This window comes from Vibrio sp. JZG120 (assembly GCF_053890955.1).
The window spans coordinates 1-57671 of sequence record NZ_JBSRRK010000002.1; the positions used below are offsets into that span (position 1 = coordinate 1).

At 45.6% G+C, this 57671-nt stretch carries 44 protein-coding genes and 1 pseudogene (1 of these 45 running past the window's edge); 19 read left to right on the forward strand and 26 right to left on the reverse strand.

Annotated elements, in window-relative coordinates:
* A pseudogene (locus ACWPOD_RS05875) lies at positions 1-312 on the forward strand (hypothetical protein); the annotation flags it as partial.
* A gap of 4 nt (positions 313-316) precedes the next feature.
* Positions 317-1963 (forward strand): BatD family protein, encoded by a 1647-nt coding sequence (locus ACWPOD_RS05880; protein ID WP_301660364.1) that lies wholly within the window; start codon positions 317-319, stop codon positions 1961-1963.
* 116 nt (positions 1964-2079) lie between these two features.
* On the opposite strand, the gene ACWPOD_RS05885 is transcribed toward ACWPOD_RS05880, so the two are convergent.
* From ACWPOD_RS05885 to ACWPOD_RS05905, 5 genes are all read right to left on the reverse strand, one after another.
* Entirely contained in the window at positions 2080-4203 is a 2124-nt protein-coding gene (locus tag ACWPOD_RS05885) for a sensor domain-containing diguanylate cyclase (RefSeq protein WP_301660365.1), read from the reverse strand.
* A gap of 328 nt (positions 4204-4531) precedes the next feature.
* On the reverse strand, positions 4532-5281 hold the full coding sequence (pstB, locus tag ACWPOD_RS05890; RefSeq protein ID WP_456231669.1) for a phosphate ABC transporter ATP-binding protein PstB: 750 nt from the start codon (positions 5279-5281) through the stop codon (positions 4532-4534).
* Positions 5282-5341: 60 nt separating this feature from the next.
* On the reverse strand, positions 5342-6205 hold the full coding sequence (gene pstA, locus ACWPOD_RS05895; protein ID WP_005397882.1) for a phosphate ABC transporter permease PstA: 864 nt from the start codon (positions 6203-6205) through the stop codon (positions 5342-5344).
* A 22-nt stretch (positions 6206-6227) separates the two neighbouring features.
* Positions 6228-7160: a phosphate ABC transporter permease subunit PstC gene (gene pstC, locus ACWPOD_RS05900; RefSeq protein WP_006741921.1), complete on the reverse strand. Its 933-nt coding sequence runs from the start codon at positions 7158-7160 to the stop codon at positions 6228-6230.
* A 102-nt stretch (positions 7161-7262) separates the two neighbouring features.
* Entirely contained in the window at positions 7263-8084 is an 822-nt protein-coding gene (locus ACWPOD_RS05905; protein ID WP_005397879.1) for a phosphate ABC transporter substrate-binding protein, read from the reverse strand.
* A gap of 328 nt (positions 8085-8412) precedes the next feature.
* On the opposite strand from ACWPOD_RS05905, the gene ACWPOD_RS05910 reads away from it, so the two are divergent.
* A complete protein-coding gene (locus tag ACWPOD_RS05910) occupies positions 8413-10056 on the forward strand; it encodes a methyl-accepting chemotaxis protein (protein ID WP_258638591.1) in 1644 nt (547 codons plus the stop codon).
* Positions 10057-10165: 109 nt separating this feature from the next.
* Here ACWPOD_RS05910 and ACWPOD_RS05915 read toward each other — a convergent pair whose 3' ends face one another.
* The 6 genes from ACWPOD_RS05915 to ACWPOD_RS05940 all read right to left on the reverse strand — a co-directional run bounded on the left by ACWPOD_RS05915 (position 10166) and on the right by ACWPOD_RS05940 (position 20288).
* Positions 10166-10741 (reverse strand): Lcl C-terminal domain-containing protein, encoded by a 576-nt coding sequence (locus ACWPOD_RS05915; RefSeq protein ID WP_053808314.1) that lies wholly within the window; start codon positions 10739-10741, stop codon positions 10166-10168.
* 1 nt (position 10742) lies between these two features.
* The gene (locus ACWPOD_RS05920; protein WP_053808313.1) at positions 10743-12194 is read right to left on the reverse strand and encodes an Lcl domain-containing protein; all 1452 of its coding nucleotides are present in this window, start codon (positions 12192-12194) and stop codon (positions 10743-10745) included.
* A gap of 25 nt (positions 12195-12219) precedes the next feature.
* Positions 12220-14469, reverse strand: coding sequence for a proprotein convertase P-domain-containing protein (locus ACWPOD_RS05925; RefSeq protein WP_456231670.1), 2250 nt, complete (start codon positions 14467-14469; stop codon positions 12220-12222).
* Between the two features lie 12 nt (positions 14470-14481).
* Positions 14482-16620, reverse strand: coding sequence for a TonB-dependent hemoglobin/transferrin/lactoferrin family receptor (locus ACWPOD_RS05930; RefSeq protein WP_456231671.1), 2139 nt, complete (start codon positions 16618-16620; stop codon positions 14482-14484).
* Positions 16621-18618, reverse strand: a complete 1998-nt coding sequence (locus ACWPOD_RS05935; protein ID WP_164665881.1) for a prolyl oligopeptidase family serine peptidase — start codon at positions 18616-18618, stop codon at positions 16621-16623. It abuts the gene before it with no gap.
* Between the two features lie 326 nt (positions 18619-18944).
* Positions 18945-20288, reverse strand: a complete 1344-nt coding sequence (locus ACWPOD_RS05940; protein WP_047009779.1) for a DEAD/DEAH box helicase — start codon at positions 20286-20288, stop codon at positions 18945-18947.
* Positions 20289-20840: 552 nt separating this feature from the next.
* Between ACWPOD_RS05940 and ACWPOD_RS05945 the strand changes: the two genes are divergently transcribed.
* Positions 20841-21095: an Lpp/OprI family alanine-zipper lipoprotein gene (locus ACWPOD_RS05945; RefSeq protein WP_005375145.1), complete on the forward strand. Its 255-nt coding sequence runs from the start codon at positions 20841-20843 to the stop codon at positions 21093-21095.
* A gap of 26 nt (positions 21096-21121) precedes the next feature.
* Here the strand turns inward: ACWPOD_RS05945 and ACWPOD_RS05950 are convergent, their stop codons facing one another.
* From ACWPOD_RS05950 to ACWPOD_RS05965, 4 genes are read right to left on the reverse strand one after another with little or no spacing between them, the layout of a single operon-like run.
* Entirely contained in the window at positions 21122-22048 is a 927-nt protein-coding gene (locus ACWPOD_RS05950) for a L,D-transpeptidase family protein (RefSeq protein WP_005394922.1), read from the reverse strand.
* 6 nt (positions 22049-22054) lie between these two features.
* Positions 22055-23470 carry a deoxyribodipyrimidine photo-lyase gene (gene phrB, locus ACWPOD_RS05955; protein WP_456231672.1) on the reverse strand — a complete coding sequence of 472 codons (1416 nt, stop codon included), beginning with the start codon at positions 23468-23470 and terminating at the stop codon, positions 22055-22057.
* A 19-nt stretch (positions 23471-23489) separates the two neighbouring features.
* Positions 23490-24293 carry a MerR family transcriptional regulator gene (locus tag ACWPOD_RS05960; protein WP_005394919.1) on the reverse strand — a complete coding sequence of 268 codons (804 nt, stop codon included), beginning with the start codon at positions 24291-24293 and terminating at the stop codon, positions 23490-23492.
* Entirely contained in the window at positions 24283-25233 is a 951-nt protein-coding gene (locus ACWPOD_RS05965; RefSeq protein WP_301612471.1) for a YbgA family protein, read from the reverse strand. Before ACWPOD_RS05965 ends, ACWPOD_RS05960 begins: the two co-directional genes overlap by 11 nt.
* A gap of 397 nt (positions 25234-25630) precedes the next feature.
* On the opposite strand from ACWPOD_RS05965, the gene deoD reads away from it, so the two are divergent.
* The 9 genes from deoD (at position 25631) to ACWPOD_RS06010 (ending at position 36313) form a co-directional block, all read left to right on the forward strand.
* Positions 25631-26341, forward strand: coding sequence for a purine-nucleoside phosphorylase (gene deoD / locus ACWPOD_RS05970; RefSeq protein ID WP_005394915.1), 711 nt, complete (start codon positions 25631-25633; stop codon positions 26339-26341).
* Positions 26342-26412: 71 nt separating this feature from the next.
* Positions 26413-27882, forward strand: a complete 1470-nt coding sequence (locus tag ACWPOD_RS05975; RefSeq protein WP_005394913.1) for a hypothetical protein — start codon at positions 26413-26415, stop codon at positions 27880-27882.
* Positions 27883-28042: 160 nt separating this feature from the next.
* Complete coding sequence (locus tag ACWPOD_RS05980; protein ID WP_047009573.1) at positions 28043-29527, forward strand: tetratricopeptide repeat protein; 1485 nt, start codon at positions 28043-28045, stop codon at positions 29525-29527.
* Complete coding sequence (locus ACWPOD_RS05985; protein ID WP_456231673.1) at positions 29511-31094, forward strand: diguanylate cyclase; 1584 nt, start codon at positions 29511-29513, stop codon at positions 31092-31094. Before ACWPOD_RS05980 ends, ACWPOD_RS05985 begins: the two co-directional genes overlap by 17 nt.
* Positions 31095-31337: 243 nt before the next feature.
* Positions 31338-31718, forward strand: a complete 381-nt coding sequence (locus ACWPOD_RS05990; RefSeq protein ID WP_006741936.1) for a DUF3302 domain-containing protein — start codon at positions 31338-31340, stop codon at positions 31716-31718.
* Positions 31718-32848 carry an HlyD family secretion protein gene (locus ACWPOD_RS05995; RefSeq protein ID WP_006741937.1) on the forward strand — a complete coding sequence of 377 codons (1131 nt, stop codon included), beginning with the start codon at positions 31718-31720 and terminating at the stop codon, positions 32846-32848. Before ACWPOD_RS05990 ends, ACWPOD_RS05995 begins: the two co-directional genes overlap by 1 nt.
* Positions 32849-33185: 337 nt before the next feature.
* Positions 33186-33734: an ECF-type riboflavin transporter substrate-binding protein gene (locus ACWPOD_RS06000; protein WP_005375133.1), complete on the forward strand. Its 549-nt coding sequence runs from the start codon at positions 33186-33188 to the stop codon at positions 33732-33734.
* Between the two features lie 6 nt (positions 33735-33740).
* The gene (locus tag ACWPOD_RS06005; protein WP_456231674.1) at positions 33741-35477 is read left to right on the forward strand and encodes an ABC transporter ATP-binding protein; all 1737 of its coding nucleotides are present in this window, start codon (positions 33741-33743) and stop codon (positions 35475-35477) included.
* Complete coding sequence (locus ACWPOD_RS06010; RefSeq protein WP_193447765.1) at positions 35474-36313, forward strand: energy-coupling factor transporter transmembrane component T family protein; 840 nt, start codon at positions 35474-35476, stop codon at positions 36311-36313. The genes ACWPOD_RS06005 and ACWPOD_RS06010 overlap by 4 nt, the downstream gene beginning before the upstream one ends.
* Before the next feature lie 124 nt (positions 36314-36437).
* Here the strand turns inward: ACWPOD_RS06010 and ACWPOD_RS06015 are convergent, their stop codons facing one another.
* The 4 genes from ACWPOD_RS06015 to napG all read right to left on the reverse strand — a co-directional run bounded on the left by ACWPOD_RS06015 (position 36438) and on the right by napG (position 39929).
* Complete coding sequence (locus ACWPOD_RS06015; protein ID WP_043884592.1) at positions 36438-36749, reverse strand: YrhK family protein; 312 nt, start codon at positions 36747-36749, stop codon at positions 36438-36440.
* A 171-nt stretch (positions 36750-36920) separates the two neighbouring features.
* On the reverse strand, positions 36921-38102 hold the full coding sequence (locus ACWPOD_RS06020) for an MFS transporter (RefSeq protein WP_048625376.1): 1182 nt from the start codon (positions 38100-38102) through the stop codon (positions 36921-36923).
* Between the two features lie 202 nt (positions 38103-38304).
* Positions 38305-39159: a quinol dehydrogenase ferredoxin subunit NapH gene (gene napH, locus ACWPOD_RS06025; RefSeq protein ID WP_456231675.1), complete on the reverse strand. Its 855-nt coding sequence runs from the start codon at positions 39157-39159 to the stop codon at positions 38305-38307.
* The gene (napG, locus tag ACWPOD_RS06030; RefSeq protein ID WP_015313573.1) at positions 39159-39929 is read right to left on the reverse strand and encodes a ferredoxin-type protein NapG; all 771 of its coding nucleotides are present in this window, start codon (positions 39927-39929) and stop codon (positions 39159-39161) included. The genes napH and napG overlap by 1 nt, the downstream gene beginning before the upstream one ends.
* 394 nt (positions 39930-40323) lie before the next feature.
* Between napG and ACWPOD_RS06035 the strand changes: the two genes are divergently transcribed.
* Complete coding sequence (locus tag ACWPOD_RS06035) at positions 40324-40824, forward strand: GNAT family N-acetyltransferase (RefSeq protein WP_456231676.1); 501 nt, start codon at positions 40324-40326, stop codon at positions 40822-40824.
* 43 nt (positions 40825-40867) lie between these two features.
* On the opposite strand, the gene ACWPOD_RS06040 is transcribed toward ACWPOD_RS06035, so the two are convergent.
* Together ACWPOD_RS06040 and ACWPOD_RS06045 are read right to left on the reverse strand one after the other, a co-directional pair.
* Entirely contained in the window at positions 40868-41842 is a 975-nt protein-coding gene (locus tag ACWPOD_RS06040; protein ID WP_456231750.1) for a phosphotransferase, read from the reverse strand.
* Positions 41843-41844: 2 nt separating this feature from the next.
* Positions 41845-42120: a GNAT family N-acetyltransferase gene (locus ACWPOD_RS06045; RefSeq protein WP_164665887.1), complete on the reverse strand. Its 276-nt coding sequence runs from the start codon at positions 42118-42120 to the stop codon at positions 41845-41847.
* A gap of 127 nt (positions 42121-42247) precedes the next feature.
* On the opposite strand from ACWPOD_RS06045, the gene ACWPOD_RS06050 reads away from it, so the two are divergent.
* Complete coding sequence (locus ACWPOD_RS06050; protein WP_375222700.1) at positions 42248-42994, forward strand: flagellar brake protein; 747 nt, start codon at positions 42248-42250, stop codon at positions 42992-42994.
* 121 nt (positions 42995-43115) lie between these two features.
* Here ACWPOD_RS06050 and ACWPOD_RS06055 read toward each other — a convergent pair whose 3' ends face one another.
* From ACWPOD_RS06055 to ACWPOD_RS06065, 3 genes are all read right to left on the reverse strand, one after another.
* A complete protein-coding gene (locus tag ACWPOD_RS06055) occupies positions 43116-44075 on the reverse strand; it encodes a porin (RefSeq protein ID WP_420664600.1) in 960 nt (319 codons plus the stop codon).
* A gap of 398 nt (positions 44076-44473) precedes the next feature.
* Positions 44474-46102, reverse strand: a complete 1629-nt coding sequence (locus tag ACWPOD_RS06060) for a methyl-accepting chemotaxis protein (protein WP_005394881.1) — start codon at positions 46100-46102, stop codon at positions 44474-44476.
* Positions 46103-46396: 294 nt separating this feature from the next.
* Entirely contained in the window at positions 46397-48757 is a 2361-nt protein-coding gene (locus tag ACWPOD_RS06065) for a Lon protease family protein (protein ID WP_005394880.1), read from the reverse strand.
* A gap of 186 nt (positions 48758-48943) precedes the next feature.
* Between ACWPOD_RS06065 and ACWPOD_RS06070 the strand changes: the two genes are divergently transcribed.
* On the forward strand, positions 48944-49441 hold the full coding sequence (locus tag ACWPOD_RS06070) for a hypothetical protein (RefSeq protein ID WP_046875772.1): 498 nt from the start codon (positions 48944-48946) through the stop codon (positions 49439-49441).
* A gap of 85 nt (positions 49442-49526) precedes the next feature.
* Positions 49527-51158, forward strand: a complete 1632-nt coding sequence (locus ACWPOD_RS06075) for an ABC transporter ATP-binding protein (protein WP_170892730.1) — start codon at positions 49527-49529, stop codon at positions 51156-51158.
* 241 nt (positions 51159-51399) lie between these two features.
* On the opposite strand, the gene ACWPOD_RS06080 is transcribed toward ACWPOD_RS06075, so the two are convergent.
* The gene (locus ACWPOD_RS06080; RefSeq protein WP_456231677.1) at positions 51400-53433 is read right to left on the reverse strand and encodes a prolyl oligopeptidase family serine peptidase; all 2034 of its coding nucleotides are present in this window, start codon (positions 53431-53433) and stop codon (positions 51400-51402) included.
* Positions 53434-53554: 121 nt separating this feature from the next.
* Positions 53555-54454 (reverse strand): LysR family transcriptional regulator, encoded by a 900-nt coding sequence (locus ACWPOD_RS06085; RefSeq protein WP_005375112.1) that lies wholly within the window; start codon positions 54452-54454, stop codon positions 53555-53557.
* Between the two features lie 162 nt (positions 54455-54616).
* Between ACWPOD_RS06085 and ACWPOD_RS06090 the strand changes: the two genes are divergently transcribed.
* On the forward strand, positions 54617-56308 hold the full coding sequence (locus ACWPOD_RS06090) for an L-lactate permease (protein ID WP_006741952.1): 1692 nt from the start codon (positions 54617-54619) through the stop codon (positions 56306-56308).
* A gap of 315 nt (positions 56309-56623) precedes the next feature.
* Positions 56624-57671, forward strand: the 5' portion of a protein-coding gene (gene lldD, locus ACWPOD_RS06095) for an FMN-dependent L-lactate dehydrogenase LldD (RefSeq protein ID WP_005383962.1). Its footprint extends 92 nt past the window's final position; only the first 1048 of its 1140 coding nucleotides appear in the window; it begins with the start codon at positions 56624-56626; the stop codon falls past the right edge of the window.

Here is a 57671-nt window from a genome sequence, read left to right on the forward strand (position 1 = left end):
CAACAAAAGTCTCAAAACGGTGAAAGGGAAGAGCAAGGACAACAGTCACAAAATCAGCAAGAATCTGAAAATAAAACAGAAAAGCAAAAAACAGAGCAACATCGACCGAAACGAGGTGAAAAGCAGGCTCAGGAACAAGGTGAACCAATGCAGGCTCAAGTGCAGCCAAAAAACACGCATCGGGATGATCCTGAATTCCGTCGTCTAGAAGCAGTCGAAAGCGCTCGCGATCCAAGCTTTTTGATTCGTGCACAAATGCAGCTTCAAGCTCAACAAAAACAACCTCCACAACAATCTCAAAAGGAGTGGTAAGCCCGTGATGAACAAAGGCGTACAACTGATCTTTATTCTTGTGGCCAGCCTATTATCCAGCTTCTCGGTGATGGCACAGACGCTTCAAGCAAGCGTCAATAAAACACAAGTTGCTAAGAATGAAGTGATCAACCTCAGAATCATGGCAGATACTGAGCTCAGCTCAGATGCAATTGACTTTAATGTACTTGAGAACGACTTTTTCTTGGGTCAACCTCGTTATGGGCGCTCCAGCAATAACATTAACGGAAGAAAATCTGTACGTACTGAGTGGAGTATCTCGATTGCGCCGATGAAAGAAGGTGTTCTGACTATTCCGAGCTTTTCCGCAGATGGTATGAGAACGGAGCCAATAAAGCTTCGTGTCACCGCAAGCCAAGCTGAACCCAATCTCGATGACCTATTTAGCTTTAATATCAGTGTCGACAACAGCACGCTGTACCCTCAGCAATCTGCGACATTACGTATGCAGCTTTTGATCAAAGCGGATACCCGCCGTCTTGATAACCCACAAATTGTGCCTCCACAGATTGAAGGCATGAAGCTTGAAGCGATTGGTGGCTTACAGCAGGGACAAAAGATCTTAAATGGATTAGAAGTAGCGGTCATTGAACAGTCGTTTCGCTTAACGGCGAATCAGCCGGGTACTTACACCTTGATAGGTCCTAGACTGACAGGCTCTTACATTTATGGCGACAGCTTGACGGGCTCTACCAAGATCATGCCAATCAACACCAAAGCTGAGCAAATGCCTATCGAGGTAAAACCAATTCCAAGTGAATTTGAAGGGGAATGGCTTCCAGCTTCAGCGTTAGAAATGACGCAGAGCTGGCAAGACGATCAAGGTAATCCACTGTCGGTTAATGCGCTCAACACTGTCAAACAGGGCTCTTCACTCACTCGAACCATTCAAATTAAAGCTCGCGGAACACAAGCCGAATACCTTCCACGAGTAAGTATTGATTATCCAAGTTCGCTGCGGGTCTACCCAGAACAGCCTCAATTCGACAGCGCGAGAGATGGCACCGTTATCATGACAGTGAAGCAAGTCATTATCCCCACTGAAGCTGGGTCATATACCTTGCCGGGATACCATTTGAACTGGTGGGACAGCCAAAATGATGAAGCGAAAAAAGCGACGTTACCAGAGCTACAATTAGATATAGAGCAAAGTGACACCGGGCTTATCACGTTGCCGGAATCGCCTCTGCCAACACCACCTGAGTCAGCCATCAGTCCCGAACCAAACGGTGGAGTGAGCAGTCTCTGGCAAACCCTGACCTTTGTTTTCGCTGGGCTTTGGGTGGCGACGTTAGGAATCGCGATTTGGGCATGGAAGAAGCGTCCTATGACGGCGAGTAACACGGTTTCGAATACCGAGCAACCTCTTTGCGTTGATGCGTTGAAAAAAGTCATCAATGAAGGGGACGCTGCTAAAATTGAACGCTCAGTAAACGAGTATCTAAACACTAACCGAGACAGGTTAAGCCCTGGTGATGCGCAAGCCGTAAAACAAGAACTTGATGCCATGAACCAAGCACGTTTTAGTGCCAATCAACAACCTTGGCGTCCAGACTCGCTACTGGCAAAAATTCAAAACCTTAGCAAAGCAAACGTAAGGAAAACCGACCACCAGCTAGAAAAACTATAAAGCAAAATGGCAGCTCACGAGAGCTGCCATTTTTCTTGTGCGACCAAACTCACTTTAGCAGTTTTATCTAAAAATCAACCAAACTGTCTCAGTAACTTTGATGTTATGAGCATCACTTATTCAACAAAAGCTTGATGCTCGAACTCATATCGCCTTACGCAATTTCGACCATGACTCTTCGCTTGATAGAGAGCCTTATCCGACAACTGGTAAAGATGGTCGAAATTAAAGTCTTTGCCTTTCGTTTTGTAGCAAGAATAACCGACTGACACAGTGAGCAACTCCCCTTCTGGGTTGTGTTGGTGTTTGATGCCTTCATCTTCAATGCATTGACGAATACGTTCCGCTCTCTGCTTTACCGTCTCTTGATCAGAGCCGATCATTAGTAACACAAACTCTTCTCCACCAATGCGACAGAAAACCTCGTCTTCACCTTTGGTATGATGATCCAAGATATGACCCACGCGTATTAGTGCGATATCCCCTTCGAGATGGCCATAGTGATTGTTAAATAACCCAAAGTGATCAATATCAATCAGGATAAGACCAAAGGACATCGCTTCCTCACACTCTAGCGCGCAATATTTCTGCATCACATGTTCTAACATACGACGATTGCCAAGACGTGTCAGAGGGTCAAGTTTAGAAAGCACCTCAAGCTGTCGGTTGGCTTCCTCCAACTCTTTGGTTCGGTTCTGTACTTCTAGCTCCAGGTTTTCGTTTAATCCGCGAATCGCCTCTTGCGCTTGAGTGCGCTGCAAAACCTCCGCTAGACTGGAAGCGAACATACGAATCACTTCACGTAGCTGAGAAGTCAGCGGCGCGCGCGTCAATAAGTTATCAACGGCAATAAAAGCGATGGGCCCGCTGCTATTCGAAGTCAAAACCGTCATCGCAGCCCAGCCAAAGCCGACAATATTACAGTCATGATAAATAGGAACGGATTCCTCAAATGCAACTTCACTAGGTACGGCGCGAGCTAAATTGATCAACGAAAAGTCTTGTGTCTCACCAAAGAAATAAGACTCATCCACCACATTGCCTTGAATGTCAGTCCCCCAAGTACCTTGCATGTATGAGCAGTTTTCATCGGTCAAAAACACCGCCATCCGATCAATACCAAGATTTTTGATGGCAAAAGTGACGGCCGATTTACATACATCACTGACGGTTGTACAGCGTGATAGCTCAACCATGCTTGAATGCAACATACGCACGTTCTGCTCTTGGCGCTTTCGAATGTAAATTTGTGAGAAAAGGGAACCAAACGAGTCCAACATCTGTTTTTGATACGCTGTTATCGGCTTGCGATGAATAAAGTTATCAAGCGCGAACCAACCAAATGGCTCATTGCCATCACGTAGAATCAACATCGCGTTCCACCCCTGCCCAACCACTTTACCTGCCGTGTATATCGGCGCATCTTCCACGATCACTAAATTGCTCTCAAGGCTCGACAGCGCAGCGATGTATTCCTCACTCAGTTGATGAAGGTCGTACTGCGTGTGGAATTCATCGATCGTAATACCAGACTCATCCGTGCCGTATGTACCGCTGAAACTTCGCTTTTTCATGTCCAGCAGCATCAGTGTGGTGCGGTCAAACCCCAACCGTTGACGTAGCGCTTCGACGGCTTTGTAATACAAATCTTTTAAGGAATCAGGGTTGGAGATCTCGAGAGCAACTTGCTGAACTAACTTCATGTTCTCGATAAAGCGCTCGCGTTGGTTAATTTCATCGACATATTGCGCTTCACGAATGTCTCTGTGTCTCATCTCTTGCGACGCATTTTTCTCGGCGCGAATGCACTGCCAACGCGCCGCTGCAAGCTGCATTGCATCATAGCTTTCTTCATAGATATTGTGTGCCGTGCGAGCATGAACAGACTGAATCAGTAGGTAGGTGCGTTTGATAGGCGTGTTATCGAGCATCATTATGTAACTATCTCCACCTAAATCTTGGGTGTGATTCCAGTTACAAGTATTGATCGCCAGAGGAATGATGCTTTCAGAAGTGTCAAACTGACTCGCCCACTCCCAGAAGCTGTCAGGATAGCTTTGGATTGGGTAAAGCTCCCCGCGAGAGAAACTCACAGAATAACGGGGATTGATTGAAGGATCTTCAAAAATGGCTAAGGCTTGAGGGGAGAACAAACTCTCTAAATGATCAAATATCGCCTCCGCTAATAAGCGATGATCCCTCGTTGAAGATACTTTTCTTGTAAAACTTCTTAAACTCACCCTACCAACCTAATCTACTTTTTTATTCTCGATAAAAAACTACTTAGGCCATCATATGCAATCAATACAATCAAATTTGAGCTGTTAAGTCATTCGCAAAATTATCAGACTTAGTTTCACATTCGAGAGCTCTTCAGCACTTTTATAACCGTATTTCACATAAGTTACATGTTCTATAAAAAGGGGGGGTATTTGTGCTTCCTTGCAAGAATTATTGGCATAGGTTGGTGTTATAAATCTGCAGCTTGAAAAGAAAAAGGCCCCTCAAAAAGAGGGGCAAAGTTACCATCGCTTATAGTTATTTAGTTATGCTTGTAAATATGGCGAATTAACCGAAATCACCATTTACGTAGCCTTGAGTACGGTCATCTTGAGGGTTGCTGAAGATCACTTGAGTATCGTTATGCTCAACCAGTTCACCCATTAGGAAAAACGCAGTGCGGTCAGAGATACGACGCGCCTGTTGCATTGAGTGGGTCACGATAACGATGGTGTAGTTCTTCTTTAGCTCTTCCATCAATTCTTCGATTTTATGTGTCGCAATTGGGTCAAGTGCCGACGTTGGTTCATCCATCAGAATCACATCCGGCTCCATCGCGATCGTACGAGCGATACACAGACGCTGTTGCTGACCACCCGATAGACCAAATGCGTGTGACTTCAGACGATCTTTCACTTCGTCCCAAAGTGCTGCGCCGCGTAGTGAACGCTCTACCACTTCGTCAATGTGTTTCTTGTCTTTGATACCTTGAGCACGTAGGCCGTAAGCCACGTTTTCGTAGACGCTCATCGGGAATGGGTTTGGCTTCTGGAACACCATGCCAACCTTGATGCGAAGATCCGCGACATCAATGTTGCCGTAAATGTCTTCGCCGTCCATCGCCAATTTACCCGTGATTTTCACGCCTTCGATTAGATCGTTCATGCGGTTCAAACAACGTAGAAGCGTTGATTTACCACAACCTGACGGACCGATAAGCGCCGTTACTTGGCGAACTGGAATTGGTAGGTTGATCGATTTCAGTGCTTGGTTTTCACCGTAGAATAAGTCTAGGTTTTCAATATCAAATTTGTTCATTTTCTTAATCTCTTAAATCTTGAATTCGTGTCTTTTAACGTGCGTTCTTAATTAGTGTTGTTAGTAAGTTGCGGTGTTAAAACGTCTAGCAATCAGTTTCGTTACCATGTTGATCAGAAGAACAACCACGATAAGCACTGTTGCGGTACCGTAAGCCTGATTCCATTCTTCAACGGTAAACAGTTCGGTAGTCAGTTTGTATAGGTGAACGGTTAATGTACGACCTGAATCCAATAAAGAATCCGGAATACGTGCAACCATACCTGCTGTCAGGAATACTGGAGCAGACTCACCAATGACACGACCAATACTTAGAATGACCGAGGTTAAGATACCTGGCATTGCACTCGGAAGAATCAAACGCCAGATAGTGTAAATTTTTGAAGCGCCAAGGCCGTAAGAGCCTTCACGATACGTTTGAGGCACTGCCATTAGTGCTTCTTCCGTAGTACGGATGATCACTGGCAGAATAAGAATACTTAGAGTCAGTGCACCCGACAGAATCGAGAAGCCCAGACCAAGAATTGCCACGAAGAACGTCATACCGAATAGACCGAAGATGATCGACGGGATACCCGCCAACGACTCAGTACAGAATCGGATAATTTTTACCAATCGGCTACCGACTTTCGCGTATTCGGTTAAGTAGATTGCCGTCATGATACCCAGTGGCGCCGCTACCGCGATGGATGCGATAACCATGTAGATGGTCGAGACGATCATCGGGAAGATACCGTGCTCTTCACCAGTACGTGTGTAGTTATCAGTAATGAAGTTCCAATCTACGTGTTGTAGACCATTTGATAGGATGTACCAGATAATCCAGAACAAAAAACCTACCGTTAGTGCTGCCGAAATCCAAACCAAAGCGTTAAAGACGTTATCTTTGAACTGGCGAGCTTGTTTTAGTTTTGCGCGATCCATAATAGTCACCTTTAACGAGCGATTACTTCGCTTTTTCTCGGTTTAGGTAAAGAAGTACAGCGTTCAACGACATGATGAAGACCAGAAGTACAACACCAGTGGCGTAAAGAGCGTTGGCGTGAATACCACTTGCGTAAGACATTTCAATCGCGATGTTTGCGGTTAGCGTACGTGCCGAATCCAGGATGCCTTCTGGCATAGCAGGTGCATTACCCATCACCATGATGATCGCCATTGTCTCACCTAGAGCACGGCCAATACCCAAAATCACACCCGTCATGATGCCTGAACGAGCCGCTGGAACGAGCAATTTGAAGATTGTGTATATTTTCGAAGCGCCAAGTGCCAAAGAGCCTTCTTTGTATGCGCGAGGCACAGCTCGAATAGACGTTTCAGATACCGTGATTACGGTCGGTAGAATCATCACACCAAGCACGATGATACCTGCCAAAATCGTGTTACCCGCAGGGACATTAAAGATGTTTTGAATCAGCGGTACGATGATGACCAAACCAAAGAAACCATAAACCACAGACGGGATACCTGCCAAAAGCTCAACTGCAGGACGAATAATATCCGCAAGACGCTTTGGTGCGATTTCGGCAATAAAGATAGCCGTCAGCACACCAATTGGTACACCAACGATTACCGCACCTGCCGTCGATACAATAGATGCAACAATCATTGTCGCAACACCGTAAAGTGCAGGCGGCAGCCAGTTTTGTCCAAGAACGATGCCCGATACACCAGCTTCTTGGAATGCCGGGATACTTTCTCGAACAATAAAGTAAGCAATAACGGCTAATGAGACGATGCCGATAACGGCACTGGTTAGGAACAAGCCGTGGAAGATACGCTCTTTCCAGTCTACGCGACGTTTCTCGCGCAGGCCGGGCTTGCTGATAGCTTTAGCGTCAGTATTCATAAGCTTTTCACTATTTGTTGCGATGGTCATTTAAAAATCTCACGGTTCTGGGCGTTTTGCCGGTGAACACTATGGATAGAAAAGGCTCAGCCCTAAATGGTGGGCTGAGCAAACTTAAGAGTCCCGATAAAATTAGTGAACTGAGATGTAACCGTTTTGGTCAACTAGCTTTTGCGCATCTTCAGTTAGCATCCAGTCTAGGAATTTTTGCGTTTCAGCTGATGGCTTGCCTTCTTTGTAAAGAACAAGGAATGGACGAGCTACTTTGTAAGAACCGTTTTTCACGTTAGCCACTGTTGCATCAACACCGTCGATTGCTAGAGCGTTAACTGTGTTGTCTACCGTACCTAGTGAAATGTAGCCGATTGCGTATGGGTTAGATGCAACCATTGTTTTTAGTGCGCCGTTACCGTTTGCAACTTGAGCACGTTGAGAGATAGCTGATACCTTCTTACCAGAAATCTTCATTTTAAGAGACATGATGTCTTCAAATGCGCCACGAGTACCTGAAGCCGTGTCACGAGTAATTGCTACGATTGGCTTGTCTGCACCACCGACTTCTTTCCAGTTTGATACTTCGCCTTTGTAGATTGCAGTCACTTGCTCTGCTGTTAGGCCAGGCAGTTTGTTTTGTGGGTTAACAACCACTGCGATACCATCACGAGCAACCACTTCTTCGATTAGTGTTGATTCTTTTTCAGAGTCTTTTAGATTACGAGAAGACATACCAAGGTCTGCTGAACCATTTTTTGCTGCTTTAACACCAGCTGAAGAACCAGGGCCTTGAACTTCGATAAATACGTTAGGGTTCTTCTTCATGTACGTTTCAGAGAAAACTTCCATCAGTGGAGTTACGCTGCTAGAACCCACTGCAGAGATAGTTTCTTTAGCAGAAACAGGAGTCACTGCCATTGCGCCTAGAAGTGCGATTGCACCGATTACTGTCTTTTTCATCACAATTTCCTTAAGTGGCTTTATTGCCGTTGTGTTTCACTTGAACGGTGCTCACTTTAGAATTTGAATATGACAGTTGTGTTTCACTTAGTTGAACCCTCTATGACACGTTGTCATTTCTGTATATTAATTCCGCGACTGACCCCTCTACCGTTTTTAGCTTAGCGCTTTTATAAATTGCCGCGCGTTCAAAATGATAACTCCATCGATTTTGGTACATTTCATAACAATTGGATATGAGTAAGTCATTGATTTGACGAATGTGGCAATTAAAATCGAGATGCTTATTTATAAAAAAGATAATAATCAAACCGATAGAGGGTCAATCATGCGTCAATTTCTTAGTACGCTTTCTATTAAACTTCAGGTCTTTTTGCCTGTTCTATTCACCGTTGTATTACTCGTCATTGGATTGAGCGTCGGAATCGGCAAGCTCGACCAAGCATTCAATAAGGTTTCCACTTCCACCAACAAGCTGATCATTCATAAAGAGGAACTCAGCGCCATCGTAGACAACACCTACGCCATGCGCATCAAAGCCATTTACAGTCTATTTAGAGCCGAAGATGTCCAATCTCTCAACCAAGAACTGTCTGAACGACAAAACAAAAACCGCGATTTTCTGAATTCCATCGATAGCCTCCCAGGCGTTCAAACCGAAGTGAATACTATGCGCAAAGCCATGGATCACTATGTTGATTTCACGCGCGTCACCATGACACCTCTGCTCACCACCAAACACTCTTCTGGCTACACCACATCCGATTTCAATCAAAAGTACGAATCTGCGATGGCAGAATATCGATTGGCTGGCGAAGCAATGATCAACGCCATCGACAACCTGTCTAAACAATTGAATCAAATCGTCACCGATGAAGTGGAAGCGAATGGCGAACAGCATTCAACCACGCTCACTTACAGCGCGGTCTCGCTTGCGGTGATCTTGAGTGCTGCTTCGCTTATTAGTTGGATACTAGCCAGCTATATCGTTGCACCGATTCGTAACCTTCAAGGAACCATGCAAGAAGTCGCGAAAGGAAATCTATTGGTTAAAGCCGAAGCCATCGGAAAAAACGAAGTGTCGCAACTGGCTCAGGATGTAAACCAAACCATCGACAAACTGCGTGAAACCGTGAGTGCATTAGTTCGAATTAGTGAGGATGTGGCATCAGCATCGACCGAGTTAGCGACTGTTATGACTCAAAGCAGCGTTAACTCAGATCAAGAAAAGCAAGAAATTGAGCAAGTGGCTTCGGCAATCAACCAACTAGAATCGACCGCAGCTGAAGTGTCGACCAATGCACAAGAAGCCGATAGCGCATCAAATCAAGCAAGCATGCTTACCTCACAAAGTCTGAGCATGTTTGAGGAAAGCACTCGCGCAAGCGAAAAAATGGCAGAACAACTCAACGAAGCCGCAGCCGTCGTGACATCGCTTAAAGATCAATCAGAACACATTGGTCGCGTGATCGAAGTGATTGAAGGCATTTCTGAGCAAACCAACCTGCTTGCATTGAATGCAGCGATCGAGGCTGCACGAGCGGGCGAAAGTGGCCGAGGCTTTGCGGTAGTCGCCGATGAAGTACGTATGTTAGCGGCGCGAACTCAGGAATCGACGAAAGAGATCCAAACCATCATCGAAGAGCTTCAGCAGCAATCGGGTCACGCGAATGAAAGCATGCACTCTAGCTTAGCCATGTTGTCAGACAACCAAGCTCTGGCACAAGAAGTTAGCCAATCACTTGCTAATATCAGTAATGCTATCGCCGCTCTGAACTCAATCAACACGCAAGTGGCGACCGCATCAGAAGAGCAGAAACAGGTCACGGCCGATATCAACAACAACTTAACGAACATCTATGAACTAGTGAGCCAGAACGTGACTGGCATTACGCAGTCCGCCTCTGCCGCTCAAGAGCTTTCAGACTTAGCGGAAAACCAAAAGCACCAACTTAAGCAGTTCCAAGTTTAAACATTCTGCTCAACACGATAAGTGCCAAAGGTTAGAAAAGAAAAAAGCTCCGCACTGGCGGAGCTTTTTATAAAGGCAAAGCTATCAATCTTTATTAACGTAATAAGTATTATTCATCTGTCACTAACAAGAGAGAGCTTTTGAAACTTGAGTCTAATGGATCTCTATTGAAAACCTCACCATTAGTCGTATCAAGAGTAGCAACATGCTTACCGTCACCATTAGGTGTGTTACTCCAGATATTACGTCCTAAAATATCGTCCTTGTCTGTCAGTGTATAACCGCTCGCAAAGCCTGTACCATTCATCGCTGGGCTATAGCAAGCTTGCTCCGTTAACGATACCAACTCTTTAATGTTTGCTAGTCGCCAATTCTTTTTGCCAGCAAAGTTGTGTAGAGGGTGGTTACCGGACGGATTACGAATTTGTTGGGCCGTAGACAGCGCGAATTGCCATGACATCGTAGCTCGCGTTCCGGTGCATTCTTCGTTTGCTGCATTCCATGTCATACCGACTGGACAGCGCATCCATGTAAGACCTGTTTTTAAGTCAGTTACAGTTCCCTTATCTGAATAAGTGTAACGTGTATTAGGTGCTGTTTTAGCAAACTCAGTCGAACACTCTTGTGCTGCCATTGCTACTTGAGAAGCCAACACAAGAGATAGCGCGGTCATTAGTTTCTTCATCTTATTGTCCCTTAACTGCTACTAGACGGATTGGGAATTGGTAGGAATCATAGGCATCTTCACTTGTACTGCTTGAGCGAATCTCAACGAATGAAGTGGCCCCTCTATCTGCGCCCCGAGAGACAATTGCGGGGAAATAAATCTCACCATCCATGAGCTGTGATGATGTTTCCGTAAACCTAAAACCATCATGCCAAAACGCACCTTTTTCTAAATAAGGGCTGCCTAAAGTTTGCTGTGGGAAGTATTTGACATTAAAACCATACACATTGTTCGGTTCATATTCTGTGCTCGGCGCAAATAGTGTCTTTTCACCGAAATCTAGTAAGTCATAAGTTTCACGGTAAGTAGGCAGGCGCCAACCAGTGATTCCACATAACGATTGTTTGTTTATGTACTCAACGTATTGGCTCGTAGTACAAATTTCATCGCCCACCTCTTTACAGCCCGCAAGATCTACATCTTTGCTAAATGGCTTAAATGTTTCAGACTCAAACGCAAATAGGCGGTCTTTAAATTGAATAGAGCTCGCATCCGCACTCTTGTTTTCCCAAACAAGACCAGTACGCTCATCCAAAGTGCAAGCCCACTCAGTGGCATCTGCAGCTAAAGCAGCGCCTTGTGAATCTAGCTTAACGAACTTAAAGCCCGCGCCTGTCGACGTTTGCTTGTCCTGTTTGTCGAAGCCGTATTCCGCATCTTGACCAGGGTAAGAAGCTTGAACCTCTGCAACGTCTGCAGCGCCATCAGCAAAGTGAAGAATGGCACCCGTATCGTTACTACCAACCGTTTGTTCAGCAACCGCTGCAATTTCTTCAGCAAATGCACTCACTTCCGCTTCAGACAGAAGATCAGAGGCTAGCGATTTACCTTGGAAGCTAAGACTTTGAGCAAGCAGCGCTACGCCTTTGGTCATTTGTTGTGGTTGCATCGCAGCTAATAGCGCAACCGTGTTTTGCTCTAGCTTGTCTAGCTCGCTGGCTTCTGCGTTAGACATCACCGAACCATTCAGCGAAACGCCTACACTAGCCAGTTGCGCTTTAACAATCTCTTCAGCTTGAGCAACGGTTTTACCGTCAATCACAAGACCTGCGAGCAATGTTGTTACACCATTTACTGTGTTACCCGTGGCTAAGTTTTGGCCTGGAGCCGCAAGACGCAACGTTTGGTTTGAGCCTTGATCAACTTGAGCAAGAATCGTGCTAGTCAAAATGTTCTTGTCGCTTGACGTCAGGGAGAACTTACCAGCATTATCCGTTTTAGCACTCGGTTCAGTAGTATCACAAACGTAGTTCTGGTTTAAATCGATACATACTGGCGTATCAAGAAGTGTACCTGCAGAAACGATGGTGCCAGCTACATTATAGGTCGGTGTTGACGTGTCACCACCAGAACCACCGCCACAACCAGCTAGGGCTAGTGACATAGCAACGAAAGAATATTGAAACTTCATAAATTTTGTCTTCTTTAGATTTTAATTAACGAGAACGAATCACTCTCACCATTGAAAGCAGGAAAAGTCCTACCAAGGTCCAAGGCGAACCACTGCCACCTGAACCACCACTGCTTTCTTTAGTGGTATCAGCACTACACTGATACTGAGCAAAGTGACTAACACCCCACTCTTTCAACACCCCAGAGTTCCCTGACACGCGATCAGATACTTCGAGACGCCAAGTACCCCAACTCGGTTGACCGACAAGTGCTTGTAACTCCTCGTCATACTGAGCGGTGAAGTAACCTTTAAACCCATTGGTATTGCTTGATTGATGGCTAAGTAGCACAACCGATTTACCTTGTGGAGACACAAGCGTCACTTGCAGATCCTGCAGTGAGTCATGTTCGATGTTCAGGTAAACCGCAAACGAATCATCAATCGTGCGTGACTTGTCCGATAGCGTCTGAGAGAACAATCTGTCACCCTGCTCCGGCAAAGCGGAGTTCACTGGTTGAGGCTGGATATCGAGCTCTGGCGTACCATTAACCAGCATCAACTTTTCACTCCACTGGTGAGTCTTTAAGCCTTCAGCAAATTGGTAATCCAATGAAATAGAGGAATCGAATTGCGTGCCACATGTCAGACCGCTTGGTAACGCCACCTTCATTGAGGTCGAGTCAGAAAGCGTTTCATCAAAGTCAAAAACGGATGCGTTATTTAGCTGCCATTGCCCTTTGATGCTCGCTTCGCGGCCAGTTTGGCTCAGGCTCACTCCCACGTCTTGACCTTGTGCAATGTATCGAGCGTCATAGCGAACGCGAAAAGGCGCTTTAAGCAAGTTGTGTTTGTTGAAGCTGTCCGCCAGGAACTGGGCATAGTCTTTATTTGGGAACAAAGTGCTTGCGGCAAACACGGTGGACTCTGCCAAATCATGCATTTTTACACCACGACCAATACCGTACATGCCTTCAAGAACAATGGCGTCAAACTCGCGGAACACGCTATCGGTATCATCACCGTATCGTTCAACCGATGCTTTTAGCGCTTGGAACAGTGGCGTTGACCATAACTCGTCGCCTAGTTCACCGCCTACGCTAACGTGCGCTGGATACTCCGAGCTCTCGAAGTAACGCGCTCTTTGGTTCCATAAGCTACGAGTTGTTTTGCGTGTTCCGAACATACCGTCCCAGTTGAACACCGTATCTAACTCGAATTCTTGGCCACGGCGAGCTGCGTCTAAATACTGTGTTCGGTAGCTTGCGCTGCCCGCCCAGTAATCACCAACACCTTCTCCAATCGCGCCAGTATGGCCATACGCCCAATCAGGAACGATTTGATAGTGAATACCGTGTCCTAGCTCGTGCAAAATCACATCTGCATCTGCAGCATCTGGAGATACTCCGCCAACGCCTAACATCAGCGCACGCGAACCTATGTAGTAAGAAGAGTTGTCGAGTGCTAAACCACGCCCATCAAAACGAAGCGGTTCGTCAAATAAGTCATAGCTCAAGCTCGATAAGTACTGCAGTGAGCTGTCAAGATGGTAAAACGCCATCAACTGCAAAAAGGCATTGTCGCCAAGTTGAGCGCTTTGCATCGCTTTTACATCCGCAAAAGATTGAACCCCCTCAGGCGGCAAAATACTGCTTGTATCACGCACAGGCTCCGCACCTACCGCAGGTGAAGACAGTAATGCAAGTGCATCCACCTGTTTAACGCGCTCGTTGGCTAGGTAGAACTTGCCACCAGACTGCAAAACTTGAATCTGCTTCTCAACATATTGAAGTGGCTGCGGATAATCCTCTAACGAATTCCAAGCAGAATCAGGCGCAGCTTGTTGTTGCATTGTACGTAAATCAGGATCAAAGAGTGAGACGGGAACCGTTACTAACTCACCAGAGCTCAATGCTGGCGGCTCAGTCACTTCCAATCGAACAGGCAGCTCCAGTTCTCCGGCTGGCATCGCCTCACCATTACGAATCACCGTATCTTCAAGGCTTTTGAAAATACGCTCAACTTGACTGTCTTGGTTAGTCGACAGCACAATGGTGCGTTGCGGTTGATACTGCCCATCGACCCACACATCAAAGTTGTAATGATCTCCGAGCTGAGAACGAGTTTGATAGCGAAACTTAAGTTCGCCAGCGCTAGCGTAATTGGCTTGTAAGTAGCGCAGCGCTTCGGCTTGGTTCGTGACCGTAATAGCCGCGCTAGGGTAATCCCACTCGGCAGCGTTCGTCACTTGAACGCCTGCCAACGCAAGAGAAAGCGCTAAAAGTTTGAGTTTCATGCAGGGCTCCTACTAAAAGATGTACTTCGCGTTAACTGTAAAGTAACGACCTGGTTCCGTTGAGTAGCGTTTGCTCTCATCTGCTATGCCAGCAACGTCTTGGTAGCGAATGTATTCTTTGTCGAACAGGTTGATGATGGTCGCACTCAAACGAAAATCTTTGGTGATTTGGTAACTTGCCCCCAAATCGAGCGTGTTCCATGCCTCTGTTTGTGCGCATTCGGTTTTTTGTCCGAGAGACGTTTGGCAACTCGGCACACGATCCATCGAACCAGCCCAATTCCACGTCGCGAACGCATTAAAGTCTTGCTGCTGATAGTTCAGCCCAACATTGCCCTCGAAAGGTGTGATGCTACGAACGTACTCGCCTTCGGCGTCCTTTCCGTCAACATAACCAAGCTTGGTACTTAGCTTCCAAGACGAAGTGAGAGCATACGCAGCAGAAAGCTCTGCGCCGTAGGTTTCAACGCCGTGTAAATTTTGGTATTGCTTGATGTAGTTACCGAAGTTATCTTGCCCTGTGGTAACTACATCAATGAAGTTTTGGAACTTGTTGTAAAACGCAGAAACGTAAAGTTGCGCGCGGCCATTATCGAATTTGTTACCGATTTCAAAGGAGTCCGAAGTTTCAGCCTCTAGGTCCATGTTCGGTGCAATGACAAACGGCGTTAGCGGCACAAAGTCATGGTTTACGAAGCCATACGCTTTGTCGTATTCCGGAGCACGATAACCGTGGTTATAAGATACATAAGCGATGTTATTGGCAAACACTTCACGAGAAATCGATAGGCTTGGAGATACCTCTGAGCTATCCATGTCTTTTAATGGGAAACCGCCCACTTCACCCTCACCGTCCGGTGTTAGACGATGCGCATCAAAGCGCAGGCCGCCTGTAATGGTCCATTTATCCAGCTCCACCATGTCTCGAACGTACAGACCAATGTTATAAGCGCGAGCGGGAGCGAAAGGTTGTTTGGTCGAAAGCGTTACCCCGTTCCAATCAATCTTGGAATCGCTATCTGTGCGTTCATAATAGTCAGTAGAAAGCTCGATACCGTAAGCCAATTGGTGCTCAGCATTTGCAGCATAAATCGTATTAGTGAAATCACCACGGAAGCCAATTGTTTCGTCAATGAAGGTTTTGTGTTCTAGCTCGCGACGTCTAACAGTCAAACCATTGTGGTCAACTTGTCTCATTAAACGATTCGTGTCTTCCACCACTTCGGTGTGGCGCCAGTAGACCTTTGTATCTAACTCTTCGAACCAAGTTGGATTAACCGGTGTGACCTCTGCACCAATATAAGCGCTGTACTCTTTTGTCGATTCATCTTCTGCGAAGTCTTCGATATGCCATTTGCCATCCTTCTGTATAGATGGCGAACCTTCCAGGCGTTGTTGGTCTTGCCGATAAAGTTCGGCACGCGCTTTGACCATCACTTCATCATTGAAGAAATGATTGATGGCGTATGACGCGCTGTAACCATCCAAATCGCGGTTGTACAAATCTTGGCTGAAGTTACGCGTCTCTTCACCTTGCCAATACGCCGCGTTGACTAAGCTTTCCGTGTCGCCAGAACGAAATGCCAGATTGCTCGCACCTTTGTATTTATTGCTGATCCCCGTGTACGTGCCCGTGGCATCAACATAAAAGTCACGATCTTTTAAAAACTCGCCCGGCTGTTTGGATTTTAGAATCACAGCGCCACCGATAGCACCAGAACCTAAGACTGATGAGCTCGCACCTTTCACTACTTCTAATGATTCAAGATTAGAAAGATCAAACGTATCGCGGCCCACTTTGTCATTGCTGTCATTCGCACCAAAACCGTCTGCTGAGCGAATACCGTCACGAATGATCATAATGCGGTTACCCGTCATGCCTCGAATCGTGATGTTTTGTGGACGCCCAGCTCCGCCAGAAACACTTACCCCAGGTTCATGACGCAGCGCATCATAAAGCTCTGTTTCGCCCTTTTGTTCAATCTCTTCGCTAGTGACAACTGCGACGCTGCCTGCTAGTTCAGACATTGGTTGTTCAATCCGATTCGCCGTCACCACGACCTCTTCCATAGAGAAAACGTCAGATTTGGCGTGCACTTGGCTGGCAGCTAGTACCGAAAGTACTGCCGCTGACACTGGGGTAAGCTTCATTTACTGCTCCGCTTTAGATGTTTTAATTAGTGATAAAAGAAAGGCGTATTCTTTTGCTTGTTGTTCTTGCGCTTGTCGTGGGTCCATTTGGTGGCCCGAATTAAAATCGGTCTGCAACAAGTACGGCCCGTCGCGCTCACTTAGCGCGGAAACCTTGGCGAGATACTTGGCGCCTTCCCAATAAGGCACGCGCTGGTCGATCAAACCGACTTGAACCAGCATGGGTGGGTAAGCGTCTTTATGAATGTTGAGAATTGGATCGTACGCTTTCATTAGCGCCAGTTGCTCAGATTTGGTTGGGTTACCCCATTCGCGATACTGCTGTGTGGTCAGCGGAAGTGAGGTATCCGACATGCTTGCTACCACATCAACAAAAGGTACTTTAAGCACGACACCTGAAAATAATTTAGGGTCTTGATTAACCGCTCCTGCGACCAACGTGCCACCAGCACTTGAACCGATGGCAAAAATCTCTCTATTGCCGCGTTCAAACGTTTGCAGCGCATTAGCGGCCGCAACAAAGTCGCCAATAGAATTAGCTTTGCGCACACCACGGCCCTGCTCGTGCCACTCATCGCCAAAGTACCCACCACCGCGAACATGGGCGATAGCGTAAATCACGCCTTGGTCGAGCAAGCTTATGACTTGAGGCATAAAGTACGGTTTCATCGTAAAACCATATGCGCCATAACCGTAAATCATCACGGGTGATTTCGCGTGTAATTTGTCTTTGCGATACGCCAAAGAGACCGGGACAGAAACACCATCGTGCTTGATAAAAATACGTTGGGAGACATAACGTTGGCTATCAAAATCTTGGTAAGAATCTTGAGAATACAAGGTTTTAGTCAGCGTTTTTACATCGAACTCTTCCCACTGAGGAGGCGTAGTCATCGACATGCTTCGTATACGAATCTTGTTTGATTCAAAATCGCCCAACGTGCTCAACCAAGCGACATTGCCATCCTGTTCCAATGGCAGTATCACTTTTTCCTGACCTTGGTATGAATACACCGTCAATGTCGCTACGTTGTTCGGCTTACTGAGTGCCACAACTCCTGCATCATAAAGGAAGAACTGGTCAAGCGGTTCACGAGGGGTCGTAAAGCGTTGCCATGTTGCGCTAAGAGGTGCTAGATCGGTTTGATAAAGTGCAAATGTACCTTCAAGATTGCTGTTGACGTAAACGCGCCCTTTCGCCACATCCGCGTAATATTCCACGCCCGCTTCCGGCACTCTCAGTGAATCGCTTACGGTGCCCGTTTCTAGATCAACAAGCTTCTGCTCTGTGGTTGACTCGTTGTTGCTTTGCAGCACCACGTAACGGCTATCTGCCGCACGGTAGAAAGAAAGTAACCAATCTGATTTGTATTCGTGCCATACAACTGTTTTAGCCAAAGATTCAGTGGAGATGCGTAGGATCTGATGAGGTCGCTGTGTACGCATTTCCTTCGAAACGAGGTAAGCCATCTTACCATCAGGTGAAAGCAATACACCGCTATCGACGTGCGTTGACAGCTCCGTAGATTGGCCAGAGAGTAAATCAACAACCACGGCGCGATATTGCTCGCTGCCATCAATATCTTCAGTGAAAAGCAACGTGTCTCCGCTTACTTGCCACTGCCCTACTTGATAATACGGATATGCAGATTGACGTTCAGAGAAATCAAATACTGTGTTCTCTTGTGCATACTGGTTCGAACGTGATAGCAACACATAACCACCGTCACGACGCGTTAACGTCCATTCGCGTCCATTTACGATCGACCATGGTTTATCACCTTTATCTGCCACCATGGCTTCCCACTGCGCGAGCAGATCTTGCGTCAACGTCTGATATTTTTTTTGATGCTGTTCAGTCTTACGGTTCAGCTCTGTTAGGTAGGTAAGAACTCGCTCATCTTTACGAGCGTCATCTCGCAACCAATTAAAGTCATTAACGGCAAAGCAAGAACTAGAGGTAATTATGAGCCCTAAAAAAACATGAGTAAATTTCATATAGAGAGCGAATTCATTTATAGGATTAATGCAATGGCGCGTATTCTGCCCTTAAATAAAAATGAGATCAATTATCATTTTCATAATCATGTGAAATTTTTATCTAGTATGTGAGGAAAAACGTTTGCTTGGACCGAGTTGATAAAACTTAATACCTCTCTAAATTAGCGATCTATGCTGTTTATATAAAACCAGATAAATATAAAAGCCTAGCAAACACGTTAGTACAGAAAGACATCATTTCGCCTGGAGATAAGCATAAAAAAACCCGAGTGCGAACACTCGGGTTTTGAAAAACTAAAATCAGTTGAAAACTGGAGCGACTTTTACTCTTCAGAGTTTGGGGCCGCTGGCTTTTTCTTCGGAATGAACACATCATCACCCACTGATACGTTTTTGTAGAAACTCTTGTCACGTTTAACAGGTTTCTTAGCCGACTTCTTCGCTTGAGGGCGTGATTTCTTCGCTGTCGCTTTCTTGTTACGGAAATCTGGCTTAGGTGGCTTCAGGCCTTTAAACTTACCTTTCAGATCTTCGAATACTGAAAACTCAAGATCTTGTTGTAGGTAAGCTTCTACACGTTTAAAGCTATCCCAGTCTTTTGGACCAACAAGAGAAATCGCATCACCCTTGTTACCAGCACGGCCCGTACGGCCAACACGGTGTACATATTCTTCAGTATGCTTTGGCATATCGAAGTTAATGACGTGTGTCACTGTCGCAATATCCAAGCCACGAGAAGCAACATCTGTTGTCACTAGGATCTTGAATACCGCTCGCTCAAACTGGCTCATGATCGTATTGCGTTGAGTCTGGTTCAAGTTACCACTCAATGCAACGGCCTTCAGTTTCTTCTCGTTTAGCTTCGCTGTTAGGCGCTCAGTATCATCGCGCGTCGCCGTAAAGATGATAACTTGGCGATATTCTGCTTCTGAAAGTACGCGATCTAGAATCGCCTCTTTATGATCAAGATGATCACACAGGTAGAATTTTTGCGTGATGTCTTTGTGTTCTTCGTTAGAAACACCGATAGCAATACGTTTCGGAGCATTAAGCATTTCAGCCGCAATGTCATTTACGTCGGCGTGATCCAACGTTGCAGAGAACATTAATGTTTGACGGCGACGATGCTTAGCTGCTTTATGGATACGACGAAGCTCTGGTGCAAAGCCCAAATCCAGCATACGGTCTGCTTCATCAAGGATCAGCGTTTCCAAACCTTCAAGGTAAAGCGAGCGGTGCTCTAAGTGGTCAGCCAGACGTCCTGGTGTCGCCACGATGAATTTCGGGTAACGGCGCAGTGCTTTCACTTGATCATTAAAGTTCTCACCACCCAAAATCAATGCAGCTTCATAAGATAGGCCAGCAAGCATAGAGCGAAGCTCACCATACACTTGTTTCGCTAGCTCACGAGTGGGAGCAAGAATAACTGCGCGAGGGTCTTTGGCAGAAAACGATTTTGTCTTTAAAGACTTGTGAAGCATTGGTAATACAAACGCCAAAGTCTTGCCCGAACCCGTTTTCGAAGATGCCAATAAATCCTTGCCTGCAATCGCAACAGGAATAGCCTGCTTTTGAATGTCAGTTGGTTTTTTAAAATCGTAGTGTTTTAGGTTCTTCAACAATCGGTTGTCTAGGCCTAGATCTTTAAATTGCAAAGTATTCTCCAATAAATCAGTCAGCGTCTGAGCGCTCTGTAATGTCGTTTCCGCTCTAACGCAGCAAAAAAATAAAGCTCGGTATAATACCGCAAATCATAGGAGTATAGATAGAGATCACACAAACTAATTCCCACAGATGAAAACAAAACATCAGTTGCGGCTCAATTAAGAACATCCCCTCGCTTTATTGGTCAGCTGCTTGGCTTAAGATTTAGAGAAAAGCGAGCTCAAGGTGCGCCTCTCGTTCTCCAATAAAACTGCGTAAATAGCAGTTATTTGCGCCGAGAAACTTTCATTTGTGTCAATATCGTCTAAATTATTGATATCAGGAACGTGGCAAAAACACCTGCTATGAGAACTGTTGTGGTAATAAGGGAGAGGATAATTCACTCACCTTTGTTAAGCTCAGGTAAAAGTTGACGTCAGGTACTCCATGAAATTCTTGGGTTTTTTTGACTTTTGCTACATCATGTACTGATAAAATGTATCCACATTTAACCTCGCTACTGTATAAAATAATAGTTGGTAGCGAGACTTTCACTATAAGCAAGGAGTTCTTATATGAACAAAACGTTGATCGCAGCTGCAGCAACTTCAGTACTTCTACTAGCAGGTTGTGCTTCTTCTGATGACGCAGCAACAGCAAATGCAGCAAAACTAGACGAACTAAGCAACCAAGTTAGCCAACTAAGCCAAGACGTACAAGCTCTTCAATCTGACGTTCAAAAATCAGGTGCAGCAGCAATGGCTGCTCAAGAAGAAGCTGAGCGTGCTAACGAGCGTATCGATAACATCGCTCAGTCTTACACTAAGTAAGATTTGATACCGCGTCTTAACGCCTGTTAAGGCGCGGTTATTTCGACAGGAACCCCATTCTGTGCGGCAATCGCTGCTTTAGCCTTCACATTTTTCAGTCCGAACTCATCCAGCCACCACTTTAACTCTTTTGGTACCTGTAGGTGATCTTTTTCACCATTGCTGCGAGTCAATGGCTCATGTGCCTCTAAAAATACACTTCTGTCCGGCTCTAGTGATACTTTCACTGGTTGGTTAATGATATTCACTTCTTCACCGTTACGAACTTTTTCAAACAACCATTCAATGTCGCTCGGGTCCATACGAATACAACCCGCGCTGACTCGCATGCCGATGCCGAAATCTTTGTTGGTACCGTGAATAAGGTACTCGCCATTTCCGTAGGCTAAACGCAATGCAAACATCCCAAGTGGGTTGTCTGGACCGGCAGGTACAACGGTTGGCAAGTCAATGCCCTTCGCTTTGTACTCGGCACGAATCGAGGCTGGCGGCGTCCACGTAGGGTTTGGACGCTTTTGGCTAATACGCGTTGTCATCACCGGGGTGTCTCGCCCAATTCGCCCGATTCCCACGGGGAATACATGCACAATATCTTCTCCTTTCGGGAAGTAGTATAAGCGCAATTCCGCTAAATTAATGACAATGCCTTTGTGGGGTACATCAGGGAGGATCAGTTGTGTTGGAATAGTAAGAACGTGTCCCTCTTCTGGTAAGAAGGGATCCACGCCTTTATTTGCCGCCATTAAACCTAGCATCCCGACATCGTAGTGCTTGGCAATATTTGCCATGGTTTCGCCTTCTTGCACGACGTGGTTTTCAAGGCGACCAATTAAACGACTGCCATCCTCTGGTAGCTCGTACATTTTAGCGAATGACAAACCACTCGCTAAAGATAACGATACAGATAACAGCGTACGTTTTGCGAAACTCATTGATCGCTTTTTGCTAAGCATTTCACTTTATTCCTTGGCACTTTTAAAGAGCCGTAAGGTTATCTCTCTTTCTGTCTTGTGATCAACCATCGGCTTGTGATATTCCAGTAAAGAAAATCCCTCCCAAGTCCAAGGTTTATGGATGTATTTGTTTGGCACACTTTTGATTTCAGGCACCCAGTGGCGCACGAATTGGCCATCAGAATCAAACTTCTCACCTTGGCTTATCGGGTTGAAAATACGGAAGTACGGCTGCCCATCACAACCCGTCGATGCAGACCACTGCCAACCACCATTGTTTGCTGCGAAATCGCCGTCCACCAGCTTACTCATGAAGTACGCTTCGCCCCAACGCCAGTCAATGTGTAAATCCTTGGTGAGAAAGCTCGCGACAACCATACGAAGCCTGTTATGCATCCAGCCTGTTTGGTTGAGCTGACGCATTGCTGCATCGACGATCGGGTACCCTGTCGCTCCAGCCTTCCATCGCTCAAAAGCCTGCTCATCATAAGACCACTGAATTTTATCCTCCCAGTCGATAAAGCCTTTGCCTTTAACGAGCTTTGGTTCGAAAACCAACAGATGCTGATAAAACTCACGCCAAATGATCTCACTCAACCAAGTTGCTTTTCCTTCTGTTAGGTCATTTTGTTGGTTTTCAGCATACAAGCGAGCAATACATTGCCTTGGTGACAACGCACCAATCGCAAGATAGGGAGACAGTTGACTGGTGCCATCAATAGCCGGAAAATCTCGATCTTCCTTGTAAGCATCACTGTGCTCACGAGCAAATTCCCTAAGCTGCTTTAAAACATCATTGGTCGAAGCAAACCAATCCTCGCTGGACTCTCGAGGATAGCTAAACGTGAAGTCTGAACTAAATCGAATCGGCTCTAATTGTTCCAATAGTTTGCTGCTTAGCGGCGCTTGTTCTTGAGGCTTTGTTACCGCTGGCATTTGAAACTGCGTCAACCAAGCACGTTTGAATGGTGTAAATACCTTAAAATACTCACCTTGCTTATTGAGAACCGTCGTTGGTGGGTGCACACATTTGTCGTGGAACAGTTCAAAGTCGATATCATGGGAAGCTAGCGCCTCACTCACTTGTGCATCGAGCTCTCGTTCATTCACTTCATAGTGAATATTCGCCATAACAGACGTTGCTTCAAGTGTTTTCGCCCATTCACTAATCACTTCGGTACAATCAGAAAACGACGGCACCTCTTTATATAAAAAAGGAACATTCAGGCTTTCCAACTCGTCGTTGAGATACTCTAAACGACGAGCAATGAGATCCGCCTGCATCGGCGCCATGTGATGTTCTCGCCACTGCTCTGGCGTCGCGATAAAACAAGCGACAACAGGCTGACCTGAATCTAACGCCGCCTTAAATGCGGTGTGGTCTAACGTTCGTAAATCACGTCGAAACCATACTAAGATCATGGTGTCTCCTTCGTTTCGTCTACTCTGTTAGGTGCAGTTTCTCAATCACTTCAGAACATCCAATACGTTCTCCAAAACGTGTTTGAAGCATTTTGATGGACTCCACTTGCTTAGCTGCCAGCGCTTTATTGGAAAACAGGTAAATGAGCGAGTAGCTATCAACAACTTCGTGCTCCAGTAAACCAGAGACATCATCAACTTTGTCGATCAACGTCGTGTGATACCCTTGCTCACACAACTTCGCCGCTTGAATCCAGCTCTCTGCTTCCCTATGTTGTTCAAAGCTGATAAGCAAGCACTTCCCTTTGGAAGCGGCTTTGTTTTCAGAGTCGATAACAAGGGCAAGACGAGTGATCAAACAAGTTTGAAATAACCCCATCTGCAACGATCTCAGCGATCCTTTGACCATCTCCAGCGCGTCAAATACAGGGTCAATAAATTGTTCAATAACCAAGTTCAATGGATACTCTTTGATAACAGAGGCAAGTAAGCTCTCCGCTTTGCCTCGATTCAGTTTCGACAGTGCTGATAACATGGTTTCTACTTCTTCGAGAGTACGAACTTCATTGTTGACTTCTACGTCCGCACTTTTTCCCAAAAGTCCCTTTACTTTACCGATTGCAATCCCCTTCGCGAGCCAACTCTGGACTTCACGAATCGTATCGAGATCTTGCTGTCGATAAAGTCTGTGCCCTTTTTCTGTTCGCTGGGGCTGGATCAAATTGTATCTTCTCTGCCAAGCTCTCAGCGTAACTGGCTTCACACCCGTGATTTCCGCGACGTCTCGGATCGCGTATAGTTTTTCTTCTGAACTACAAACCATAGCGTAATCTCATCTCCTGCGGATACGGTTCTAAAAACTTCTGTTTTGCTAAATACTCATCTGGGTAAGTGTTTAAGTAGTGCTTAATCAATGTCAACGGTGCTAACAATGGCAATGTACCAGTGCGGTAGTCATGAATTACTGTTGCTAATTCTTCTTTTTCGTCTTTAGTTAAAGCGCGCTTAAAATACCCTTGTAAATGCATTAGTACGTTAGTGTTGTTTTTTCGGCTAGCACGATTCGCAAGTGCCTTCATAAGACCTAAGCGATACTCTTGATAGAATTCTTCGATTTCATAGCTAGCGACATCGGCAACTAAACGACCAAGAGAGCGGTATGACTCAGGGTGATGCGCCATCAAGGTCAACTTATAGCGCGAATGAAAATCGATAATTTTGCCTCGAGTTGGCTCTCCGTCCATCGAGTCATAAAAGTCGTTCAAGCAAAATACTCGGGTAATAAAGTTTTCTTTTAATACAGGATCGTTGAGTCGGCCATCCTCTTCGACGGGCAACCAAGGCATTTTTTTCATCAGCGTTTGTGTGTACAAGCCGACGCCTTCTTTCGCTGCGTTATTTTTGCTATAAACCTTGACGCGCTCCATACCGCAAGTTGGAGACTTGGCACAGACGATGTAACCACAAAGTTGCTCGCTTTCTAGCTCCTCCACTTTGTTAGCAGAGTAAGCAAGCATATTATCGGTATGGTCATTTTCTGGATTTTTAGTTTCTACTAGAGCTACACGCTCTTCTTCGGAAATCAAACGAATTGTTGGTCGCGGCACTGGCATTCCGACACCCACTTCGGGGCATACCGAAACAAAGTCAAAATATGGGCTGAGCTCTTTAGTCACAAAGTTACTTACTTTATGACCAGAGTCAAAACGAACCCGTTCACCCAAAACACAAGAACTGATACCTACTTTGATTGAAGATTCCATGATGACGCATCCCTATACAAAATGTTTTGTTGTATAACTTATAGCAAGGCTTTTCAGATTGTACAAGAAAATAAATTGTACAATTTAATCGTTTTACTCTTCTCAAGAGCATTTCGATCAGCGCTTTCTCAAAAGTTTTTGATGTTCTCAGAGTCCATTTTGTGCGCGCAATCGACAAATCGCTCAAAAGCGAATCGATTGCTCTTTTGCTTTCAACAGATTTAGTTATCAATGATGTTCATGGTTTCTAAAAGCGTGGTTTTTGTGACTAAGCTCTCAAGGGGCTACTGTACGTCCCGATATTATTGCTTCAACGAAAACGAACAAGTTCAACAGAATTGGTAATAGCGTTCTATACTAGAGGCGTTTTATCAAAACAAAACTTTGGAGAGCACTTATGGCAACCCCACACATCAATGCACAACCAGGTGATTTCGCTGAAACGGTTCTAATGCCAGGCGACCCTTTACGTGCTAAATACATCGCAGAAACGTTTCTTGAAGATGTGAAGCAAGTTTGTGACGTTCGTAACATGTTCGGCTTTACTGGCACTTACAAAGGCAAAAAAGTGTCTGTTATGGGTCACGGCATGGGTATCCCTTCTTGCTGTATCTACGTACACGAGCTAATCGCAGAATACGGTGTGAAAAACGTAATCCGTGTAGGTAGCTGTGGTGCGGTACGTGACGACGTTAACCTAATGGACGTTGTTATCGGTATGGGTGCTTCTACAGACTCTAAAGTAAACCGTATCCGTTTCAACAACCACGACTTCGCTGCAATCGCTGACTACGGCCTTCTAGAAGAAGCGGTAAACCAAGCGCGTGCTCAACAAGTACCAGTTAAAGTTGGTAACGTATTCTCTGCAGACCTGTTCTACACACCAGAAGCTGACATCTTCGAGAAGATGGAAAAACTAGGCATCCTAGGTGTAGACATGGAAGCGGCTGGTATCTACGGTGTTGCTGCAGACCTAGGTGCGAAGGCGTTAACTATCCTAACGGTTTCTGACCACATCATCCGTGGCGAAAAACTAAGCTCAGAAGAGCGTCAAAAGTCGTTCAACGACATGATGAAAGTTGCGCTAGAAACCGCAATCAACATCTAAGAACAAGTAGTAAGTAATAATTTGCAGCCAGAGTTATTGCTGGCTGCCCGAATTATCCCGAGGGGGCGATTGTGTCTAACGGCGAACTGCCAAAAGACGCAGATGGGTTACAACTCAACTTTTGTAAAACATTGGCGTGTGACAACTTTGGATTGAGTGATGCAAAGCGTTACGTTCTGCAACATGCTAACCCTAAACGTCCGGCGATGGTATGCCGTGAATGTGGAGCTTTCCCCCCCTTACTTAACAATCGCGATGTCGTGAACGAACTTCATCGCCTGCGACACGTCCACAGTGACGGGTTGCCTGCGTGCCGCAATGATGATTGCGAGAACTTTGGACTATCCGTCCACACACATAAACACCTCTACCACGCTTTCGGTTACAGTGGTGATCGTCAACGTTACCGTTGTAAAGCGTGTCAAAGTACCTTTGTTGATAAATGGTCAGGCGCGAACAAAAAGCTACAATTCCAAGAGAATTTAATGGGCTTATTGTTTACTGGTTACTCTGTACGCGAGATCTGCCGAAAACTCAGTATCAACCCGAAAACCTTTTACGACCATGTTGATCATATTGCGAGTCGCTGTCGCCGTAAATTAGCCACTATTGATGCTCGTTGGGTAAACCACGCAACGCACTATGAATTGGCCTCAAACTATGTTGCATTGCAGCCAAACAGCAATAATGGTGTCTACTGGATTGTTTCCGGTGAAGCGCACTCAGGCTATATTCTTTGTCAACATGTGAACTATTCTGCTGATGAAGAGCCAATCGCCACGCTAGACCATAACCCGTACGACGAGGTCTCTCGTTTTGTTTCCCAAGAGTACACAGCGGAAGCAAGTGAACCGCCAGCGGAACCTTCGAACCTCCTGCGTGAGCGTATTGACCAAAAATACCAAACCATTTTGGCTCGCGGTAACGTGGAAGATCCTCTTGGTAATCTTTCCGTATTCCATTACCCATCTAAAGGGGCATTAGTTCGTCCGCCTTACACATCATACGCTCATTACCTGCATGTACTTGATATGTGTTGCCCCAACAAACGTGTATCTCTATATATGCCTCAAGACCCCCTACTACGTTCGGCAGCACTGAGCGTTTGTTTGTCTCGAATTAAAGAGAAAAATGTCGACTTGATGTACGTAGAAGAAGACGCAAATTGGGACATGAGCACACCTTTTGGCAAGGTCGATATCGCCTATATGAGCTGGTGGCGAGATCGCTGGGCGATCTCCACTCAAGACGAAAGCCACAAAGGCATTTGCTACCTTGCAGGTGATAGAAATGAGCCCGAGAAATGGTTTAACGTTGCAACAACTCGCCATGTGCAGTTCTATCAAAATCGCTTCCAGATCCTTTTCGAAAGCTTCATTAACGAGCCACGTCGCAAATTACGACCTGCTGGAATTTTACCTCTTTTAGATATATTCAGAGCTTGGCATAATTTGTGCTATCAGGATAAGCAGGGTCTTACCGCCGCACAAAGGCTAGAAGTCACTGATGCTCCTTTGACCATCAAACAGCTCCTATCGTAACTATTGGCATTTAGATGTAGTAATTAGGGGCTGTGACAGTATACATTACGGCACCTAATCGTTTACCAAAGCGTTATCCGCATCGTTTTGGTAATAAAACATGCATCTAACCACTTAATATTAGGTGTGAATTCCAGTTCGATAGTCATGGATGTGAACGTTGGATAAAAACCAAATTCAGCTAGAAGATGAGCTCAAAAAGCTTAAAGGCCAAATAAAAACGGCCCCTGAACACACCTTCAGTATTGCGCAGCAATACCGTATCCGCGCGGAGCAAATTTTATTTGTGGATGGTGAAATCAGAGCATTGCTGATAATGGCGCAGTGCTGTTGGTGCCTAATGGATTACCGACAAGGCTTAAAGCTAGTCAAAGACGCCTACAGCAAGCAAACCCAACTTGAAACCGACGACCACCTGCCCGAAATTCTTCATTTATTTGCTCTCCAATATTGGGGACAAGCAAAGTATTACTCAGCCCAACAATATTGGATTAATGCACTCGAACAATCTGCCCTCGTTGATGATATTGAAATTCAAATCGAATCTCTAATTGGGCTTGGCAACGTATGGCGTATCACAAATGAGCATCAACTTGCCGCTTCCACTCATGAGTTGGCGGTTAAAGTGGCAAACAACGTCCGTATTGCTTGGTTGGAAGGCAAAGCTCGTATCCTGTTGGCTTGGGACTATTACTTACTGAATAAGTTTGTCGAAATGCTCACTGTGCTGGATGGTGCAACCGAAGTACTAAAAGATCATGATGACAGCACATGGCAAGCCGAGATCTGGGACTTTAAAGGCCTAGCGCTACTTGGGCTAGAACGCCTTGATGCCGCAGAAGAAGCCACACAAAAGGCCCATAAACTCGCTATTGAACATGATCTAATTTGGATGAAGGCACACTCGTTTATTAGCCGCGCAAGGCTCGAACTCTTGCGCAAAAATACGGATAGTGCAGCAAAGTTATTACTCGCAGCAGAAGAGTCCGCGCTTAGTTTTGACAACGGCGAGCTACTAAGTCAGATCTGCTTTCAGCAATCTCGAGTCGCTGAAGAGCAAGGTGATTTTGAATCAGCGTTTAACGCGTTTAAAAAATACCGTAAACATGCACTTAAAATGCTAAAAGAACAGACTCATCGAGTCAGTATGGATAAAGCACGCGGCTCCAAACGCCAGCTAGAGCAACGAGCGCGTAAGCTGATTAATCGTATCCGTTCTCAACATGAATATGACCCTGAAAAACAGTTTTCTAATGTTGTGTCCGAGACCTACTGGTGGGAACAGTTAGTTCTGTTTAAAACAGAGCTCAAACGCTCCAACCACGCGATCATTATGATTCAGCATGCAAACCCCGAATTTCTCGATGTTTGTACTGAGCTAGTTCATGCATTGACGACCTCAAGTGATCTCATCTCACGAATTTCCAGTGACAGACTAGCTATGTTAATTGCAGAGAAAGGTCAAGCAGCAGAAGATGTCTATCGTACGGTTCAGGCAATGTTAGACATCTATCCATGGAAACGTCGCGGGCTGAAAGGTCCCAAACCGATACTGTATTTGCAAGATATCCTGACCTTCCCATTCACTTTAGAGCAACTCGAAGAAAGCTATATTGAGGTAATGAAGCATGGAACAACTGCTTAGCAAGGTTACTGACGCAGGCATCGATCCTTCTTCCGTCTCTGGTGAAGAAGCGATTACGCTGTGGGAGCACATCGGGTTACATATTGCATCCACGAACCGAGAAAAAGCACATTGCTATATCATTAGTGCCGAGTATCGACGAGAAATTAAACAGCTCAACGACAGCATCGAAGAACTACGACAAGCCCTTGAGTTGCTCGTTTTACCCGACGATGTAGAAGATATTCTGTCTGTAAAAGCAAGCTTGAGTGATCGTTTAGTAGAAGTAGGTGACTACAACGCAGCATTAACCGAGTATGTTGCTGCAACGAATATCGCCGTCGAATATGGCTATATTGATGAGTACGTACTGGCTATTATTGGAATGGGCAATTTGTGCGATGCCTATGGAGATCACCATCGCGCCTTGCGTTATTACCAAAAAATCGATGCGATCGATCACGCAATTAGCAGTCGCTCCCTACGTTTGCGCTACAAGCTTTACATGCTTGCCTGTTACATCAGCTTGAACCGTACCGCAGATGCACAAGAATTATTGAGTGAGTGTGAAGAGCTAAGTATCCTCGTCAGTGATAAAAACCTTGCTGCGCAAATTCATCTCTACCGAGCCAAACTGCATCGTTTGCAAGAGGATTACCCTAACGCATTACTTGCTATCTCTAATGTCCAGTATACGACGGGCAGTGCTACCACGTACTGGTTATCCACGATGGTCAAAATCGAGACCGCATATTGTCTAAACGGTGTCGGACACATCTCTTTAGCCAACTTAGTGCTGGACTCTATCGGTAAGCGAAATCAGAAGCACTCGTCTCCTCTTGTCGCTCAGCATTTTTACAACGCGATGAGTCAAGTTTACGCTTCTCAAGGGTTATTTCAGAAAGCATTAAACTGTGAAAAAAAAGCGTTTCGCATTGAATCTGACCTTGTCAAACACATTCCAATTGGTGAATTGGGTTCCACTCAATTACGTCGACTTTCTCGTTTTGAGCTACAGCTCAAACTCATTTTGTCAGAACTTGAAAACAAAGAACTCAAGGAAACCACCAAACAACATAAGAATACGGTCGCCCAACTACAGCAAGATGTCTTTACTGACCCGCTGACCTCTTTGCACAACCGACGTTGGTTAGAAGTCAAACTCAAAGACCTGCTTTTGCACGATACTGAATTTGCGTTGATGGTCATCGATATTGACCACTTTAAGTCCATCAATGACGAGCTCAGTCACCTTGTTGGAGACAAAGCGATTAAACGTGTGTCTCAAGAATTAGCAGGATACTTCAAATTTAAAGGCGCTTCTTGCGTTCGCTTTGGCGGTGAAGAGTTTCTTGTCATTCTAGAGAATAGCAATCTAGAACGGGCAGAAATGCATGCCGAGAATTACCGCGAACGCATTTATCAATATGGTTGGGACGATATTCTTGGCGAGCGGGGGTTGACCGTATCGATCGGGATTACCTTACATCGAGAAGGAGAGAATACCCAACGAACCTTCTACCGCGCCGACAAAGCCTTGTACCGCGCCAAAGCCAATGGCCGAAACCAAGTCTGTACCGAACTTTAAACCGTGCCCCAACCTTCACTTGGGGCATAACCGTGGCTTTTATTCTCTATTCCTTCCTTTATTACTACTTAGTTTGAATATAGTCGCCTTCACTTCTTATTGTCCCCGAATAGCAATCGATACGGATATCGCATAAACATAATTCAAGTACAAAATAACTTGATTGAACGATAGTTAAGACAAATACTTAAACTGTTCATTTACGTAAGATTTTCCATTAGGTAACAAGCACAGGCAGGTAAGATGTTTCTAGACTATTTTGCACTTGGGTTACTCATCTTCGTTGCTTTGGTGATCTTCTACGGGATTATCGTTATTCACGATATTCCGTATGAAATTGCTAAAGAACGCGAACACCCTCATCAAGACGCAATTCATTACGCAGGCTGGGTTAGCCTTTTCACTTTACATGCACTGTGGCCATTTTTATGGATATGGGCAACATTGTGGCGCAAGGAGCGAGGCTGGGGCTTCAAACAACTTGAGCAAGAAACTCACGACATTCATCACCGTCTTGAAGAGCTCATCGACGAAGTCAACGAACTCAAAAACGAAGTATCGATGTTGAAACAACAAAAGATTCAGCAAAGGCCTTTGACTGAACAAAGTAAAGAGGACGAATAATGGATTTATTGCTGATTCTGACTTATACAGCCCTTTGTATCGCCATTTTTAAAGTCTTTAATATTCCTTTGAACAAATGGACCGTACCTACAGCCGTACTTGGCGGCGTTGTGTTGGTGGGCACACTCGTCCTTCTTATGAACTACAACCACCCATTTACTCAGTTAGGTAACCAAGTGTTCCCAACTACGCCTATCGTCTCTGGTGTACGTGGCCGCGTTGTGGAAGTGCCCGTTCAAGCGAACCAACCGCTCAAAACCGGCGATATTCTTTTCAAAATCGACCCAGTGCCTTTTGAAGCGGAAGTCGCACGCCTTGAAGCGAAAGTGAAAGAAGCAAGCCAAGGCGCGCTGGGTTTAGAGTCTGACTTGAGAGAAACAGAAGCGGCGGTTTTGAAAGCGCAAGCCGATAGAGATAAAGCACAAAGAGAATTTAGCCGATATCAAAGGGGCTTTGATCGCGGCGCATTTACGGAACAAGATTTAGATACTCGACGCCAAGCGTACAAAGCGGCAGAAGCCATGCTAGACGTTGCCATTTTGCAGCAAGAGCAAGCACAGATCGCATTAGAGTCGGAAATCGGCGGTGAAAACACCCAAGTCGCGCAACTTCTCGCTGAGCTGCGTAAAGCAGAGTTTAACCTAGAGCAAACCGTCGTTCGTGCGCCAACCGATGGTTACGTTACGCAATTGGCTTTGCGCCCAGGTGTGATGGCTGTGCCGTTGCCGCTTGCCCCTGCAATGACCTTCGTGCATACCGAAGACATTACGTACACCGCTGCGTTCAGACAAAACTCGCTACAACGTTTGAAGGCAGGCTTTGAAGCGGAGTTTATGTTCCGTGCGATACCGGGCAAGGTATTCCGTGGCGAAGTCATCGACGTGATTCCAGCCATTGGTGAAAGCCAAATTCAAGCCAGAGGTGCTCTGCTTGGTACCGATGCCCTGCGCACAAGCGGACGTGTATTTGCGAAGCTGAAAATCACGGACGATTTGAGCGAATACCACCTACCAATGGGTACCGCGGTTGAAGTCGCCGTTTACTCAGACAGCTTTACTCACGTGTCAGTGATGCGCAAAGTGCTGATTCGCATGAAGAGCTGGCAGAACTATTTGTACCTAGACCATTAATGAACAGCTAGCTCATTCATTTATCGATGAAAATAGTATCAGAAAGTGTAATCGGGGGCTGACAATCAGCCTCCGATTTCATTCTAGCCATCCAGACAGATAGCATTCCCACTTTTATCAATATTCTGTATAATGCGCGCCTTATTTTTAATGCTTGCTAAAAAACAAAGCCAGTCAAAGGGATACGTGAATCAAATCACACATTTCCTGAAGAAAAATAGAGCAAACAATAAGCAACTTGGTTGTTTTGTATATATGTTACACAATCAAATAACCAATGCTTTCCAACAATATAAATGAACGTTCTTTAAAATCGACCATTGAACTGAGGTTATCTATGAATCTTTCTGCTAAAACCGTTGTGGTTATTGCAATCGGTGCTGCTCTTTACGGCATCGGTGGCTTACCTATGTTTGGCATCCCTGTGTTTGCAAACACAACGCTAAAACCAGCCATGGCAGTATTAGCATTGTTCTCAGTACTATTTGGCCCACTTGTTGGCTTTTTGGTTGGTTTTATTGGCCACTGGGTCACTGACCTATTCGCAGGTTGGGGCGTATGGCTCACTTGGGTACTTGGTTCAGGTATTGTTGGTTTGATTATCGGTCTATTCCCTTCTCTAACGCGCTACCGTTTAGAGAAAGGCGATTTCAATATGAAAGACTTCGCGTTATTCGTAGTACTTGCGCTATTAGGCAACGTATTTGGTTACGGTTGCTCTGCATTCCTCGACACGATTTTATACGCAGAACCGTTCACTAAAGTGTTTACCCAGCTTTCTATTATCGCGATCGGTAACACCATTCTTATTGCTATTGTTGGCTTCTTCATTCTTAAGTCTGTCGCTAAACGTAACAAGCAAAGCCGTAACTTAACAGAGGCTTAATGTCGAATGACAATCGAATTTTCTAACTTCTCTTTTAGATATGAGTCGCTGGACAAACCGACGCTAAAAAATATCAATCTAAGGATAGAGAAAGGAGAGAAAATCGTCATTATCGGTCCAAGTGGTAGTGGTAAATCTACCCTTGGGCAATGTCTTAACGGACTGATCCCACACGCAATCAAAGGGGAAACCAGTGGAACATTGACCATCAATGGTCAAGACACCGCCCCTTTCGACATGCACCAATACACTGAGCAAGTTGGCACCGTACTCCAAGATACGGACAGCCAATTTGTCGGTTTGAGCATTGGCGAAGACATCGCATTTGCGCTGGAAAACCAGCTAACTTCTAACATCGACATGTACCCATTGGTCAAAGCCACGGCCAAAATGGTCGACTTGGAACAGATGTTAGATCGCTCTCCCCACGATTTATCTGGCGGGCAGAAACAGCGTGTTTCTTTGGCGGGCATTCTCGTCGATGACGTCGATATCCTTTTGTTTGATGAACCACTAGCTGCGCTTGACCCTAAAACGGGTAAAAAAACCATCGAGATCATCGATGAGCTACACCGCGAAACAGGCAAAACCATCGTAATCATTGAGCATCGTCTTGAGGACGTTCTGCATCGCTCAGTTGACCGTATTATCTTGATGGAAAGCGGCGAAATCATTGCCGATACAACGCCAGATGAAATTTTAGCGTCGCCTCTGCTAGAAGATTACGGCATCCGCGAACCGCTTTATATTTCGGCTCTGAAAGAAGCAGGCTGCGCGATTGAGGGCGATGCAAAACCTTCTAGCTTTACCTTACCGTTGGAGCAATATAAACCAGCAGTACAAGCATGGTTTGATGGTTCAACAGCACAACCACCTAAAACGCCAGCCGAGACTTTGCTTGAAGTCCGTGGCCTCACCTATTCTTACGACGGTGAGAAAAACGCGTTAGAAGACGTGAGTTTTGACATCAAGCGTGGCGAGTTTGTCTCTGTACTTGGCAAAAATGGCTCGGGTAAATCGACCATCACCAAACTGATTATGGGAGTTATTGAAGCGGATAGCGGCTCAATGAGCATGAATGGTCAAGATCTTAACGAACTGACCATCTTCGAGCGCAGCCAGAAAGTGGGCGTGGTGATGCAAAACCCGAATCACATGATTTCCCATCACATGATTTTCGACGAAGTGGCCTTCGGCCTCCGTAATCGTGGCATTGAAGAGAAACAAATCGAAGCTAAAGTACTTGAAGTCCTTGAGCTGTGCGGTTTGAGCAAATACCGTCACTGGCCAATCGAAGCATTGAGCTACGGCCAGAAAAAGCGCGTAACCATTGCGTCAATTTTGGTCTTGGAACCAGAACTTCTGATCCTTGATGAACCGACGGCAGGTCAGGACTACCGGAACTACACGTCTATGCTGAGTTTCATCGAAAAGCTCAATCGCGAGTTGGGCGTAACCGTGATGATCATCTCCCACGACATGCATTTAGTACTGGAATACACCACACGCTCTATCGTGATTGCAGACAGTAAATTAGTCGCGGATGCACCAATGACGCAGGTATTCAGCAGTCCAGAGCTACTAGACCAAGCAAACCTCACCACAACAAGTCTGTTTGAGTTGGCTACGAAAGTTGGCATCGAAGACACCAATGGCTTTATGCAGCATTTTATCAATGTAGAAAAAGCGCACCGCCAACAAAAAAGCAGCGAAGTAAACCAACCAGAGAAAGCGGTGGCATGAAAAACAATAAGATGAAGTTTGGTATCAACTACATCGATACCCAATCGCCACTTCATAAGTTGAATGGCATTACTAAGTTCTTGCTTTTCATTGCTTGGGTAACGGTGGTATTGACCACATTTGACTTGCGAATCATCGCGCTGTTGATCGTGCTTGGTTTAGGCTTATTGAAAATGACCAAAGTGCCCTTTCATGTCTACAAACCGCTGTTATTCGGTACAGGCACGGTATTACTGATCAATGCCCTGTTTATGTTCGCGTTAGCGCCGCAACAAGGTACTGAGTTCATGGGCTCATCAACGGCTTTACTCTCGTTACCCGGTAATTACTCGCTCACTCAAGAGACGTTGTTTTACCTAGTAACAGTGACGTTGAAGTACTTCAGCATGTTCCCAATCGCGTTGGTGTTTGTATTTACCACTCACCCGACGGAGTTTTCAGCCAGCTTGAACCGCTTAGGTGTACCTTACAAAATCGCCTATGCCGTGAGCTTAACGCTGCGCTACTTGCCGGAAGTGAAAAAGGACTTTGTTAACATCATGCACGCGCAACAAGCACGCGGAGTAGAACTGAGTAAGAAGGCTCCGTTGTTCACTCGTATGAAGAACGTGGCGAAGATTCTTGGCCCTCTGATTTTCTCTAGTTTGGACAGAGCAGACCAAATCTCAAACGCGATGACGCTACGTGGTTTTGGTCGTCACTCATCTCGCACTTGGTACAGCCTAAAACCACTTACCAAAGCCGATATGATCTGCATGGCGGGGATTGCCGTGATAGTGATTGCTGCGATCAGCAAGCGTGTTATGGACACACAACTGTTCTGGTATCCGTTTTAAATTCTAAAGCTTCAAACTGAACATAACGTGGTTAGTGTTGTGACCACGTTATGTTTCCCTCTTTCTCCTCGATAACCCGCTCATTAGCCTCTTGCTTGCAGGTGCTCAAAATAGGCGTGTAATTTCAGCGGCTCGTTGATGTGCCAGAAAGTTGCTTATTTAAGCGACCAACATGAACTAAACTCATCAGTTTTATCAGGGGCTTAATGATCAACTGCGCGCTGCCTACGATGAACAGCCAAGTCCCGCTTTCAATCAACGAATCATTCAAAAAGAAAAAGCTACCAATTAAAAACCAAATAGCTATGAGCAGATCGTTGGCAGCACCTAACGCCTCATAGCGACGTTGAATAACGACGTGACGGTTTCCTAGATCTAAATCCAACTCCCTGCCATGTACCTGCACTGTAAAACCCTCCTTAGTGTTTCGACTCATGTTGTACCCGAGTAATTTCAACATACTTAGGTATAAAACCCTAACGGACCCAACAGATATGTACAACCATAGAAGAAACAACATGAGGATAAAGAAAAGGGTGCCTAAGCACCCAAGTCAATAAAGCTGTTAACAGTAATTAGCTTCTATTACTAGATAGTAAGTACCAACTTAGCTCCACTTTAATAAGCGGGTCTCATTGCCCTCTTCTGGCTTCGCTGGAATATTGAGTGACAGCAGTAAGCTCACAGCCGCCATACCTGCACCGATGTAAAATACGCTAGCAGGAGAAACCAGCCAAATCACACCAAACGTAACGGGTATCACAACCGCCGCAATATGGTTAATAGTAAACGCAACCCCAGCGGTCGACGCCATATCGGCAGGATCAGCAATTTTTTGGAAGTAGGTTTTGATAGCAAGCGCTAGCGCGAAGAACAAATGGTCGACAACATACAATGCAGCAGCCCACTCCGCGGTTTGCACCAAACCATAACCGACGAATACGAAGATCAAACCGACGTACTCAAACATCAGCGCTTTACGCTCACCAACAACGCCGATGAAGCGGCCGATTCGCTTCGCAAACAAGAAGTTAAAGACATAGTTGATCAAAAACAGCAAGGTAATGTCTGCGGCAGAGTAGCCAAACTTCTCTACCATCAAGAAGCCAGCGAAAACAGTGAAAATCTGACGGCGAGCACCACTCATAAACGTGAGCGCATAGTACAACCAGTAACGTTTACGCAGAATGAGTTTCTTGTTTTGAGGCACTTTTGTTTTAAATTGAGGGAAAGCAAATGCCATCACCAAAATAAGCACAAAACCTAGGCCACCAGCCATTAAGTAGACCGTTTTAAAATCAAGTTTGAGCTGTTCGAGCGAAACCCAAATCACACCGTAGGTAAACAGAGAAGCCAAAGCCCCAACAGAAATAAATTTACCCAACATTTCCGGGGCTTCTTCTTTCGATAGCCATTGTAAAGACAAAGACTGCTTTAGTGTTTCAAAGTAGTGGAAACCGGTGGACATTAACAAGGTGGTAAAAAGTAGACCGTATAAAGTGGGAAAATAACCTGTTAATGCCGTACCAAGCGTAAGCATCGCCAAAGAGACGAGCATAAAGCGTTGTTCACGGATAAAAAGTAAAACGAATACCGCAGTGAAAGCTAGAAAGCCAGGTACTTCCCTAACACTTTGAAGTAAACCGATATCAGCGCCATCAAAGTTCGCTTTCTCGATAACAAAGTTGTTCAACAACGCCATCCAGGTAGAAAAAGCAATGGGCACGATAATGGAAATTAACAGGAGGAAATTTTGCGGCGTTCTCCAGCCTTGCGATGAGGTAGTCATGATGTTTCCTTTAAATATGAAGGCATCATCATAGCTTCAAATGTAACAAATTCGCAATATCATTATTATTTTCAACCCAAACCAAGCAGATATTGCATAGGGATATTGTTATGAAGATAAACATCGCACTCAATTCCTTGGCTAAGCGCGATGTTGTAATATCGAGAGAAATAGGTAAAACGCCAGTGATGAGGCTCGTAACTTAATCGATATTCTTTACTGTTAGACGATTCTTAAATTCAAACACATGTTCTGGACACACATCCAAACAGCGGCCACAACTAATGCAGTTTTGATCCATAACTCGACGCTCTCCCTCTTTCAATGGTTGTCGAAGCACCTCAGGTTCTGGGCAGACGTAAAAGCAATCCATGCATTTGGTGCAATCTTCGCGGCGAACAGCGGTAACGCGCAACAGGCTTTTTCGGCCTATCACGCCATAGGTAGCTCCCAGTGGACATAAGTGCCCACACCACCCATGCTCAACCAAGAGTAAGTCCAGTACGAACACCAGTGCGATCAGCATCCAACCTGCGCCCATACCAAACACCAATCCGCGATGCAGTGCCGCCACTGGATCTAACCATGTCCAAAGAATCGCGCCAGACAGCGCGCTGCCCAACATCAAAACAGGGATCAGCCAATAGCGAATAGCAGGAGACCAACGATAGCTCGCTTTAATGTTGAACTTTCGGCGCAGCCACGCCGCTAAGTCCGTCACGATGTTCAACGGGCACACCCACGCACAAAATGCGCGCGGTGCTAAAATCGCGTAGAACACCACGACAATCACTACGCCTAACAGCGCATTAAACTCCGGGATATGCCCTGTCGCCAAAGCTTGAAGCAAAATTAACGGGTCACTTAACGGCACTGCATCGAGCAACATACTTGATGACAGATTACCGGTTAGAATTCCCAACGTCGGCCCAGCCATAAACAGCGCAATGATGGTGAGCTGGCATAGTCTGCGTAAAATCAAAAACCGATGCGCGCGCCACCAGCCAAGCTTTTCAACCGCTTCTTTGCCAGCATTTTGAGCTAAGTTCTTTGCCATTACTTACCTCCTTTTAGCGATTCAAGCGCACCTTCCGGTACAGGCGTCTCACTAGGGAGGATATTTTCGAGTGGTTTGTCGATCTCTTTCCAACCAAAATTGTAGTGACTGCCCACTTTGCCTTTCGCCAAATCCGTCGGGACGACTTTAATAGCAGCGACATCCAACACGCACGCTTGTTCGCACTTACCGCATCCGGTACACACTTCGGAATTCACTGTTGGGATAAGTTTGGCGTGATAACCGGTTCGGTCGTTGTGAACCATCTCTAATGTGATGGCTTCATCAATCAGCGGACAAACGCGATAACAAACGTCGCATCGTAGCCCTTGCCAGTTAAGGCAAGTTTCATGGTCAATAAGAACCGCTGTACCCATTCGAGCATCATCAATATCGGTTAGTTTCGGATCCAGCGCCCCACTCGGGCAAGCGACAACACAAGGAATGTCTTCGCACATTTCGCAGGGAATATCGCGCGCAGTAAAGTAAGGAGAACCAGTGGCTACAGGAGAAAGTAATGTCGCGAGTTTCAATGTGTCGTAAGGGCATGCTTGAACACACAAGCCACATCGAATACAGGCTGATTCGAAATCGCCTTCTGGCAAAGCACCGGGTGGGCGAATAGGCACACCTTTCGTTTCTCGAGCTTGGCTTTGCAGCGATTGTAAGCCCAACACACACGCCGCTGCGCCAACGCCTGCCGCAGTTCGGACAGTATCACGCAAAAATCGACGCCGACTTTGCGATGTTTTAGACTGAGAGGATTTCATGCTATTTCCTCAACGAAACTCCTTTATCAAGTTAAGCATAAATAGCGCTAAACGTACCTCTTCCCCATACCTCATAAGAGGTAACTCCACCCTCAATTGATTCAAGTCAACTGATATACAGTGCCGTCGTCACAGTTTGAATATTTCCATTTATTTCCTCCAACATGAAATTCACCACGATACTCTGCCGTGCACGCCATTTTCAGTACAATAATTCAACGCCTTTGCAATCTATTCGCTAAATTCAAAGATAAATGACTACTAAAATTTAGAAAAACATCGCTATAACAGCCTAATTTAAAAGGTGTTTATCTCTCAAACTTAAAAAACACTATCCAAAATAAGGAACTGTGGTTAGATTGAAAATTAATACTAAAAAGCGAAGGAGAGAAGCATGGAAATTATCGTACGTCCAACAACCGTTGAAGACGCAGCGGCACTCGTAGAAATCTATTCACAACCAAAAGCACAACGTGAAACCCTGCAACTCCCAAAACCTTCGCTCGCAATGTGGGTGGAACGATTGTCAAATATGCCCGCTGGCGTTTACAGCTACGTCGCTGAAATCGATGGTAAAGTAGTGGGTAACATTGGCTTTCATCACTCGCAGCGTCCAAGAACAATGCACACAGCATCATTTGGCATCGGAGTGCATGACAGCTTCCATGGGCTCGGTATTGGTAGCAAGTTGATTGAAACAGTCACTGAACTGGCAGATAACTGGCTAAACGTGAGAAGAATTCAGATAGAAGTCAACGCCGATAATGGCGCCGCCATTGGCCTGTACAAAAAGCATGGATTTCAAATTGAGGGCGAAGCGATTGATGGCTCCTTCCGAGATGGCGCGTTCATCAATACCTATTACATGGCACGTATCAGGCCAAGTAAAAAGTAAATCAAAGCCTCCTAATTGGAGGCTTTTCTTTTTAAACTTCTACTCACTTTCGTAAGTGAGCCAGCGCTCTGCGAGTCAATGCTTCTGTGTAAGGATTGATCTTCCAGTGATCGGGGCTCCAACCTTTCACAAATCGTTGAAAGTCAGCCCACGCAACCGCAAACAAAGGACGCCATTCGCGCTCGACTTCATTGGGGTCGAGATTCGGCTGATAAACCATTAACGCCTGTTGCAACTGAGCAAAATACGTGTCCAAAACCCAAACTTCCATCTCTGCACAACGTTCTGGCTTGACGGCGCTGCTCATGAACAGTGCTACGTCTTTCATCGCACAACCATGTCCAACGTATTGAAAGTCGACCGCAGCAACGCTTGATTCTTCTCGATCAAAACAGAAGTTAGCCAATTTGGCATCACCGTGTATAAGCGTCTTGAACTTGGCTTGCGAAAGCGTTTGATCAATTAATTGAGCGGCATTTTTTAGCTCGGTGTCTTGCAGCACCTCAAGCTCATCAGGTCTGGTTGCCAAGTGCCAATACGTGCCGATATGCCACAGCTTATCCGAGCGAACACTGATGTAACGCGCATGAAAGTTCGCCAACCAAGCAAGGCAGGCTCGTAGATGCTCTAGCTTTGCATCGGTGATGACTTTTGGAAAGCCCGCCTCGGCGAGGTCTTCCATCACAATTAGCCATTCATTCTCCGATTGGAATGTTTTTAGACCTTGTGGTACTCGGCAGCGAGTGCTCACCTCTCTGGAAAAATGCGTATACCAATTCACTTCCACCTGATAAGAGTGCAGCTTTCTTTGGTGAGATCGGTCAGTATTCCAACCTCTTGGATGCTCTGAAGGCTTAGGGAGTTTTACATGCTTAATGATCACCGAACAAGTTGAATAAGTAACTCGGACTAACTCACCATAGCCTCCCCATAGCGATTGTATGACTTCTACCGATTGATAATTCCCGAGCTTTAGCTCCTGGCCAATGCTTTGGTAACGTTGGTGGTTGTCGTTCATCATCATGCAAGCAGATGTGACCAGGCTTGGTTTTTCTCCATATAATGAATGACATATGGACAGACTGGTTTGATTTTATAACCGAATGCCTCAATTTCTGGCAATACCGCTTCCATCATCACTTTTCCGTACCCTTTACCTCGTAATGCTTCAGGAACTACGGTTGATGTGATGTGCATGACATTATTCTCAAGCTGATAAACCACCTTGGCTTTATAACCGTGTTCTAAATCAACCCAAAATGTGTTGTTTTCAACTTCATGAGTTACTTTATGCATATCTTGCTCTCTAATTTTTGTTACGGATTGATTGAATCAAACTATATCACTGAATAGAATCAACACCATGCGGAAGTGCTCTGTCACTTCACGCCCTTACCTTCTCAAATCAGGTACGACAATAATAATGAGAAATATGAGCCCTATTGCCAGAGACGGCAAACTACCTCTGCAAAGCAAGAAGGCACCCGAACGTCAGGCAAGTACACTAAATAGCACCGATGCAATGGCAATGGTCGAACATGGCAGTGAAGTAAGTTTAAACGTCACGACACCTGTTGGTACCAAGTTTATTACAACCAGCACATTTGTCGGCTGTCACTCAAATAATACCGCATTGATAGAGGTTCCGAACATCTCCGATGAGGACTTGAAATTCTATTTTCAAGAAGGCTTTTGGATCAATGTAAAAGCGTACTCTCATCGAGGGGAAGGTGCTGTCATTCCATTTCGGGCGCAATTGCAGCACCGACTCGGCGACCCGTATCCAATTTTAGTGCTAAGTCTACCTAACACCATGCAGGTCTTTCAGCTTCGTAAAGAAGTACGTTACGAAGTGAATTTGAGAGCGCGCGTTTGTTTAGAAGCCTATCGAACTGAATGCGAGATAAGAGATTTATCTCGTAGTGGGTGCCGCTTTGTGACATCACCAATGAGCCGACCACTTCAGGTTGGTGATCGCGTTTCATTGGACCTAACCATGCCCGGTGAAAGCCACATGCTCGCGCCATTGCGAGGTCGTATTTGTAACTTACAAAAATCGACACACCATGCTCGCTATGGAATGGAGTTTGATGAGGTTGGTAAAATCAACGCTAAAAGCCTCCTGAGTCACCTAAAATTTGATGGGACTAAACTCACACTAAAAAGGTAGCTTTGATAACGAGCACCAAGCATCGGCAGTTTTAATACCCGGAAAACAAGAAACCCCTTACTGTAAAGTAAGGGGTTTTGTTTACTAAGAATAAGGCAGTATCTTAGATAACAGTTTCGACTTAGAAGTCGTAACGTAGACCTAGCGCTAGCTCATCTTTTTCATCAGCGCCTTCGTTATCCATTAGATCGAAGTTGTATGATGCGTAGCCACGGAAGTTAGGCTTGAAGTAGTAAGTAACATCAACAGCTAGGTTTTCTACAGTATCAGCATCTTCTAGCTCACCTTTGTTGAACGTAGAAGTAAATACAGTTTGACCCATAGTGTATGATGCAGCTAGTTCGTAGCCTTTGTAATCCGCAGACTCACCTGCAACATCCACGTCTGCGCCTGTGTAGTTACCAGCGAAGTAGAAATCACCTACAGAGTATGCAGCAGCAAGCATGAACTCATCACTATCGTTTTGGTCTGCATAACCAGCACCTAGTTCAATACCAGTATTAGCAAATGCGTAGATACCAGATAGAGAGAAGCCATCTTCCTCGTTGTCTGTAAAGCCTTGTGCATCTGTTGTGCGATCAGCAAAGCGGTAGCTAGCACGTACAGCTAGTTGCTCGAATTGGCCTTTGTAAGACAGCATGTTGTCTGTACGGTCAGATACAGGCAGTTTAAGTGCTGCAGTGTTACCGTGGTAAGCCATAATATCGGTAAAATCAGTAAGAACGAATAATGCACCGTCGTTTTTACCGTAAGTTACTTCACCGTATTTACCGCCTAGGCCTGCGTAAGCGTAACGAGTTTCAAGATCACTGTTGTTATCTACGGCACCTTCTTCTTTTGTTTCGAACTCACCTTCCCAAAAACCAACACCGTATAGGTTTTCATTGATTTCCTGTTTGCCTAGGAAGTTAAGACGGATGCGAGTACGGTCTTTTGCCTTACCATCCATCATAGAAAGACGCGCTTCAGCGCGGCCGCCCATCTCAAGAGAAGTGCCATCTTGGTTGTATAGTTCTGAAGCGACAACTTGAGATCCTGATGCCATTAGCGCCACTGCTACAGCTAAAGTTTTTAATTTCATTGTTATTTTCCATATCATTGTTTTATATGTATTTTCTCACCAGAAAAACAGGACTTTTCTGTACCAACGAGAAAACTGGCGGCATAGTAGCAGCTGTTATTTTTCACGCAACGCGTTGAATAAACAGCACTTATAGAAGAAAACACCAAGTAAAATGACGATATGAATACCTCTCAACCATCAAGTTATCGGTTGAGGTAAAAAAATCGTTCGCGTCAAAAAAAAATTGACGCAAAAAATGTAAAAACAATCTCATTATATGTGATTTTGCTCGCAAAATATTTTCACTAAATGACTGTTTTAGATAGACTTCCTGATTTTAAATCAGTTTCTCACAAACAAAAAAATCCCCAAGCAATAGCTCAGGGATTTATACATTTTGTTAGGCGAATAGCGAATTAAAGCTTAAAGAAGCTCAATTGCTCTTTCTGCTTCTCTGCAAGTAATGAAAGCTCAGTACTCGCGCTTGCGCTTTGACTGATACCCGCCACATTCTGGTTAACCAGTTCAGACATGTTAACCACGTTTCGGTTGATGTCTTGAGTGACTTGAGACTGCTCTTCGGCTGCGGTTGCCACTTGCGTGTTTGAATCGTTAATGTTGGCTACCGACTCGGTAATACCAACCAATGCCTCATTCGCTTGTTGCGTCAGTTCGTTGTTACGACTCAGCATGTCTAGGCTGACTTGCATGCTGTCATTCGCAAGCCCAGACTGCGCTTGAAGTTCTTCAATAATCGTTTGGATCTCTTGAGTCGAGTCTTGCGTGCGTGCCGCGAGCATACGTACTTCATCCGCAACAACCGCAAAACCACGACCAGACTCACCAGCACGCGCAGCTTCAATCGCAGCGTTCAATGCGAGTAGGTTGGTCTGCTCAGAGACACCGCGAATTACTTCAATAACGTCGTTGATCTGAACCGACTGCTCTTTTAAACGCAGTACCACTTGCGCTGCATCGTTCAATGCCTGAGACATCTGTGCGCTTGCTTCTGCGCTCTCTTGGAAGATAGCCAGACCTGATTGCGCAAGACCATCAGCTTCGCGAGCTGTCGAATCCGCAGACGTTGCGTTATCGCTCACGTTGTTTGCCGTGCTAGCAAGTTCATTAACAGCAGATGCAACTTGTTCGATCTCAGCTAGCTCTAGCTGAGCATTCGCTTCTGCTTGCGTCATTACTGCGGCAAGCTCAGTCGAGGCCGAGGCAACCTCTTCACTAATACGAGTTAGCTGGTCGACCGTGTTATAAAGCTGTTCTGCTGTTTGGTTAACATCTTTGCTCAGCTTCGCAATTTCGTTATCACCATCTACATCTGCGCGAACTGATAAGTTGCCCATTGCCAACTGACGCATCACTTCTTGAAGTTTTTGAATAGGCGTAACAATCATGCCTGATAAGATCCACGCCCCGACCAATGAGAACGCAAATACCGCAAGAACTGTCAGCATAGCGTTGTTTTGTACACGCTCATTCTGTTGATGGCTTCTTATGGTTGACTGCTCTGCTTGGTCATTCACATGCTTCGACAGAGTATTGATTTGTTGAACCATTTCTCGGCCAACATTACGGTACTCTTTAATGAATGCACGGTACTCACTGTCCGACTTCAAGCCTTGATCGTACTGGTTAAAGAAAGCCACTGAGCGCTCTGAATATCGAACATAGGCTTCGATCGCTTGGCGAACTTTAATCGCATCTTCACGAAACAGATTACGAGCTTCAATCGCACTTAAATCAGCTTCAACCTGCTTTAAGCCTTCTTTCAATTCATTAAGAAAATTTTCACGACGGGAAGCGTCGTAGATAGCGTAAACCGCTGTAATACGAAGTGGATAAATTTCATCGTCAATACGCGCCAAAGTGTCTTTATGGAAAACCAAAGACTCTTGGTTGGAAGCAATAACATCTTGCTCAGCTTGAAGATTGTTTTTAGTAATCCACAAAGCAATAAACAAAACAATCGCGGTAAATAATACCGGAACCAAAATTTGCGTTCGTACTGACAAATTTTTCAGTGATAACTGCATGACTGGACCTCAGTTGTATGCGTGATGCCTATATCCAAACGAACTCAAGCAACTCTCAATACTGAAGCTGCATTTCGGTTATTTGAATATCTATGCTTCCTTGCGACGGGAAAGTTCCCAGACGAATAAACAAGTGGCGAATATTAGAGGTCGATCACACTTTTGTCTAGTACAAAAAGTCCCCATTTTCAATCTGTTATTGACAATATCCCGACAGTGGTGTCGGGATATTGTCGTTATGATGAATTGTGATCACTTATGATGAGATACATTCACATTTAGGGCGGTTTTAGGCTATTTTCTCAACGAATTGAGCTTAGCTTGAGCAAGGCCAAAAATCGTATCTATTGGATAAGAACCTTCATCGGTTGGCTCACCGGCGACTTTCCCCGTGAACAGCTCGATGGCTTCAGTGACATGATCAATCGCCCAAATATTAAACTCACCTTTTTCTACTGCTTTCACGATGTCGGAACGGAGCATCAAGTTATGAACATTAGATTGCGGGATAATGACCCCCTGCCCTTCATGACGACCTTTAATCACACACACATCGTAAAAGCCTTCAATTTTTTCGTTCACACCACCAATCGGCTGAGCTTCACCAAACTGATTCATCGAGCCTGTAATCGCAATGTCTTGTCGGTTTGGTTGCTTTGAAAAAGCAGACACTACAGCACATAGCTCTGCCATGCTGGCACTATCACCGTCGACACCACCATAAGATTGCTCAAACGTAATCGTTGTGGTTAATGGTACTCGCGCCGTTTTACCAAATACGGAAGACAAGTAGGCCGATAGAATCATCACGCCTTTAGAGTGAATACTGCCGCCCAAATCCACACTGCGTTCGATATCGATAACATCCCCATCGCCGTAACACGTCGTCGCGGTGATGCGATTCGGCGCGCCAAACATGTAGTCGCTGGTGCTTAATACCGAGAGGGCATTCACTTGACCGATAGCCTTCCCTTCAGTGCGAATCAAGGTTGTACCGTTGACAAACGTTTCCATCACATTGTCGCGTAATCGGCTCACTCGCATTTCTTGGTTCTTGAGCGCCTCTTCCACATGACCGATACGGATCATGTTGGAGTTGGCTTGACGAGCAACGTAGTTTGACTCACGTAATAAATTCGCAATATTGGCAGAGTGGAGTGATAGCTTGGTTTGATCACCAGACAAGCGTGAACTGTATTCGATAATCCGTCCCATGGACTTTCTATCACAGTGCAGCATATTGTTGTCGTTCACGACGCTAGAAATAAAGCGCGCATAGTGCAGTTCCGACTCTGGCGTCCGCTTCATCTCATCTTCAAAATCCGCTGTCACTCGGAACAACTCACTGAACTCTGGATCGTAATGCTGCAGCAATTGATAAGTTCGGTAGTCACCAAACAGAATGATTTTAATGTCGAGCGGGATAGGCTCGGGATCGAGTGATACCGCCCCTGTCAATGTCACTTCTTTTTCTAGGGAGGTAAAGCTCAATTGACGAGCACGCAGTGCGCGCTTCAAACCATCCCAAACGTAAGGCTGTTCAAGCACTTTCTGTGCATCCATTAACAGAACGCCGCCATTCGCCTTATGCAAACTCCCCGCACGAATCAGCGAAAAGTCGGTAAACACGGTTCCCTTGAAAGTGGCTGTCTCAATCGAACCGAAGAGCGAATGGTAATTGGGGTTTTCTTCAACAACGATAGGAAAGTCACTGCTGTTGCGGCTTACCAAGACGTTCACTTTATAACGACGTGGTAATTTTTTATCCAACGACGCCGTCGCAATTTCGCCTTGCTCACCACTTTGGTCAAGGAAGATATCTGCGTTTTCAACAATATCTTTTTGCAGCTCAGTTAAGTACGTTTTGATTTCAGAATATTCCGCGTAATCCACTTTGAGCTTTTTAATGAAGTGAGTAATCACATCGAGCGTCACTTCATCATTAAGCTTTTTGATTTTGTCGCTGTAAGTTTCTTCCCACTCTGTGAGTTCACGGACCATCGAACGTAACCGCACTTCGAGTTCATCAATAGCATCGCTGAACTGCTCTTGCTCTTTCTTACTTAGTGCATCAAAAGACTCTTCCGTATGAAGCTCGTCACCATTCATGGCGACAAACTGATAATCACCTTGTGTGGTAAGCGTCAAGCTAATGCCTTTCTCTTTTGCCTCTCGGCTAATGCGGTCCAGCTCGTTTTGTTGCTTCGCTGCCAATTGGTTTTTTAATCGCTCAGCTCGGCTAAAGTACATTTCATTGTCGAACGCTAGGGGTAAAGCATTCAGTAGTTTGCCCATTAAGGCTTCAATATCAACACGTAACTTATTCCCGATACCACAAGGCAGCTTCAACACCTTGGGTGTACGGGTATCTTCAAAGTTCGCAACGTAACACCAATCAAACAAGGCTGCTGCATCGTGCTGGTGACGATTCAGATAGCGCAGGATCATGGTGCGTTTACCTAGCCCATTCTGACCAATGGCGTAGATGTTATACCCTTTCTCTTTGATGGACATCGCAAACTCGACCGCTTTTTGCGCGCGCTCTTGGCCCACAATCTCATCAATTGGAGGTAACTCCTTGGTCGACTTACATGGCATATTCTCTAGATCTGCTACAGAATATAGCTGCTTAGCTTCCAATCTTAGTATTGCCATATCCACTTCCTTTTTCTTATTTTCGTCATTTGAGTGTAGAGATTATTTGCTTAATTTTAAGTGATTTACCTTCCACCCTAGTTTGATTGGACATTTTATGAGCATAAAAGTGATATCAATACCCACTTGCAATTGATAATCAATTTCATTTAATATCAAAACAAATCAACTCTTGTGGAGATGGACATGAATATTGAGCAATGCTGGATGCGCTACTTGAAAGCAGAGCAATTGATGGAACAAGGCCACTGGCCCGAGGCACATCGTTTATACGACGATGTACTCAGCAATCTACCGAACCACATTCATTCGGCGCTCGAAAATGCTCAAACCAAACCTTGTCAGTTTGTCTGTCTTATCACCGGGCTTAGAGATGCATGCGTCGCACAATCGGAGATTCTCAACAAACTCGGATTACAGCACGATGCTTTTTCAACACTCAATCAAACGTACGCACTGTTCCAATTCTTGCAACTAGAGAATCATGAACTTATTGAGCGTGTGGGTCATTTACTTGGTCAACAAAGTGAAGACTTGTTAGCTCATATGGCGGCATTTTGCTCTGCTCAACGCAATGCTCAATGGATGATTGAGCTAGACCATGTGACGCGCGCACATGAGCAGTTTTTGCATTTACAAGCGATGAGTTCGGCAAAGTCTTCGCCTTCTCACCTTTATAATTAATCTAAAGCCCAAGCATTGAGGCCAGCTAGGTTTGTGCTGTCCATTGCTTGAGTATCATTTGCTTTATCAACCACAAGGATCTGTGATGTCTTCTAAAACCATTCTTTCGGTGAATAACCTATCGGTCAGCTTTACGACAAACGATGGGATCGTCGATGCAGTAAAGAATGTTAGCTTCGACTTAAAAGCAGGCGAGACGCTTTCCATCGTTGGCGAGTCTGGGTCTGGCAAGTCAGTATCAACCAATGCACTGATGAAACTATTGCCAGACAACGCTATTTTGCATACGAACTCATCCATCATGTTTGAGGGTAGCTCCATCTTGGATAAAACGGAGCGTGAAATGCAAAGCATTCGCGGTGATCGTATCGGTATGATTTTTCAAGAGCCGATGACCTCACTGAACCCATACATGCGGGTGGGGATCCAAGTTGCTGAGGCCATCATGTGCCACCGTCCAGTGGATAGACGGAAAGCCAAAGCGAGAGTGTTAGAGCTGTTTGAACTGGTTCACATGCCAGAGCCAGAGAAAGCGTACAGCAAATATCCGCACGAGTTTTCTGGCGGTCAGTTGCAACGCATCATGATTGCAATGGCACTGATTAACGAACCCGATATTTTAATTGCCGACGAACCAACCACCGCGTTAGATGTCACGGTTCAAGCAGAAGTGCTGCACCTGATTAAAGAAATTCAGGCTCAGATGGGCATGGCGATACTTTTTATTACTCATGATTTAGGCGTTGTAAAACACTTTGCCGACCGTGTCATTGTGATGTGTAAAGGGGAAGTCGTCGAAGAAGGCGAAACGCAAACACTCTTCGAAGACCCAAAGCACGAATACACACGTATGCTGATCAACTCGATTCCAAAAGGCAGTAAGGACCCTATTAGCGAGAGTGCTACACAACTATTAAAAGCTGACGATATACGAGTCAAGTTCTTGATAAAGTCGCATTTTATTGCCAGTAAAAATGAGTACTTCGAAGCGGTAAAAGGCATTTCTCTTGAGCTCAAACAAGGGGAAACACTCGGGATTGTTGGGGAATCCGGTTCAGGCAAGTCTACCCTCGGCCGCGCACTGATAGGCCTCCTGCCATCCACAGGTAAAATCGAATACAAAGGCCAAGATATGGCTTTGCTGACAAACAAAGAACGTTTTGAGCTGAAAAAAGACGTTCAGATGGTGTTCCAAGACCCTTATGGTTCACTTTCTCCTCGTATGACTATCGGCGAGATCATCACTGAAGGATTAACTGTCCACCAGCCAATGTTGAGTAAAAAAGAACGTATGCAGAAAGCACGCGACGTGCTTCGAGAGGTTCGCTTAGATCCCGCGTCCATCAACCGTTATCCGCACGAGTTTTCGGGAGGCCAACGTCAGCGTATTGCTATCGCGCGAGCACTGATCCTTGAACCTTCGTTTATTTTGCTTGATGAGCCGACCTCTGCATTAGACCGCTCGGTGCAACTGACAGTGATTGATCTCCTGAAAGATTTGCAGAAAAAGCATAATATTGGCTACTTGTTTATTAGCCACGATCTATCAGTAGTTAAAGCACTCTCTGACCGTGTTCTAGTCATGCAAAAGGGCGAGGTCATGGAACAAGGTACGGCCGAAAATATTTTCCAAAACCCTAAAAATGACTACACGAAAAAACTGATAGATGCCTCATTTGATCTTGAAAACAGTGAAAATCAGCACAATGCGGCTTAGGTTCATCACAGTTTCATATTCATAAACTAGGATTAAGAAAAGGTGATGATTTCATCTTGTCTTAAGAATGGCGTAGCTGCCTTTCGGTTTGGCCGCCGAGACTGGTTGGTTCAAGAGTCAGACTTAGTCAACCTGGCTCACATACAGGCAAACAGTATGAATTGAGTTCCCCCAACCATGAAAAATGCCGCGACAGTGTCGCGGCATTTTTTATTCTCAGAAGCTTCGAGCAACTAAGGCATTAAATCGACTCAATACCCATATTATGTAACGTAAATGCATACACGTCTGTGGTGAGGTCAATTTGCTTACTCAGCGGCATCCCTGCACCATGACCAGCATTGACATCAATGCGTATCAATACTGGATTAGCACCTTGCTGCTTGTCTTGCAGCTCCGCAATAAACTTGTACGAATGTGCTGGAACCACACGATCGTCGTGATCGGCGGTTGTCACCAATGTCGCAGGATACTGCACGCCTTCTTTTACATTGTGAACAGGAGAGTAGCCAAGCAAGTATTGGAACATCGCTTCGCTTTGCTCAGAGGTGCCATAGTCATACTTCCAGCCTTCTCCAGACGTAAACGTGTGGTAACGGAGCATATCAAGCACACCTACGGCTGGCAGCGCCACCTTAAATAACTCAGGACGTTGCGTCATACACGCACCAACCAACAAGCCGCCATTTGAACCACCACGAATCGCTAGACGCTCGGAGCTAGTGTAGTCGTTTTCAATCAGGTATTCCGCCGCCGCAATAAAGTCATCAAATACGTTTTGCTTTTGCTGCTGAGTGCCTGCGTTGTGCCAAGCTTTACCGTATTCACCGCCGCCTCGCATGTTGGCTACAGCGTAAATACCACCCAATTCTAGCCAGTTGGCCACATTGCCAGAAAACATCGGAGTGAGGCTGATATTAAAACCGCCATAACCATACAGCATGGTTGGCGCACTACCATCAAGTGCGATGCCCTTCTTGTATGAGATGATCATCGGAACTTGCGTGCCGTCTTTTGAGGTGTAAAACACCTGTTTTGATTCATACTCACTGCGATCGAATGGCGCTTTTGATTCTTGAAACAGCGTCGATTCACCAGACTCAACATCAAATGAGAAGATCGTCGGTGGTGTCACATAGTTAGTGAATGTGTAGTAAAGTGTGGTTTCTTCTAACTTGCCAGCTAGACCATAAGCCGTGCCCTCTCCCGGCAGTTCAACATCTCGAATCCACTCACCTCGGTAGTTAAACTGCTGCACTTTAGAAAGCACATCCACCATATAAGTCGCAAACAGATAACCGCCACCTTTGCTGATTTCTAACGGCTGTTCTTGTTCAGCAATCACGTCAGCCCATCGTTCTGTTTGGGTGTTATAGCTGACAACTTTGCCATTCGGCGCATCTAGGTTGGTGTAAAGCAGCAAGGTTTCGTCTTGACTATCAATCAAGTAGGTGTCGCCTTGCGTCGTATCGCGCAGTGTCACAATCGCTTGGGACTCAGACTGTAAATCGATATAAAACAGACGATTACCCGATGTGGATTCTGCGCCAGAAATAATGAGGAAGCGATCGTCCGTCGTCGTGGTACCAGACACATAACGGTGAACCTGCGTATCCAACTCACCGAAAATCACTTTATCTTCAGACTGAGGTGTACCAAGTTCATGATAATAAAGCTTGTGATGTTCAGTTCGCGCAGATAACTCACTGCCTTGCGGCTTATCATAGCTTGAGTAATAGAAGCCTTTGCTGCCCCGCCAAGAAATCGACGTAAACTTCGCATCCACAATCTCAGGCTCTAACTGTTCTTTGGTTTCCGCATCAATAACAAAGATCTTGCGCCAGTCACTGCCCCCTTCCGAGATGGAATACGCGACCAAACGATAATCTTTCGAGAAGCTGACTTCGCCAAGAGAGGTCGTGCCCTCTTCAGAGAACGTATTTGGGTCAAGGAAGACTTCGGCTTCTCCCTCGCCTTTACGGCGATACAATACGCTTTGGTTTTGCAAACCGTCGTTTTTGTAGAAATAGGTGTAGTCACCACGTACAAATGGCTGGGAATATTTTTCGTAGTTTTGGCTGTTCGCGACCAAGTCACGGATTTGTTGGCGGTACGGGACCTGACCCAGGAAATCGAAGGTCACTGAGTTTTGACCCGAAACCCATTGTGCGGTTTCTTCGCTGCGATCATTTTCTAACCAGCGATAAGGGTCGGCAATGTCGTGACCAAAGTAAGTGTCCACGACAGAATCTTTACGTGTTTTTGGGTAATGCATAACGTCCGTGTTACTCCGTTGTTTTTATTAAGTTGTTTATTTTCATATCGTTTTATTGCGGTGATTACCTTAGAGCACCCAATATTGATTTCAACGACATTGTTTTAAATCTATGAAGGAACTAGAAATAATGAGATATCGTTAAGTAACGATCACGAATGTGCTCAATAAGCAGTTTCACTTTATTCGGTGGTTGACGAGTAAACGGGTACACCGCATAGATACCCAACTTTTTACCCACTAGTTCAGGAAAAATATCCACCAGTTGGCCATTGCGAATATCGTGATACACCAAGCATCGCGGGACGTAAGCTATACCATGGCCGCCCAGAGCGGCTTTACGTAATGCGGTCGCGTTATCAGTAGAAAAGCAGCCCGATACTTTGACGATGTAATTACCATCTTCGCCTTTAAACTCCCAGTCTGTTGCACCTGTGGTTTGGTAAGCGTATTGCAGACAATTGTGCGTGGTGAGATCAATCGGCTCGATCGGCTTCCCATTTTTAGCGATATATGAAGGGGACGCGCATACCACCCATTGGGAATCGAGAATATGTCGTGCGATCAAACTGGAATCGGCTAGGTAGCCAGTTCGAATGACTAAATCGTAACCATCAGCCACCAAATCGACAAAGCGGTTATCCAATGACATGTCCACGGTCAGACCCGGATGAAGGTTACAAAATTCCGCAACGGCATCAGCAAGTATCAAATCTCCAGAGATACAAGGCACGGACATTTTTATGTGACCGCTCACATTCTCTCCAAAGCCTGCAACAGCGTCCATAGCCTCCTGAGTGGCCTGCTTCACATTTTTAGCACTGTGGAGTAACACCTTACCTGCTTCGGTTAAGGTCAATTTACGCGTTGTTCGATATAATAGCTGCGCCCCTATCTCTTCCTCCAACCTTGCCATTCTTTTGCTAACTACCGAATTTGTAAGGTTATTTGCTTCTGCAACCTTACTAAAACTGCCCAGTTCGATTACTTGAGAAAATAGGATTAAGTCGTCTGCTCTCATACGATTATGTCACTTTTGGAATTAATTATTTTCATTATTTCCCTATATCAACAAAAAATAAAGGAGTAAATTCACGCCAAATTAACAAAACCATTACAACAAAAAGTCACCTCTACAGCGGATTGACACCGTTCGAGAAGTCAGCGTACGAAGGATGTACAAATGAGTGAAACCCTACTTGCCCTAGTGGCATTTTCGCCAATTGTTGTTGCCGCCATCTTATTGGTTGGTCTCAACTGGCCTGCTAAAAAAGCCATGCCTGTTGCGTTCGGTTTAACCGTCGCTATTGCCCTAATGTTTTGGGATATGTCAGCCAATCGCGTACTGGCTTCTGTATTCCAAGGGCTAGGCATTACTGTCTCTGTTCTATGGATCGTGTTTGGTGCCATCTTCTTGCTCAACACTTTAAAACACACTGGAGCGATCACCACTATCCGTAATGGATTTACCGATATTTCAGCTGACCGCCGTGTGCAAGCCATCATCATTGCTTGGTGTTTTGGCTCATTCATTGAAGGCGCATCAGGGTTTGGTACCCCGGCAGCAATTGCTGCACCACTACTGGTTGCAATCGGCTTCCCTGCGCTAGCCGCTGTCCTAATGGGCATGATGATTCAGTCAACGCCTGTTTCATTCGGTGCGGTGGGTACACCAATCATCGTGGGTGTAAACAAAGGTTTAGACACGCATAACATCAGTGAGTCTTTGGCTGCACAAGGCGCAACATGGGAAATGTACCTGCAAGATATCACCGCGCACGTTGCTGTGATTCACGCTGTAGTAGGTACGATGATCCCTGTATTAATGGCGATGATGTTAACACGTTTCTTCGGCAAGAACAGAAGCTGGAGTGAAGGTCTGGATATTCTACCATTTGCTTTATTCGCAGGCGTCTCTTTCACTGTGCCATACGCGTTAACTGGTGTGTTCTTGGGTGCAGAATTCCCTTCACTAATCGGTGGTTTGGTTGGTCTTTCTATTGTTGTTACCGCAGCGAAAAAAGGCTTCTTAGTACCAAAGACTAAGTGGGATTTCGAAAGCGAAGACAAATGGCCTGCTGAATGGCTGGGCTCGCTAAAAGTCGATCTAAACGACAATCCAGGCAAGCCAATGAGCATCGTAAAAGCTTGGGTTCCATATGTAATGCTGGCGGTAATTCTCGTCGCAAGCCGCGTAAGCCCAGAACTGAAAGGCTTTGTACAAAGCGTAAGTTTGTCGTTCAGCAACATTCTTGGTGAGACTGGCGTTAGCGCTGCAATTCAGCCGTTGTACCTTCCTGGTGGCATTCTGGTGTTTGTCGCACTGCTTGCCGCAATGTTACAAAGCGGCAGCGCAAAGCCATTGCGTGAAGCGTTTGGCGAGTCAAGCAAAACACTGATTGGCGCGGGGTTTGTCTTGGTATTTACCATCCCGATGGTTCGTATCTTTATCAACTCTGGTATTAACGGCGCTGACCTAGCAAGTATGCCGGTCACAACAGCGAACTTTGCCTCTGACCTTGTCGGTTCTGCGTTCCCAGCACTGAGTGCCACTGTTGGTGCGCTGGGTGCTTTCATCGCTGGCTCAAATACGGTTTCAAACATGATGTTCAGCCAGTTCCAATTCGAAGTCGCACAAACACTGTCTATTTCGAGTGTGATTGTAGTGTCGCTTCAAGCCGTTGGTGCTGCCGCAGGTAACATGATTGCGATTCACAACGTTGTTGCCGCATCAGCCACCGTAGGCTTACTTGGCCGTGAAGGCGCAACATTACGTAAGACTATTATCCCTACGTTCTACTACATTGTAATGACGGGCATTATTGGTTTGGTGTTGATTTACGGCCTCCAAATGACGGATGTCTTGATGAAGTAACGCGAAACGCAGGGTTTGTAGCCCTGCCTAATTTGACACAGCTGTCAGCACTACTACCCCGACATGTTGATTTAGCTTGCTACATCAATCCCCCCGGCAGCTGTGTCATCCTTTCCAATTTGTATAACTGATTGAGTTATTTAACAAAATTTTTCAATCAATTATGTAAATGAGTTACCAACATCACCAGTTCAAACGTAAGTGAACCATAGGTAACTATACTCATTTTGATGCCTTCACTACTTTGCGATGAAGGCTCAACGAAAGAGCAAATTGCTCCACAACTTTGCTTAGAATAACCGCTAGGACACCATTATGATTATCTCAGCTTCTACTGACTACCGCGCTGCCGCGAAAGCCAAGCTTCCCCCGTTTCTATTCCATTATATTGATGGCGGTTCTTACGACGAACGCACGCTGAAGCGTAATACTGACGATTTAGGTGATGTCGCTCTTCGCCAACGCGTCCTACGCGATATGACAGATTTGAGCCTAGAAACCGAGATCTTCGGTGAGAAACTGGCAATGCCAATCGCGCTAGCTCCTGTTGGTCTAACTGGTATGTACGCGCGCCGAGGCGAAGTGCAAGCAGCAAAAGCAGCCGAGAAAAAGGGCATCCCGTTTACTATGTCGACTGTTTCGGTTTGTCCGATTGAAGAAGTCGCACCTGCAATTGAACGTCCAATGTGGTTCCAGCTTTACGTGCTTAAAGACCGTGGCTTTATGAAGAACGTGCTTGAGCGTGCAAAAGCTGCGGGCGTAACAACGCTGGTGTTTACCGTTGATATGCCAGTTCCTGGCGCGCGTTACCGTGACATGCACTCAGGCATGAGCGGCCCTAACGCAGCCATGCGTCGTGTATTCCAGGCGATGCGCCACCCAAGCTGGGCACTGGATGTGGGCCTACTTGGTAAGCCGCACGACTTAGGTAACATCTCAACGTATCGTGGCGAACCAACAAAGCTAGAAGATTACATCGGCTGGTTAGGCGCAAACTTCGACCCGTCTATCTCCTGGAAAGATCTTGAGTGGATTCGTGACTTTTGGGATGGCCCTATGGTCATCAAAGGCATCCTCGACGAAGAAGACGCGAAAGATGCGGTACGTTTCGGCGCGGATGGCATTGTGGTATCTAACCATGGTGGTCGTCAGTTAGATGGCGTACTTTCAAGTGCTAAAGCACTACCAAGCATTGCAGATGCGGTAAAAGGCGATCTTAAGATCTTTGTTGACTCAGGTATCCGTACTGGTCTTGATGTGGTTCGTATGCTCGCGCTGGGCGCAGACTGCACACTGCTTGGTCGTTCATTTGTGTACGCATTGGCTGCACAAGGCGGCGCAGGCGTTGAAAACCTACTGGATC

Bases quoted from the DNA above. Each gene is read 5' to 3' on its own strand.
- pstB (WP_456231669.1), bottom strand. From the start codon at position 5,281: ATGAACAAATTTGATATTGAAAACCTAGACTTATTCTACGGTGAAAAC.
- pstA (WP_005397882.1), bottom strand. From the start codon at position 6,205: ATGGATCGCGCAAAACTAAAACAAGCTCGCCAGTTCAAAGATAACGTC.
- pstC (WP_006741921.1), bottom strand. From the start codon at position 7,160: ATGACCATCGCAACAAATAGTGAAAAGCTTATGAATACTGACGCTAAA.
- ACWPOD_RS05905 (WP_005397879.1), bottom strand. From the start codon at position 8,084: ATGAAAAAGACAGTAATCGGTGCAATCGCACTTCTAGGCGCAATGGCA.
- ACWPOD_RS05910 (WP_258638591.1), top strand. From the start codon at position 8,413: ATGCGTCAATTTCTTAGTACGCTTTCTATTAAACTTCAGGTCTTTTTG.
- ACWPOD_RS05915 (WP_053808314.1), bottom strand. From the start codon at position 10,741: ATGAAGAAACTAATGACCGCGCTATCTCTTGTGTTGGCTTCTCAAGTA.
- ACWPOD_RS05920 (WP_053808313.1), bottom strand. From the start codon at position 12,194: ATGAAGTTTCAATATTCTTTCGTTGCTATGTCACTAGCCCTAGCTGGT.
- ACWPOD_RS05925 (WP_456231670.1), bottom strand. From the start codon at position 14,469: ATGAAACTCAAACTTTTAGCGCTTTCTCTTGCGTTGGCAGGCGTTCAA.
- ACWPOD_RS05930 (WP_456231671.1), bottom strand. From the start codon at position 16,620: ATGAAGCTTACCCCAGTGTCAGCGGCAGTACTTTCGGTACTAGCTGCC.
- ACWPOD_RS05935 (WP_164665881.1), bottom strand. From the start codon at position 18,618: ATGAAATTTACTCATGTTTTTTTAGGGCTCATAATTACCTCTAGTTCT.
- ACWPOD_RS05945 (WP_005375145.1), top strand. From the start codon at position 20,841: ATGAACAAAACGTTGATCGCAGCTGCAGCAACTTCAGTACTTCTACTA.
- ACWPOD_RS05950 (WP_005394922.1), bottom strand. From the start codon at position 22,048: ATGCTTAGCAAAAAGCGATCAATGAGTTTCGCAAAACGTACGCTGTTA.
- phrB (WP_456231672.1), bottom strand. From the start codon at position 23,470: ATGATCTTAGTATGGTTTCGACGTGATTTACGAACGTTAGACCACACC.
- ACWPOD_RS05960 (WP_005394919.1), bottom strand. From the start codon at position 24,293: ATGGTTTGTAGTTCAGAAGAAAAACTATACGCGATCCGAGACGTCGCG.
- ACWPOD_RS05965 (WP_301612471.1), bottom strand. From the start codon at position 25,233: ATGGAATCTTCAATCAAAGTAGGTATCAGTTCTTGTGTTTTGGGTGAA.
- deoD (WP_005394915.1), top strand. From the start codon at position 25,631: ATGGCAACCCCACACATCAATGCACAACCAGGTGATTTCGCTGAAACG.
- ACWPOD_RS05985 (WP_456231673.1), top strand. From the start codon at position 29,511: ATGGAACAACTGCTTAGCAAGGTTACTGACGCAGGCATCGATCCTTCT.
- ACWPOD_RS05990 (WP_006741936.1), top strand. From the start codon at position 31,338: ATGTTTCTAGACTATTTTGCACTTGGGTTACTCATCTTCGTTGCTTTG.
- ACWPOD_RS05995 (WP_006741937.1), top strand. From the start codon at position 31,718: ATGGATTTATTGCTGATTCTGACTTATACAGCCCTTTGTATCGCCATT.
- ACWPOD_RS06000 (WP_005375133.1), top strand. From the start codon at position 33,186: ATGAATCTTTCTGCTAAAACCGTTGTGGTTATTGCAATCGGTGCTGCT.
- ACWPOD_RS06005 (WP_456231674.1), top strand. From the start codon at position 33,741: ATGACAATCGAATTTTCTAACTTCTCTTTTAGATATGAGTCGCTGGAC.
- ACWPOD_RS06010 (WP_193447765.1), top strand. From the start codon at position 35,474: ATGAAAAACAATAAGATGAAGTTTGGTATCAACTACATCGATACCCAA.
- ACWPOD_RS06015 (WP_043884592.1), bottom strand. From the start codon at position 36,749: ATGAGTCGAAACACTAAGGAGGGTTTTACAGTGCAGGTACATGGCAGG.
- ACWPOD_RS06020 (WP_048625376.1), bottom strand. From the start codon at position 38,102: ATGACTACCTCATCGCAAGGCTGGAGAACGCCGCAAAATTTCCTCCTG.
- napH (WP_456231675.1), bottom strand. From the start codon at position 39,159: ATGGCAAAGAACTTAGCTCAAAATGCTGGCAAAGAAGCGGTTGAAAAG.
- napG (WP_015313573.1), bottom strand. From the start codon at position 39,929: ATGAAATCCTCTCAGTCTAAAACATCGCAAAGTCGGCGTCGATTTTTG.
- ACWPOD_RS06035 (WP_456231676.1), top strand. From the start codon at position 40,324: ATGGAAATTATCGTACGTCCAACAACCGTTGAAGACGCAGCGGCACTC.
- ACWPOD_RS06040 (WP_456231750.1), bottom strand. From the start codon at position 41,842: ATGAACGACAACCACCAACGTTACCAAAGCATTGGCCAGGAGCTAAAG.
- ACWPOD_RS06045 (WP_164665887.1), bottom strand. From the start codon at position 42,120: ATGCATAAAGTAACTCATGAAGTTGAAAACAACACATTTTGGGTTGAT.
- ACWPOD_RS06050 (WP_375222700.1), top strand. From the start codon at position 42,248: ATGAGAAATATGAGCCCTATTGCCAGAGACGGCAAACTACCTCTGCAA.
- ACWPOD_RS06055 (WP_420664600.1), bottom strand. From the start codon at position 44,075: ATGAAATTAAAAACTTTAGCTGTAGCAGTGGCGCTAATGGCATCAGGA.
- ACWPOD_RS06060 (WP_005394881.1), bottom strand. From the start codon at position 46,102: ATGCAGTTATCACTGAAAAATTTGTCAGTACGAACGCAAATTTTGGTT.
- ACWPOD_RS06065 (WP_005394880.1), bottom strand. From the start codon at position 48,757: ATGGCAATACTAAGATTGGAAGCTAAGCAGCTATATTCTGTAGCAGAT.
- ACWPOD_RS06070 (WP_046875772.1), top strand. From the start codon at position 48,944: ATGAATATTGAGCAATGCTGGATGCGCTACTTGAAAGCAGAGCAATTG.
- ACWPOD_RS06075 (WP_170892730.1), top strand. From the start codon at position 49,527: ATGTCTTCTAAAACCATTCTTTCGGTGAATAACCTATCGGTCAGCTTT.
- ACWPOD_RS06080 (WP_456231677.1), bottom strand. From the start codon at position 53,433: ATGCATTACCCAAAAACACGTAAAGATTCTGTCGTGGACACTTACTTT.
- ACWPOD_RS06085 (WP_005375112.1), bottom strand. From the start codon at position 54,454: ATGAGAGCAGACGACTTAATCCTATTTTCTCAAGTAATCGAACTGGGC.
- ACWPOD_RS06090 (WP_006741952.1), top strand. From the start codon at position 54,617: ATGAGTGAAACCCTACTTGCCCTAGTGGCATTTTCGCCAATTGTTGTT.